This is a genomic window from Sphingobacterium corticibacter (assembly GCF_003076635.1).
In the GTDB taxonomy this organism is placed as follows: domain Bacteria; phylum Bacteroidota; class Bacteroidia; order Sphingobacteriales; family Sphingobacteriaceae; genus Sphingobacterium; species Sphingobacterium corticibacter.
Genome location: NZ_QDKG01000001.1, coordinates 1,038,088 through 1,095,758, shown reverse-complemented (window position 1 = coordinate 1,095,758; position 57,671 = coordinate 1,038,088). Strand labels below are relative to the sequence as shown.

50 protein-coding genes and 1 pseudogene (2 of these 51 only partly in view) are annotated in these 57,671 nt (G+C 40.2%); 27 read left to right on the top strand and 24 right to left on the bottom strand.

Going from position 1 to position 57,671, the window contains the following annotated elements:
* Together DC487_RS04690 and DC487_RS04685 are read right to left on the bottom strand one after the other, a co-directional pair.
* Positions 1 to 546, bottom strand: the 5' portion of a protein-coding gene (locus DC487_RS04690; RefSeq protein WP_116774751.1) for a GH1 family beta-glucosidase. 792 nt of this gene lie to the left of the window's left edge; only the first 546 of its 1,338 coding nucleotides appear in the window; it begins with the start codon at positions 544 to 546; the stop codon falls past the left edge of the window.
* Between the two features lie 9 nt (positions 547 to 555).
* Positions 556 to 1,092, bottom strand: a complete 537-nt coding sequence (locus DC487_RS04685; protein WP_116774750.1) for a DUF1543 domain-containing protein — start codon at positions 1,090 to 1,092, stop codon at positions 556 to 558.
* 391 nt (positions 1,093 to 1,483) lie between these two features.
* On the opposite strand from DC487_RS04685, the gene sfnG reads away from it, so the two are divergent.
* From sfnG to DC487_RS04665, 4 genes are all read left to right on the top strand, one after another.
* Entirely contained in the window at positions 1,484 to 2,587 is a 1,104-nt protein-coding gene (sfnG, locus tag DC487_RS04680; protein ID WP_116774749.1) for a dimethylsulfone monooxygenase SfnG, read from the top strand.
* A 65-nt stretch (positions 2,588 to 2,652) separates the two neighbouring features.
* Complete coding sequence (ssuD, locus tag DC487_RS04675) at positions 2,653 to 3,786, top strand: FMNH2-dependent alkanesulfonate monooxygenase (RefSeq protein ID WP_116774748.1); 1,134 nt, start codon at positions 2,653 to 2,655, stop codon at positions 3,784 to 3,786.
* A 29-nt stretch (positions 3,787 to 3,815) separates the two neighbouring features.
* Positions 3,816 to 5,009 (top strand): acyl-CoA dehydrogenase family protein, encoded by a 1,194-nt coding sequence (locus DC487_RS04670; protein WP_116774747.1) that lies wholly within the window; start codon positions 3,816 to 3,818, stop codon positions 5,007 to 5,009.
* Positions 5,010 to 5,093: 84 nt separating this feature from the next.
* A complete protein-coding gene (locus DC487_RS04665; protein WP_116774746.1) occupies positions 5,094 to 6,179 on the top strand; it encodes a sigma-54 interaction domain-containing protein in 1,086 nt (361 codons plus the stop codon).
* Positions 6,180 to 6,226: 47 nt separating this feature from the next.
* Here the strand turns inward: DC487_RS04665 and DC487_RS04660 are convergent, their stop codons facing one another.
* The 4 genes from DC487_RS04660 to DC487_RS04640 form a co-directional block, all read right to left on the bottom strand.
* Positions 6,227 to 7,468 (bottom strand): MFS transporter, encoded by a 1,242-nt coding sequence (locus tag DC487_RS04660; RefSeq protein ID WP_116774745.1) that lies wholly within the window; start codon positions 7,466 to 7,468, stop codon positions 6,227 to 6,229.
* A 395-nt stretch (positions 7,469 to 7,863) separates the two neighbouring features.
* Positions 7,864 to 8,706: an RteC domain-containing protein gene (locus DC487_RS04655; protein WP_116774744.1), complete on the bottom strand. Its 843-nt coding sequence runs from the start codon at positions 8,704 to 8,706 to the stop codon at positions 7,864 to 7,866.
* Positions 8,707 to 9,181: 475 nt separating this feature from the next.
* Positions 9,182 to 10,207, bottom strand: a complete 1,026-nt coding sequence (locus DC487_RS04645; RefSeq protein ID WP_116774742.1) for a hypothetical protein — start codon at positions 10,205 to 10,207, stop codon at positions 9,182 to 9,184.
* Positions 10,208 to 10,212: 5 nt separating this feature from the next.
* Positions 10,213 to 10,662: a hypothetical protein gene (locus tag DC487_RS04640; protein WP_116774741.1), complete on the bottom strand. Its 450-nt coding sequence runs from the start codon at positions 10,660 to 10,662 to the stop codon at positions 10,213 to 10,215.
* Positions 10,663 to 10,954: 292 nt separating this feature from the next.
* On the opposite strand from DC487_RS04640, the gene DC487_RS04635 reads away from it, so the two are divergent.
* Together DC487_RS04635 and DC487_RS04630 are read left to right on the top strand one after the other, a co-directional pair.
* Entirely contained in the window at positions 10,955 to 11,932 is a 978-nt protein-coding gene (locus DC487_RS04635) for a sensor histidine kinase (RefSeq protein WP_239016317.1), read from the top strand.
* Positions 11,929 to 12,654, top strand: coding sequence for a LytR/AlgR family response regulator transcription factor (locus tag DC487_RS04630; RefSeq protein WP_116774740.1), 726 nt, complete (start codon positions 11,929 to 11,931; stop codon positions 12,652 to 12,654). The genes DC487_RS04635 and DC487_RS04630 overlap by 4 nt, the downstream gene beginning before the upstream one ends.
* 36 nt (positions 12,655 to 12,690) lie before the next feature.
* Here DC487_RS04630 and DC487_RS04625 read toward each other — a convergent pair whose 3' ends face one another.
* The 9 genes from DC487_RS04625 to DC487_RS04585 form a co-directional block, all read right to left on the bottom strand.
* Positions 12,691 to 12,894, bottom strand: coding sequence for a DUF2798 domain-containing protein (locus DC487_RS04625; protein ID WP_116774739.1), 204 nt, complete (start codon positions 12,892 to 12,894; stop codon positions 12,691 to 12,693).
* Positions 12,895 to 12,953: 59 nt separating this feature from the next.
* Positions 12,954 to 13,304 (bottom strand): nuclear transport factor 2-like protein, encoded by a 351-nt coding sequence (locus tag DC487_RS04620; RefSeq protein WP_116774738.1) that lies wholly within the window; start codon positions 13,302 to 13,304, stop codon positions 12,954 to 12,956.
* A gap of 75 nt (positions 13,305 to 13,379) precedes the next feature.
* Positions 13,380 to 14,030: an NADPH-dependent F420 reductase gene (locus DC487_RS04615; RefSeq protein WP_116774737.1), complete on the bottom strand. Its 651-nt coding sequence runs from the start codon at positions 14,028 to 14,030 to the stop codon at positions 13,380 to 13,382.
* A 102-nt stretch (positions 14,031 to 14,132) separates the two neighbouring features.
* A complete protein-coding gene (locus DC487_RS04610) occupies positions 14,133 to 14,741 on the bottom strand; it encodes a Crp/Fnr family transcriptional regulator (RefSeq protein ID WP_116774736.1) in 609 nt (202 codons plus the stop codon).
* 124 nt (positions 14,742 to 14,865) lie between these two features.
* Positions 14,866 to 16,074, bottom strand: coding sequence for a multidrug effflux MFS transporter (locus tag DC487_RS04605; protein WP_116774735.1), 1,209 nt, complete (start codon positions 16,072 to 16,074; stop codon positions 14,866 to 14,868).
* Positions 16,075 to 16,246: 172 nt separating this feature from the next.
* The gene (locus tag DC487_RS04600) at positions 16,247 to 17,107 is read right to left on the bottom strand and encodes an AraC family transcriptional regulator (protein WP_116774734.1); all 861 of its coding nucleotides are present in this window, start codon (positions 17,105 to 17,107) and stop codon (positions 16,247 to 16,249) included.
* A gap of 208 nt (positions 17,108 to 17,315) precedes the next feature.
* A complete protein-coding gene (locus DC487_RS04595; RefSeq protein ID WP_116774733.1) occupies positions 17,316 to 20,423 on the bottom strand; it encodes an efflux RND transporter permease subunit in 3,108 nt (1,035 codons plus the stop codon).
* An 11-nt stretch (positions 20,424 to 20,434) separates the two neighbouring features.
* Positions 20,435 to 21,493, bottom strand: coding sequence for an efflux RND transporter periplasmic adaptor subunit (locus DC487_RS04590; protein WP_116774732.1), 1,059 nt, complete (start codon positions 21,491 to 21,493; stop codon positions 20,435 to 20,437).
* Between the two features lie 6 nt (positions 21,494 to 21,499).
* A complete protein-coding gene (locus tag DC487_RS04585; protein ID WP_116774731.1) occupies positions 21,500 to 22,828 on the bottom strand; it encodes a TolC family protein in 1,329 nt (442 codons plus the stop codon).
* A gap of 726 nt (positions 22,829 to 23,554) precedes the next feature.
* On the opposite strand from DC487_RS04585, the gene DC487_RS04575 reads away from it, so the two are divergent.
* From DC487_RS04575 to DC487_RS04545, 7 genes and pseudogenes are all read left to right on the top strand, one after another.
* Positions 23,555 to 24,400, top strand: a complete 846-nt coding sequence (locus DC487_RS04575; RefSeq protein ID WP_116774729.1) for an RteC domain-containing protein — start codon at positions 23,555 to 23,557, stop codon at positions 24,398 to 24,400.
* 253 nt (positions 24,401 to 24,653) lie between these two features.
* Positions 24,654 to 25,007 (top strand): helix-turn-helix domain-containing protein, encoded by a 354-nt coding sequence (locus DC487_RS04570; protein ID WP_116774728.1) that lies wholly within the window; start codon positions 24,654 to 24,656, stop codon positions 25,005 to 25,007.
* Positions 25,008 to 25,032: 25 nt separating this feature from the next.
* Positions 25,033 to 25,311, top strand: a complete 279-nt coding sequence (locus DC487_RS04565) for a helix-turn-helix domain-containing protein (protein ID WP_449441372.1) — start codon at positions 25,033 to 25,035, stop codon at positions 25,309 to 25,311.
* A 97-nt stretch (positions 25,312 to 25,408) separates the two neighbouring features.
* Complete coding sequence (locus tag DC487_RS04560) at positions 25,409 to 26,884, top strand: DUF3945 domain-containing protein (RefSeq protein ID WP_116774726.1); 1,476 nt, start codon at positions 25,409 to 25,411, stop codon at positions 26,882 to 26,884.
* A gap of 5 nt (positions 26,885 to 26,889) precedes the next feature.
* Positions 26,890 to 28,974: a type IA DNA topoisomerase gene (locus DC487_RS04555; protein ID WP_116774725.1), complete on the top strand. Its 2,085-nt coding sequence runs from the start codon at positions 26,890 to 26,892 to the stop codon at positions 28,972 to 28,974.
* Positions 28,974 to 29,858 (top strand): ORF6N domain-containing protein, encoded by an 885-nt coding sequence (locus tag DC487_RS04550; protein ID WP_116774724.1) that lies wholly within the window; start codon positions 28,974 to 28,976, stop codon positions 29,856 to 29,858. The genes DC487_RS04555 and DC487_RS04550 overlap by 1 nt, the downstream gene beginning before the upstream one ends.
* A 124-nt stretch (positions 29,859 to 29,982) precedes the next feature.
* Positions 29,983 to 31,431: pseudogene (locus DC487_RS04545) on the top strand (IS1182 family transposase).
* Between the two features lie 245 nt (positions 31,432 to 31,676).
* Here DC487_RS04545 and arsB read toward each other — a convergent pair.
* From arsB to DC487_RS04520, 5 genes are all read right to left on the bottom strand, one after another.
* On the bottom strand, positions 31,677 to 32,705 hold the full coding sequence (arsB, locus tag DC487_RS04540; RefSeq protein WP_116775041.1) for an ACR3 family arsenite efflux transporter: 1,029 nt from the start codon (positions 32,703 to 32,705) through the stop codon (positions 31,677 to 31,679).
* A gap of 3 nt (positions 32,706 to 32,708) precedes the next feature.
* Positions 32,709 to 33,323 carry a low molecular weight phosphatase family protein gene (locus DC487_RS04535; RefSeq protein WP_116775040.1) on the bottom strand — a complete coding sequence of 205 codons (615 nt, stop codon included), beginning with the start codon at positions 33,321 to 33,323 and terminating at the stop codon, positions 32,709 to 32,711.
* Between the two features lie 18 nt (positions 33,324 to 33,341).
* Entirely contained in the window at positions 33,342 to 33,809 is a 468-nt protein-coding gene (locus DC487_RS04530) for a DUF6428 family protein (RefSeq protein WP_116774723.1), read from the bottom strand.
* 56 nt (positions 33,810 to 33,865) lie between these two features.
* Entirely contained in the window at positions 33,866 to 34,195 is a 330-nt protein-coding gene (locus tag DC487_RS04525; protein ID WP_116774722.1) for an ArsR/SmtB family transcription factor, read from the bottom strand.
* Positions 34,196 to 34,387: 192 nt separating this feature from the next.
* Positions 34,388 to 35,101, bottom strand: a complete 714-nt coding sequence (locus tag DC487_RS04520; RefSeq protein WP_207774305.1) for a hypothetical protein — start codon at positions 35,099 to 35,101, stop codon at positions 34,388 to 34,390.
* A gap of 218 nt (positions 35,102 to 35,319) precedes the next feature.
* On the opposite strand from DC487_RS04520, the gene DC487_RS04515 reads away from it, so the two are divergent.
* Together DC487_RS04515 and DC487_RS04510 are read left to right on the top strand one after the other, a co-directional pair.
* Complete coding sequence (locus DC487_RS04515; RefSeq protein WP_116774721.1) at positions 35,320 to 35,757, top strand: DUF1896 domain-containing protein; 438 nt, start codon at positions 35,320 to 35,322, stop codon at positions 35,755 to 35,757.
* Positions 35,758 to 36,031: 274 nt separating this feature from the next.
* Positions 36,032 to 41,173 (top strand): N-6 DNA methylase, encoded by a 5,142-nt coding sequence (locus DC487_RS04510; RefSeq protein WP_449441371.1) that lies wholly within the window; start codon positions 36,032 to 36,034, stop codon positions 41,171 to 41,173.
* A gap of 53 nt (positions 41,174 to 41,226) precedes the next feature.
* Here the strand turns inward: DC487_RS04510 and mobC are convergent, their stop codons facing one another.
* Entirely contained in the window at positions 41,227 to 43,227 is a 2,001-nt protein-coding gene (gene mobC / locus DC487_RS04505; protein ID WP_116774719.1) for a conjugal transfer protein MobC, read from the bottom strand.
* 182 nt (positions 43,228 to 43,409) lie between these two features.
* Here mobC and DC487_RS04500 point away from each other — a divergent pair, with 182 nt between their 5' ends.
* Positions 43,410 to 44,465 (top strand): NAD(P)-dependent alcohol dehydrogenase, encoded by a 1,056-nt coding sequence (locus DC487_RS04500; RefSeq protein ID WP_116774718.1) that lies wholly within the window; start codon positions 43,410 to 43,412, stop codon positions 44,463 to 44,465.
* 48 nt (positions 44,466 to 44,513) lie between these two features.
* Positions 44,514 to 45,431 carry a helix-turn-helix domain-containing protein gene (locus tag DC487_RS04495; RefSeq protein ID WP_116774717.1) on the top strand — a complete coding sequence of 306 codons (918 nt, stop codon included), beginning with the start codon at positions 44,514 to 44,516 and terminating at the stop codon, positions 45,429 to 45,431.
* Between the two features lie 12 nt (positions 45,432 to 45,443).
* Here the strand turns inward: DC487_RS04495 and mobB are convergent, their stop codons facing one another.
* Positions 45,444 to 46,733, bottom strand: coding sequence for a conjugal transfer protein MobB (gene mobB / locus DC487_RS04490; protein ID WP_116774716.1), 1,290 nt, complete (start codon positions 46,731 to 46,733; stop codon positions 45,444 to 45,446).
* A gap of 7 nt (positions 46,734 to 46,740) precedes the next feature.
* Positions 46,741 to 47,172, bottom strand: coding sequence for a conjugal transfer protein MobA (gene mobA / locus DC487_RS04485; RefSeq protein WP_116774715.1), 432 nt, complete (start codon positions 47,170 to 47,172; stop codon positions 46,741 to 46,743).
* 401 nt (positions 47,173 to 47,573) lie between these two features.
* Here mobA and DC487_RS17195 point away from each other — a divergent pair, with 401 nt between their 5' ends.
* From DC487_RS17195 to DC487_RS04435, 10 genes are all read left to right on the top strand, one after another.
* Positions 47,574 to 47,744: a hypothetical protein gene (locus DC487_RS17195; protein ID WP_165799014.1), complete on the top strand. Its 171-nt coding sequence runs from the start codon at positions 47,574 to 47,576 to the stop codon at positions 47,742 to 47,744.
* Positions 47,745 to 47,902: 158 nt separating this feature from the next.
* Positions 47,903 to 48,670, top strand: coding sequence for a ParA family protein (locus tag DC487_RS04475; protein WP_116774713.1), 768 nt, complete (start codon positions 47,903 to 47,905; stop codon positions 48,668 to 48,670).
* Positions 48,671 to 48,674: 4 nt separating this feature from the next.
* Positions 48,675 to 49,124, top strand: coding sequence for a DUF3408 domain-containing protein (locus DC487_RS04470; protein WP_116774712.1), 450 nt, complete (start codon positions 48,675 to 48,677; stop codon positions 49,122 to 49,124).
* An 11-nt stretch (positions 49,125 to 49,135) separates the two neighbouring features.
* Positions 49,136 to 49,771 (top strand): conjugal transfer protein TraD, encoded by a 636-nt coding sequence (locus tag DC487_RS04465; RefSeq protein WP_116774711.1) that lies wholly within the window; start codon positions 49,136 to 49,138, stop codon positions 49,769 to 49,771.
* A 195-nt stretch (positions 49,772 to 49,966) separates the two neighbouring features.
* Positions 49,967 to 51,154: an AAA family ATPase gene (locus tag DC487_RS04460; RefSeq protein ID WP_116774710.1), complete on the top strand. Its 1,188-nt coding sequence runs from the start codon at positions 49,967 to 49,969 to the stop codon at positions 51,152 to 51,154.
* A gap of 3 nt (positions 51,155 to 51,157) precedes the next feature.
* Positions 51,158 to 53,638, top strand: coding sequence for a S8 family peptidase (locus DC487_RS04455; protein ID WP_116774709.1), 2,481 nt, complete (start codon positions 51,158 to 51,160; stop codon positions 53,636 to 53,638).
* Positions 53,639 to 53,661: 23 nt separating this feature from the next.
* Entirely contained in the window at positions 53,662 to 53,907 is a 246-nt protein-coding gene (locus tag DC487_RS04450) for a DUF2188 domain-containing protein (protein ID WP_116774708.1), read from the top strand.
* 320 nt (positions 53,908 to 54,227) lie between these two features.
* Complete coding sequence (locus DC487_RS04445; protein WP_116774707.1) at positions 54,228 to 54,929, top strand: multiubiquitin domain-containing protein; 702 nt, start codon at positions 54,228 to 54,230, stop codon at positions 54,927 to 54,929.
* Positions 54,904 to 56,085, top strand: a complete 1,182-nt coding sequence (locus DC487_RS04440) for a ThiF family adenylyltransferase (RefSeq protein WP_116774706.1) — start codon at positions 54,904 to 54,906, stop codon at positions 56,083 to 56,085. The genes DC487_RS04445 and DC487_RS04440 overlap by 26 nt, the downstream gene beginning before the upstream one ends.
* Positions 56,003 to 56,488 carry a DUF6527 family protein gene (locus DC487_RS04435; protein WP_317046320.1) on the top strand — a complete coding sequence of 162 codons (486 nt, stop codon included), beginning with the start codon at positions 56,003 to 56,005 and terminating at the stop codon, positions 56,486 to 56,488. Before DC487_RS04440 ends, DC487_RS04435 begins: the two co-directional genes overlap by 83 nt.
* Before the next feature lie 87 nt (positions 56,489 to 56,575).
* Here DC487_RS04435 and DC487_RS04430 read toward each other — a convergent pair whose 3' ends face one another.
* A protein-coding gene (locus tag DC487_RS04430) for a DUF3800 domain-containing protein (RefSeq protein WP_116774705.1) crosses the window boundary here: on the bottom strand, positions 56,576 to 57,671 show its 3' portion. The gene runs 41 nt beyond the window's last position; the window shows 1,096 of its 1,137 coding nt (coding positions 42-1,137); the start codon falls outside the window, past its right edge; the stop codon is at positions 56,576 to 56,578.

The window sequence follows — 57,671 nt, the reverse complement described above, 5'->3', positions numbered from 1 at the left end:
GTGAATCCCCAGAAAATAACCGGCTCCGGTGAACACCATCGGTTCATTCAACACCATCCAATGCTTTACACGATCTCCAAAATTTCGCACACAACAGGCCACGTAGTCACCAAACCATTCGACGACATCTCGATTCGTCCAGCCGCCTTTGATCTCTAAGCTCGATGGAAGATCCCAATGATACAAGGTAACCCAAGGTGTTATTCCTAAGGATAGCATATGATCAATCAGACGATTGTAATAATCTATACCCGCTTGGTTTATTTCTCCCCTGCCTACAGGGAAAATTCGACTCCAAGAAATCGAAAACCGATGATGACGAATGTTCATATAGCGCATCAATTTCAGATCATCGTCATAGCGATGATAAAAGTCACAGGCTACATCTGCGTGTTCTCCTTTGGCGATCTTTCCGGATTTCCGGACAAAATCATCCCAAATAGAAAAACCCTTGCCATCTTTTAGATACCCCCCTTCAATTTGATAGGCTGCCGTCGATACGCCCCAGATAAAATCCGTACCAAAAGACTCTTTTGTTAATCCCATAAAAGCAATTTACTGAATTTTAAGATAACCAATTTCTAAGACATCTTCTGTAGCAGACTTCGTTGCTGCAGTAATCCTAATCGAATAATTTGTTTTAAACGCTTCACTCAATAGATCGTTGATTTCGTAAATATCATCCACGTCGATCCCATATTTATCATCAACATGCGCCTGGTCATGATGTTTCCAAAAGGTGGAAGATTCAGCCATTTCCGCAGCCTCATCCAGACTACTGGCCACCACCACTTGTTTATAATGGTATTCTTCCATATCCTGCGGTTTGTAACCTCCAAGATTGACGAAATATAGTTTTAGTTTGTTGTTTTCTATTGATTCGGCTTTTGGAATTACTTCAATACGAAAATGGCTCACCTTCGTCACCTTTCGCCATGAGTCAATGTGCATCTTACTGGCTAGCTCCGGCCAAAATGTATTCATCTCTGGAACGAGTTCTTCCAATGATTTTCCAGCGCCAAAAAAAACGTCGTGTTGCTCGATGTGTCTACCTTCAGGCTTACCACCGAGCACGACCATATATAATTCCATGTAGTACTTTTTATGCTGCTTATCACAACAATACTTGTGCCCTAATATCTTGCACGCATTTTTCGAACAGCCATTTCACCCAGATATAGAGGCGCATCCAAATGTAATCATATCACATTAAACAAAAATTAAAAAAACATCATTCCTGTAATTCTACCTCTGGCTAAGACAGCAAATTCGTAAGCATTGTTCGCGCATCACAGATCAGGAAAACTAAAGCAAAAATTGTTGTTACAGCAACAGTTAGTAAACAATATTGGCTACCTCACAGAAATCACCAATTCATGAAAAACAATACAAAATATTGATTAACAGACACATAAAACAATCGGCATACTCCTTGTATAACCAGACAAAACATGCTAGCACACCTTAAATTAATTGCGCAACCATGAGTCAAATTTCAAAACAAACAGATAACAGCTTAAAGTTCGCGTATTGGGTACCGAACGTCAGTGGCGGATTGGTTATTAGCAAGATTGAGCAACGTACCAGCTGGAGTATCGAGTACAATAAAAAGTTAGCACAAATTGCGGAACAATATGGATTCGATTACGCGCTCAGTCAGATCCGCTTTACAGCGGGATATGGTGCAGAATATCAACATGAGCCTGTAGCATTTAGTCACTCCATTCTAGAGGCAACAGAAAAATTGAAGGTCATCATCGCCATATTGCCTGGTCCTTGGAAACCCGTGACGGTGGCCAAACAGCTCGCCACGATTGATCAGCTTACCAATGGCCGTGTTGCCATCAATATCGTAAGCGGATGGTTTAAAGGTGAATTTAACGCCATTGGCGAACATTGGCTAGAGCACGATGAGCGGTATAACCGCTCCGAAGAATTCATTAAAGTGCTGAAAGGTATTTGGACGGAAGACAACTTTTCCTTTCATGGCAATTTTTACCAGTTCAACAATTACACCCTAAAACCTAAACCGTTACAAACGCCTCATCCAGAAATCTTTCAAGGTGGCACCTCCAGAGCAGCCAGAGATATGGGATCGAAAGTTTCGGATTGGTATTTCGCCAATGGAAATACGATAGAAGGCATAAAAGCGCAGGTAGACGACGTCCGAAGCAAAGCAGCAGCAGAAGGAAGGACGATCAAAATCGGCGTGAATGCGTTTGTCATCGCACGCGCTTCGGAAGAGGAAGCAAAAGCAGTTTTACAGGAAATTGTAGAAAAGGCAGATATCGAAGCGGTTCAGGCATTCGGCCATGCCGCAAAACAAGCTGGACAAGCCTCGCCGGAAGGCGAAGGAAATTGGGCCAAGTCGACACTGGAAGATCTGGTGCAATACAACGATGGATTTAAAACAAACCTGATTGGTACGCCCGAACAGATCGCCGACCGCATCATAGCACTCAAAAATATTGGGGTTGATTTGATCCTTACCGCCTATTTGCATTTCCAAGAAGAGGTAGCCTATTTTGGAAAGCATGTATTGCCCCTCGTGCGCGAAAGGGAAAATAAACTATCATCAAACAACTAAACTGAAAATCCGACCATGCTATATATCACGGAGAAAGAGCAGCTCCATCTAAACATTTTACACACATGAAATTACTATGGTTTATTCCAACGTATGGTGATAGCCGCTATATAGGCTCATCCATAGGAGCCAGAGATACAAGCTACGATTATTTGAAACAGGTCGCGCAAGCCGTGGACCATTTAGGTTATTATGGCGCATTGCTACCTACAGGTCGCACCTGTGAAGATGCTTGGGTCATAGCTTCGGCTTTAGCAACCGAAACTAAAAATATGAAGTTTTTGGTAGCCGTTCGTCCAGGTCTTACCTTGCCATCGGTATCTGCGCGCATGGCGGCTACGCTAGATCGTATTTCTAACGGCCGCCTACTGGTCAATGTCGTTGCGGGTGGCGATCCGGTGGAGTTAGCTTCCGATGGGATTTTTCATACGCACGATGAGCGCTATACCATTACAGATGAGTTTCTGGATATTTGGCGAAAACTATCCATGGAAGAGGATCAGTTCTCGTACGAAGGCCATCATTACAAAGTGGAGAATTCTAATCTATTTCTCAAAAGTAAACAACGCCCTTATCCAGAGCTTTATTTTGGCGGATCATCGTCTGCGGGACAAGCTGTAGCGATCAACCACGCAGATGTGTACCTCACTTGGGGCGAACCGCCAGCACAAGTTGCCGAGAAAATTAATCAGATGAAGGCACTCGCCAAAAATCATGGTCGAACATTACGGTTCGGAATTCGCCTGCACGTGGTCGTTCGTGAAACGGAAGCGGAAGCATGGCAAGTAGCGCACGATCTGATTAAACATGTTACCGACGAAAGTATACAAGCTGCACTTCAAGTGTTCAAACGATTCGATTCAGAAGGTCAGAAGCGCATGACCGAATTACACCAAGGCAGAAAAGATCAATTAGAGATCAGCCCCAATCTGTGGGCTGGTATTGGATTGCTGCGCGGTGGTGCTGGGACGGCTATCGTGGGATCACCCGAAATAGTTGCAGCACGGATAAAAGAATACCAAGATCTTGGAATAGAAGAATTTATATTTTCTGGATATCCTCATTTGGAGGAGGCGTATCGCTTTGCAGAGCTGGTCTTCCCCTTATTGAATTATCCGCAGCAAACAGATAAAAAAGAAATACACACGCCTTACGTCAGTCCATTTGGAGAAATCAAGGCAGCGGTAGATCGAATTTAATACCGGGATTAATCAATTAACGCAGCATCATGTCGACACATACCTCAGAAAATAGACCTACAGCTAGGCACTCTGTATTATCTAGGGCAAAAGAAATCGCAGAAACGTTACGCGAGACGGCTATTGAAAGAGACTTAAAAGGAGGCACAGCACTTGCCGAAAGACAACTTCTGCGGGAAAGCGGATTGCTGAATACCATCATCCCAACTGCACTTGGTGGCTTAGGAGAAGATTGGAAAACCATGCTGCAAATCGTCCGATTATTCTCGCAAGTCGATAGCTCTATTGGTCACTTATTTGGCTTTCAACACCTCATATTAGCCACTATTGACCTTTTCGGAACAGAGACACAGAGAAACCATTACTACAAAAAAACGGTGGACGATAAACTGTTTTGGGGCAATGCACTCAATCCGCTGGACAAAGGAACTACTGCCGTGATAGATATGGATGGGAACTATAGATTTAATGGCAAAAAAGGTTTTTCTTCGGGTTCATCGGATTCTGACATGTTGCTTGTATCAGGATTTTTGAACGACAAGATCACGATCGGCATGACTCCCTCCTCCGCGATCGGAATCGACATTAAAAATGACTGGAACAACTTTGGACAAAGACAGACGGATAGCGGTACCGTCATTTTTGATAATTTGATATTAAAGAAAGAGCAAATACTATTGGATCCAGGACCTTTGGGTAACGTACGCGCAACGTTACGTTCCTGTTTAGCGCAATTAATCCTGATCTACATCTACATCGGAATCGCTGAAGGCGCATTACAGGAAGCAAAGAATTATACCATTGCCCAGACCAGAGCTTGGCATACTGCTGGCGTAAATACACCGCAGGAAGACCCCTATATCATAGCAAATTATGGCAATCTTTGGCTTAGTTTGCAAACGAGCTTGAGCTTAGCAAAGCAAGCCGCAGAAACGTTCCAGCAACAATGGAACATGTACGACAAGATCACGATCAAGCAGCGTGGCAAAGTGGCGCTAGATATCGCTTTAGCAAAGGTACAAGCAATTCGAACTGGCTTAGAAATCACCAACAAAATGTTTGACGTAACGGGATCGCGTGCCACCAATGGAAGCGCGCGTTTGGATCGTTACTGGCGAAACCTCCGCACGCATTCCCTGCACGACCCCGTAGATTATAAGATCAAGGAATTGGGCGAATGGTTTCTAAACGACAAAATCCCAGAACCCGGCTTTTACAGTTAAAAAACCATAATTATTAATATATTTTCTTATAAGTAATTAATATTTTCGACATTTACAAGAAGCGTTAATCCTTCATATTTTTCAATGAGCGAAAAATACTTAATCAAATTGTCTGAAAATGAAACAAATCCCCTATCCATTAGGGCGAAGGTATTAGTATTTGAAGACCCCATCTCAAGAGATTTACTGCAAAAGCTACGTAAGATTGCGCCAAGTAATGCGAATGTCGTGATCATGGGCGAGACCGGTACAGGTAAAGAGCTACTAGCTCGGGAAGTACATCGACAGAGCAATCGAAGCGAAAAAGCATTCATTGCGGTCAACTGTGGTGCATTCAGTGAAAATCTGATCGAAAGTGAATTATTTGGGCACGAAAAAGGTGCTTTTACAGGCGCGCACATCACCAAACAAGGTTGGTTTGAAGAGGCTAATGGCGGAAGTCTGTTTTTGGACGAAATCGGCGATATGCCTTATCCTTTACAAATAAAGTTGCTGCGCGTGATTCAGGAAAGACAGGTTGTACGGCTAGGCGGACGAAAAACAATCAATATTGATGTGCGTCTCATTGTGGCGACCAATGTCAAGTTAGAAGAAGCCGTAGCAGCCGGTAGATTTAGGGAGGATTTGTATTATCGGCTGAATGTGGTCAACTTGCAGCTATTGCCGCTGCGTGATCGACCAAAGGATATTCTCCCCTTATTAGAGCACTTTTTGGATGTGTACAGCAAACGACTTTCGATGAAAAATCGGTCTTTCTCCGATCGCGCATTGAAATTTTTGATAGATGATTACGCATGGCCTGGAAATATCCGTGAATTAGAAAACGTGGTACATCAGGCTATATTGGTGTCGCAAGGCAATGTGATACAGATCGATGATTTAAACCTTTCCGGGAAACTGCTTTTTTCCAAAAAAGAAGAAGATATAAACCGAATCTCCAATGCCTCAGGGGCCGAATTACTAAAGATTGCGCTAGCAAAATTTTACATGGAAAATCCTGAAAAATTGCACGAAACAATTGATAAGACCATCATGGAAACGGCTTTTGACTTCTCTTTCAGAAATCAGATGGAAACCGCCCGCTTATTAGGCATCAGTCGCAATATCGTACGAAGTAAATTGATTCAATACGATATTTTCGCTGTGAAAACACAGAAAAAAGATCATTAAAAAACCTAATTAGAGCTATTAACCACTCTAATTAAGGTTTTATGATTTTATAACGTTGCGTCAGCATTAGCACTTTCCCGTCTTCCCAATTGCATCAGCTTGGGTGTGAGAAAAGAGGCTATTCCCACCAACATCACCAAACCTCCAGCAATGATAAAGGAAGGCGCTACACCAACTTTTTCTGCGATCAATCCCGTAAACAGTAAACCGATAATGCTAGGCAAAACCGCCATACTGAAGTACAGAGAAAACACACGGCCTAACATTTTCGGCTCTACTTCTTCTTGAATCGTGGTCATAAAAGCAGCAGAAAAGATGGACATAGCAATTCCGGATAATGTCGTGATGACCACAAAAGCGATAAACCAGGTCGAAGGAAAGGCGCCGCACAGTAGGAATGAGAATCCTAAAATGATATGCATCGCATTAACCAAAATAATCTTTGGGGTTTTGATGCGGAGAATGCCTAAAACCGATCCGCCAACCAGCATTCCAATGCCCCAGACAATCTCGATTAAGCTAATTTCCCATTTGCCACCCCCATAATAACCCGTTGTGAGTAGTGGAAACATGATGGCTGCCGGCATCACGAAAAAAGTAACGAGCATGGCATAAAAAAATAAGTATCCCAATCCCCTATTGCGATGAATAGCGCCAAAACCTTCTTTTAATTCCGTAAAAACAGCCGCAATCGAACCTTTACTTTCAGACTTCAAGTGTGGGATTCGCACAAAAAACAATGAAGTAATCGCGAGCACAGCGCCAATAATATCCAGATACAGCACATCGGCAATGGCAAAGTAAGTAATAGCCAAAGTACCTAATGCTGGTCCAGCGATCGTGCTGACCGATTGCAACATCTGATTGATGCCAGATACACGCAACAATTCTTTCTCTGGCACGATCAGCGGAGCGATAGCTTGCATAGCGGGCGACTGGAAGGCATTGCCCACCGATCGACAGGCTAGCAAGGCATAAATCCAGAATAAATCGACCTGCTCATTGCGCAGTAAAAAAGTCATCGCAAGAGCACAGATGGCAATGAAACCATCCGAAAACATCATCACTTTCTTCCGATCCCAACGATCGATAAACACGCCAGCAAACGGCCCAATCAATGCCTGCGGCAACAGTCCGGCAATACCTGCCAAAGCCAAAACTTCAGGAGATCTATGCTCTAAGCTTAACCAGATAATGACGGCGAAATGGACGGCATAACTGGTGATCATAGAGAAGAATTGTCCAGTCCATATAAATAGGTAGGTCCTATACCATTTTTGATTTTCCATAAAATAAATACTAAGAAACAACAATAAATTATACACGCTGTCTTCGGCAAGACAGCCAGATAATCAGACGATTCGACTGATTACTTAGTAACCACTGGCAGCCAAGGTTTGGCAACCATTGTTGTATAGATGGAGATGCTCATGGCGTAAAGATATAAATTCTTCTCAGATTATCACCAAAAAGAAAAACGAGACTATCTGGTGAGATAGTCTCGTTTTTCTTTTTAAAAAACGTTAGAAAAAGCTGAATTAGCTTATAAAGAGTAGTTTACAAAGCGGAATATAGTAGTAGGTAACGATTTGGTAATGGTGCTCGTTGCATTCATTTTTCCTTATTTTCCTTGTAAATCAGATACAAATTTACAAAAAAAATGAGACGAAGAATAAATTATAATCTATTCTTCGTCTTGTTCATCCATTTTTCTGGTAAGGCTATCCCGTAGAGAGTCAATAAATTTGGTGCGATTGGTTTTTCGGTTGCGGAGTTCTAAATATGTCCGATAAAAGTCTCCCAATTCAATATTAAAAACTTCCTCAAAGGTTTTTGCGATCAATTTAATATCAACTAATCCGTTATTGAAAGTTGCCTGAGAATGTAAAGCATAGATTAACTCAATAAGGGAAGTTTTACTTGATGTCCAGGATAGCGGTGATGGTGCTATTAAATAATTTTTAGGAGACGTGTTTATATTTTTCTTGAATAACTGATCTTCCAGATAAACTTGTATTAAATCATTTGCCAATATTTTTGCGGCTTTGTAATCATGGGATGTTGCAAAGCTATGGTCAGATTCAAAATAGTAGGTATCCAAACTTAGCTTGATGTCGTATTTTCCCCGAATGAAATACTTGTGGTCAAGATAGGTACTATTGGTTCGGTAATATCTATAAAAATCAAGATTGTTATCGAAAAACCTTTTCAGCTTAGTAACTTCATTCTCTAAATATTTTTTTAGAGCCTTATCACCGCCATACGGCTTTTTCGATTCTATTTTATAGATTGCATTGTAATAGATAAGCTTTGAAACGATACTCGGTTTTACTTTTTTAAAGAAGTTTATCTCTTCATCAATATCTTTAAACCCTTTTTCCAGCACATACTGTTTGATTTGCTTTATTCGGACTAAAATCAGCTCAACTACAGCTTCAGATAACAATATAATATTATCTTCTTCAAAGCTAAGTTCTTTAATCTCTTCATCCAGTTTTTGAATTACTTCTTTGCAAAAATTGTTCATCTAATATTTCTTACTTCAATTAAGTGTTTTGTTGTTTGGGATTTTACTGGACTACTGACTGAACAATGCAAAAAAAATTTTATTCTGTTATTTTGAAATAACAGAACAAAATTTCAGCAGTTCTTTTTTATCAATAGCTTAGTAATGTTGAAGACAGAGTATCGAACAAGAGTTAATTAATTAGCTGTCTAAAAGAAAATTTACAGAGGAAGAATCAAGTTCTCCTACTGTAAATTTCATATATCAAAAGATAAGTCAATAGGAAGATCCACACAAGTGAAGCCATGCTCTTTAAGGCAACCGGAAATTTCTTCTGCCCGAAAGTAACCTCCCTCAACTCTGAGGATTCTATCGGAATCTTCCAAATCAAAATCAATTCTGAAACCCGGAAATTTCATTAAGAGGCTGTTCTTGACTAAATCTGCATGATCCGGACTATCAATATTTGTCTTAAACACCTTTATCATAATCAGGTCTATTTATTCTTTTTAAGGAATGTAAATGGATTGAAGGAAACTCCTACGTTGAAATAGAATACAGGATCGGGGGTTATCTCAAACACAGCATCATTAAAGTTGTCCTCTTTTCTGAACAATCTTCCGTTAGGCGTTAGCTTTACGCCTGTTTTACCTGTAATTATAAAATCACCGATTGCGTGTTCGTACACTAGACCGGAATTAATATCGAGTTGTCTGTATTGGAATCGTTGACTAGGGTTGCTACCGTCAATGTTATATACATAAAAAGTGGTTTGATCCATTTCGGTGCCCAGTGATACCCTTCCCGTATTCTTGAATAGATATTTACGGAGATATACACTTTTAGGAAGGGTTACGTCGGCTATCAGACCGTTATCAAATCGGTGTTCATAGGTAAAAACGGGAATAACCGGAATTTGTGCAGTAGGGTCTATGTTTACTGCTAAGCCCACCATCATTTTAGTCTTTGCCGTACCTTTTAATACCATTACCCCGGAAAGAAAACCTTTAACCCGTTCAAAGTGCTGATCGCTGCCTTCCACTATCACACTGGAAGTGTAAATGGTACGCTTCTTAAAAAGCGAAGAAAAATAGGTGAAGTTGAGCGAAGAATAGAGATAGTGGAAATCCTCTTTAATGACAGTCGGGTTATTTGTAACGGGTTCAAACATATTAGATTCCGCTCCGGTATATCTATAACCAGCGGTAGCACCCAACATCCATGTTTTCTTTTTTAGAAAGTTAACATTGGCACTTACTTTCAATTGGGTAAAGTCATTTACCCTTCCATCCTGCAATGGGGTGTTTCCACGTTTTGAAGTGAAATTGTAAGGTGCAGGAAGTGAAAATTCTATATTCAGAGGACGGGCAATAGCAATCTTATCAGCCGCATAAGCTACTGTACGCTTTGGAACATTGACACTATCCTTACGAATTTTAAGCGTATCTATTTCCTGAGAAAAACCTTTTGCCGAGAATAATAAAACCCCGAATACCAATGCCAATTTTTTTATCATTTCCATATAAATTAATTTATTTTTTTTATTATTGATTGTGAAAAGTTGAAATAGAATATTTGATCGTATAGATTTTTGACACCGTTTTTCTGCACAAACGCTCTGCTATCTGTGAGATCATCAGACAACAGGCTTTCTACTACGGACACAAACCACAATTCTTTTATCTTTAATTGATTTCGGGTAGTTGTGATGTTTTCACGCCTATAAAACCATTTGTCAAAACAATATCTGGTGTTATAAATCAGGTCGCAGAAATAAATCCCTTTACGGACACCTCGATCTTTGACAACACAGATCTTGTGTTTATAATCTACGATTTCCAGGGAATGATCGTAGACATCAATAAAATGGCACAGGTCAAAAACCTGAATCATTTTCTGCTCTTGCTGCCCACCGGATAAAAGAGGATCGTCCATTATCTGGGAGGTATATTGCTGAAGTGTCGTTAGTAAATTCATAGCCTTGTTATTATGAACAAGACAAAGGAAATGATAATAGAAAGGTGATTTTTCGTTTTTATACCAACCGACTTACATTTTATACTAAATCCCCTCTTATTATGGTTTAGTATAAAAGAGGCGACGGTTTGTATAATTTACAATTTTTAAGGCTATGTATGTTTTATCTTTGTTAGAGAATTTTTTTAGAGCTATGGGCTACAATACGATAGAGGTACAGGATACGAAGGTTATACGATTTATAACGGAAGATAAATACAGGTTGTTACGCCATATAGTGCTATTATTGGCTATGTTGGCAATACTATCCTATTCTAAGGATGTTACAGAATATCGGGGTTCTTTCAGAGCGCTGAAAGTGCTGTTTGTCTATATTCCGCTGGTATTTATGTGCTACGTTAACATTAATATTCTCGTTCCCGTATTTTTCTTTAAAGGGCGTTACCTGATCTATTTTTCTCTTCTGGTATTACTGGTCATTCTATCATTAAGCGTTATGTCAAATGTTCTGGAGATTTTCTTCCCTAATACACGCCCTGATATTGAACGTGACAATGCTGGTAGAGGGTTTTATGAATCTATTATTATCCTCATTCCAATAATCCTGGTAACAACAATGATCAAGTTATTTCAAAGGTGGATGAGGGACAATCAAAAGATAAATGAGCTGAACAAAATCAATTTCAACATGGAATTGAACGAGCTTAGGAACCAGATGAATCCCCACTTTTTATTTAATACGCTTAACGGCATTAAATCTCTGGTAAGAAGTGATCCGGACAAAGCGGGGATGGTGATTATGAAGCTTTCGGAATTTCTTCGTTACCAACTTTATGAGAACAATGATGAACGTACATTATTGAAGTCCGAAATTAATTTCCTTTCCAACTTTTTGGATCTCGAAACCATAAGAAGGGATAATCTATCGGTAAAAATCAGTACCGATACAGATTGCAATATTATTAAGAGCGTATTTCTTCCGCCTAATCTTTTTACCACTTTTGTGGAAAATGCCGTAAAACACAGTGTGAATATAAGTGGAGAGGAATCGTTTGTTTATGTAAACATAGATGTGAAAGACAACACACTTTACTTCAGTTGTGTCAATTCAAAAGATCCCAATTATATACCTTCTGCCAGTGAGAAAAGCAGTGGATTGGGCTTAGGAAATATAAGAAGGCGACTTGAACTTTTGTATGGTCATAACCATACTCTTGACATCAATTCGACAGAAACTAAATATGAAATAAAATTAACAATCCCATTATGAACTGTATTATAGTAGACGATGAACCTCTGGCAAGACAGGAAATGCAGGCACTTATAAATGACGTATCCGATATTGAAATACTCGGTATGTTTCCTAATGCTCCTTCGGCGATAAAGTTTTTAGAAACAAATAGTGTAGATGTCATTTTTCTGGATATTGAAATGCCAATGGTAACAGGGCTCCAATTTGCTTCTCAATTACCAAAGAATACACTTGTAATTTTCACTACGGCATATCCTAAATATGCGCTGGAAAGCTATGAACTTGATGCCATTGATTACCTGTTGAAACCGGTTGATAAATCCCGGCTGCAAAAAGCAATCAATAAAGCAGAAACTTACAAGAAATTGCTTTCCGATGAAACTGAAAAAAACACGTTAGAGTCCAATACCGGAGATTATTTGATCATAAAATCGGAACGCCGGTTTTTCAGGATCAATTTTGCGGATATCAAATACATCGAGGGTTTGAAAGATTATGTGGTTATTTATACCGGTAACCAAAAGCTGATTACGGCAATGAATCTGAAGACTATTCACCAAAAGATACCGCATGGCACTTTTTTAAGGGTTAGCAAATCTTATGTTGTAAACATCAATTTTATCGATTCATTTGATCATCACAACATTTATCTTGGAGAAAATGAAGTACCGTTGGGAGACGTCTATAAGAAAGAATTTTTCAGGATCTATGCTGGGGGATCACTCAACCCAGAGGGTTAGCGATCGAGTATCTATTTATGATTTTATCGCGATCCTTTAGGTAAGCTTACGGGCCTGGGGGATGATAATGAATGCGGCAACATAGGCAATTGGCAGCATGGCAACCCACGTTTTAAGGAACATGAAGAACCAGCCACCATCAAAGCCATAGTGCCTAATAATTCCCACAAATGCCATAATCAAGGTCATTGGGAATACAATAAATAATGTATTGATGTATTTGAAATGTTTCTTTTTCATTTAACCTTTGAAAATTGATAAAAGTCCAGATTTTTAATGTCCCAGATATTGCTACGTGATTATTTATAGCTAATATAGGCTACTACCGTATGGGTCTTAATTTTATCATCTTCAAACAAGAATGTATCTGAACCCATTGGAATTTCAGCAATTTTCGATTTACTTGCCCAAATGATGTGCGCAACATTTCCTGCTATGGTAAGCTGTTTCATTTCAAATTCCGAACCTGTTGGAATGGTGGCAAACATTTCAGCAAAGAAGTTGCGAATAAGAACTAAGCCTTTTATTGCACCATCAATCGTAAGGACTTCCGACTCTTCGGTGTAGTCTTTCATAATCTCATCGAGATCATTGTTTCCAAATGCCGTAAGATGATGTGTCAGTATCTCGTTTGTTTTTGTATTGCTCATTGTTGCTTGTGCTTTTTTATAAATGAACCAATAACAAAAATTATTGGTTCATTGCTTTGTTCAAATTGTTAGATCTTAAAGTTTCGCCTTTGCTTCTGCAAGAGTAACAGGTTTTCCTAATGCTCCAAATTCATGCAGGTCGCCGAATACTTCTATTCGTATTGATTGGTCTAATTCGCCCACACGTACCGGTTCAAAGCCACTATCATGAATAAGTTGCTCAACATCTGTATTGATGCTTGTGTCATCTGTAGCGTAGAACAATACTGCTTCTTCTGGCTTTTGAAACGCTGCACCCGCAAGTGAAGCCGCTCCCAATGTCCCTAATGCTTTTGCCAATTTGGTTCCTTCAGGAAGTATAGCTGCATTAAGCTGACCTGCGGATTCTTTTTCCCCAATGATTTTTTTGAAGCCGCCGTTTTCATCCGGTGCAATCGGGTTAGAAGGATCGATGATGATTTTCCCCTGAAATTCCGAGGCGTATTGTGAGAAAAATTCCTGGATGGTATTGAACCAGACCGCCAATACTATAATATCGGCCTCTTTGATCGCATCCGATACCTCTGCGGATGTTGCTAACGTTCCCAGTTGTTGGGCTAATGCTGTCGCATCTTCCAATTTTCTGCTGGCAAGAACAACCGGACGATTACCTTTTACAAGATTTTCGGCAACGGCTTTTCCAATGTTGCCCAAGCCGATAATGGCTATTTTTTTTGTGTTTGACATACTATTTCTTTTTTAGTTAATGACTAAATTTTACAGTACAAAGGTGAGGCAGAAAGGTTGCCTTTTCCAATGAACTATATCAAGAAATAGGATTGATGTAGTTTAAGTTTTTTGCTTGCTCCGATTGTTTCTTATGCGGCTTAAAAATTCGGGGGTGATCCCTAAGAAAGCGGCTATCTGGGTTTGCGGAAGCCGGTTTGACAGGTGCGAATATGCCTGCATAAAGGAAAGGTAACGCTCCTCCGCCGTTGAGCTGATATTTTGCAATAAACGTTCTTGCAGCGCGATGAAACTGTTTTCTATCAGGACCCTGAAAATGCGGTCAAACTTAGGAGCCTGTTTGTACAAGGTAATCAGGTTGTCATAACTGATTTGCAGCACCATCGTATCTTCCAGTGCATCAATGTTCAGTTTAGATGGTTTTTTACCGTGAAAGCTGCCCAAATCCGTAAGCCACTTGTCTTCGGCAGTAAATTGTAAGATATGCGTATTGCCTTTATCGTCTGTTTTGTACATACGCAGACAGCCCCGAACAACGAAATTGAATTTGGCACAGATATCTCCTTCCTGCAATACATATTGTCTTCTGCGATAAAGTCGTGGTTCAAAGCATTCCGTAACCAATTGTTTTTCTTCCCCGTTCAACGGAATGCACCCATCAAAGTAGTCGAGTAAGGGTTGCAAGGATGCCTCTGTTAAATTGTCTTTCATTAATTTTTAATGCTTTTCCATGAATAGCTAAATTACAAAAAAGTATATAAAAAATGGCGTAGTGACTTAGAAGGGCGAACCTTAATTATAGCACTGAAGCTGCTTTCTACTAAATTTCTATTGGCTACTTCGTTGTTGCGTTGTCAGCCATATTTTTGAAAACAGTTGTTGCCCCGAATGAAATCACCGCACAAGATAGCAATGCCAATGCCATAGGCATAACAGAATTGTTCTGTACCAGCCCGATGATGCCTGATAATACAAACGTTAATCCCAACTGGAAAAAACCGAAAACTGCCGAAGCTGTTCCGCTATCGTTGTGAAAAGGTGCTAACGCCAAATCAACTGTGGCAGTAAGCAAAATACCCATCATTATCAAAGAGAAAAACAACAACACCAGTATTATGGCAAGCGGAATTTCAGCCAACATACAGGCAGCCAGCAAAACCGCAAAAATTGTCTGGAATAAAGATGCGGATTTTACCAGCGTCATGGTACTGAAACGATTTACCAGAAAGCCAACGGAGTAATTGCCACCTACCATTCCTATTGCGTTTAAGCCAAAGATCAAGCTGTATTCCGTTCCTGTGAAACCGCCTATTTCCATTATAAGGAAAGGCGAATTGGAAATATAGACCATCAACGCACTGAATGTAAGACTGCCCACAAGGGTATAAACGACAAACTGTTTGTTTTGGAAAACGTGGGCATACGAAGCCAAAACACTGCGTTCTTTTTTTGTGTAAGTGGTGGTTGTTTGTTTTGGTGAATGTGTTTCGGGCAAAAAGAAAATAACTAATAGTACCGCCACTGCACCAAAAACCGCCATTGCAAAAAAAATAGTATGCCAACCGTTTCCGCCCAATAACAGGTTTCCAATACTTGGTGCAATAATGGGTGCTACGCCTGAAATTAAGGCAAGTAAGGAAAAGATTTTTGCCGTCTTTCCTCTGTCAAAATAATCGGTAACGACCGCTCTTGGCAACACCATTCCTGCCGAACCGGAAAAAGCCTGCAAAAATCGGTACAGCCATAACTCTTCAATGCTATCTGCGGTAATAGCTAAAATTGAAGCCATACTGTAAACGATAATAGCAATGATAAGCGGTAACTTTCTGCCCACCCTGTCAGAAAGCGTTCCCCATAAAAGTTGCCCAACGGCAAGCCCGCCGATAAATACGGAAAGGGAAACCTGTACTTTTCCCATATCGGTATGCAGATCTTCTGCGATGGATTTAAAAGCGGGTAAATACAAGTCTATGCTGAGTGCAATAAAAGACGTGAGCAAGCTCAATATTATAACGATAAGGATTTCTTTATACGATAATTTCATTTTTTCTGCTTAAAAGATGGTACAGGCAGAAACTTAAGGTGTTAATATTGCCTGCAACAGTTTATCAGCAGCTCATCCTTCGCTTCTGTCCGATTATGGATTAATTGACGTTGCAAAGGTGCAACAATGCAAAAGAATGTAAAAGGTAGAAACAGTCCTTTAAATGATACTTTTAAGCCGAAGCAAATTGCTTTCTAAATTCAACCGGGGTTGAACTGTTGTGTTTGCGGAAGTATTTTATAAAATTGGTCGGCTCATCAAAGCCCAGGTCAAAGCCTATTTCCTTTATGCTTTCGTTTGTGTGTGCCAAAAGTCGTTTTGCTTCAAGCATGACCCTTTCGTCGATCATCTGCTTGGGTGATTTGTCCAACGTCTTTTGTGTTGCCTGGTTCAGCCTCTTTTCGGTCACGCTTATCATTTTTGCGTAGCTGCTCACTTGTTTCAGCTTACGGAAATTGGTTTCCAAAACGTCTTTAAAAAGCATTACATAGTCAAAGTCAGGACCTTTTTTAATTTCGGTGACATCCTGTTTCTGTCTTTCTCTTTCAGATAGGAGCAAAAAGTTATGCAATAAATTTTTTAGAATGTAGGGTTGTGAACTATCGCTTTGGTTTTTTAATTCCTCATCCATTAGCTTAAACAGATCGGCAAACAGTGAAGCTGTTTCGCTTATTTGAATCTGGGCAACAGAGAACAAATTGTTGAATAAAATACTGCTCCGCAAATATTTTGTGTCTGTTTCTGTCTTGCAGAAAAAACTGTCAGTAAACAGGATTGCTTTGCCGTCAAAACCGCCTTTCTTGTCAAATCGTTGAACGGTGTCCTTATTTAGAAACAGAATGGTATTCGGTTTAATTTTTACAGGGTTGAAGTCAACCAGATGAGTAGGGTTGCCTTTCTGAAACCAGAGTATGTGATAGAAACCTATCCGGTGTAGTGTCGTCAACTTGTCAGAGTTGTCGTTGTACAATTGTTCAATGCCGATCAATTCAAATTCTTGTGGCATTGTATATTTCTTGATCTTGTACTCCATTTTCTGTTGCCCCGTTGTATTTTCCGCAATTGCTAATTTATGAAAAAGGTTCTTTTTACGTTCTCAATCTTATCCTGTTAAATGCAGCATATCCGACAACCCACATTTTCTGCGGATATTGCCGGATATACAACGTGTCTACGTTCTGGGCAAATAAAATATACCGAGATAAACACTTATTATTAAAATATTAAAATCCTTACCCTCTTCATTCAGACATTCTGTTCTTTTTCCCTGACAGTCTTAGCAATAGATTATCAATAATGAGGTACATGCTTGGCACTACAAATAGTGTTAGTATCATAGAACTTGTCAATCCCCCTATAATTACCCATGCCATCCCGTTTTTGATCTCTGAAGCCGCTCCGCTTGCGATGGCGATGGGAAGCATCCCAAAGATCATTGCCAAAGTGGTCATTAAGATAGGACGCAGCCTTTCCCTGCCGGCTTCGATCAGTGCTTCTTTAACAGGACGCCCTTCAGCTTTCAGATTGTTGGTGAAATCCACGATAAGAATCGCATTTTTTGAAACCAGCCCCAAAAGCATGATCATCCCGATAATGGTAAAGATATTCAAGGTTTCCATTGTCAGGGCGAGAATCAGGAACGCTCCGACCAGCGCAACAGGTATAGAAAACAATACGACGAACGGATACACCGCATTTTCATACAAGGCAACCATGATCAGGTATACCAAAATGAACGCTGTAAGAAGTGCCAGTCCAAGACTGCCGAACGCATCACCTTGATTTTTAGTATCACCAAGATACTCTACGCTTATACCGGCAGGAAGTTTAATGGATGTTGTCTTTTCCTTGATCTCGTCACTGACAGTACCTGTAGGACGTCCAATCACGTTTGCCTGCACGGTAATGGAACCTAAGCGATCAATACGTTGTAAGGTAGTTTCCCCGAGAGTTTCAGTCACTTCTGCAAACTGGCTCAATAATATACTCTGTCCTTCTGAATTTACAAAAGGCAGGTTTCTTACATTCTTAATATCCGATCGGTTAAACTTATCCAGGCTCACCCTGATGTCGTATTCATTGCCATCCTGTTTGAACTGGCTTTTATCACTTCCGCTAAATGAGTTTTGCAGTGTAGCCCCTACCATACTGGCATTCAGTCCCAACAGGCTCATCTTTTCCCTGTTTAGTTTGATATCCACTTCCGGTTTCCTGTCCTTCACGGAAAGTTTGACAAACTGCGTACCGGGTACTGCTTCTACTACTTTTTGATAAGCTTCTGCTACCTGACGAACATCTTTCAGGTCAACTCCTTTAATAGCAATCTGTATTGGTGCACTGCTGACATTTCCCGTAATGGATGTTGATGATGCCGTAAACTTCGCACCAGTGATCGCTCCACTTAGTTTATTCTGAATGTAGGTTCCAAATTCTTCGGCAGACATACTTCTTTTTTTCTTGTCTGCCAATGTCAGGGTAAGTTCTGCTAAATTGGCGTTACTGCTGGTTCCCGATACACTTCCGCTGACAAAACCGATACTGGAAAAGACCTTTTCCACTTCCGGTTGTTCCATCAATATTTTTTCAGCCTGCTGTACGAGCATATTGGTCTTATAGATGGTTGCTGTAGGCTCCAGTTCCATATTGAGTATAAGGTCGCTCTGATCCGTTTTGGGGATAAATGCCGCCCCGATAAATCCTGTTGGAACCAAAGCGATAGATCCTATAATTAACAATATAGTGCCGGACAAAAGCCATCTTTTTTTACGGAGCACCTTTTGCAGAAGTCTTCCGTAATCTTCTTTTATGGTGTCGATAAAATTTTCAAAACCAAGATTAATCCTTCCCCACAGGGTATCGTTTTTCAGATGTTCTAATTTACCGAAACGGCTTGCCAGCAAGGGTGTAATGGTAAAGGACACAAAAAGGCTCATCAAGGTTGAGATCACGACTACGAGTGAAAACTCACGGAGTATAGAACCTATCATACCGCCTGCCAATGCCAGCGGTAGGAACACCACGACATCCACCAAGGTAATGGAAAGGGCGGTAAATCCGATTTCGTTACGCCCTTCGAGTGCCGCCTTACGTTTGTCCGATCCCATTTCCATATGCCTGTAAATATTTTCCAGTACCACAATGGAATCGTCAACTAATATACCCACCACCAGCGACAGTGCCATTAGCGTCATCAGGTTAAGCGAGAACCCAAGAACATACATGGCGATAAATGTTGGTATGATGGATGCGGGCAAGGCTACCAATACGAACATAGAGCTTCTGAAACTGTGCAGGAATGCCAGCATTACGATCCCTACGATGATAACAGCCAGCATCAAATCAAACATGACCGCATCCGCAGAATTGAGCGTATATACACTCTGGTCTGAAGAAATGTTGAATTTCAGATTTTGTGCTTTATATTGAGTTTCAATATTTGAAAATGCCTTTTTTACCTGTTCGCTCACGTCAACCGCATTTGCATCACTCTGTTTGATGATCTGCACACCGATAGACGGAATACCGTCAATGTGGTTGATCGCTGTTGTTTTTGCCGTGGCGTCCACAACCTCTGCAATATCTTTCAGATAGATGACCCCCTGTTTTGGGTGCTGGAATACAATAAGATTACGCAACTGGTCTAATGATTTTACATTGGCATCGTAGCGGATGGATAGCTGCTGGTTCTGGGTTTCTATACTACCGGCAGGAAAAGAAAGATTGGCATTATTGACGGCTTGTGTAATCTGTGAGATCGAAAGACCATAAGCCAACAGTTTGTCCTGATTGATATTGATCTGTATCTCACGCTCATCGCCCCCGATAATATTCACCTGACCTACACCCGCAACATTTTGTAATATAGGTCTTAACTGGTTATCCATGAGGTCGTACAGGTTTCTGGGAGCCATATTAGCTGTGATACCTGCTTTGATTACCGGAGTTTCTTCAAGGTTTACCTTGTTTACCTGTGGTCTTTCCGCATCGTCGGGCAGGTCGTTCAACGCCTGATCTGCTTTACGCTGAACATCACGTTCCGCTTTGTCGATGTCTGTTCCGCTTTTAAATTCTATGGTAATTATAGAAACACTTTCCTGGGAAGTGGAATTTATCTGATTAAGCCCTTCTACAGATGAAAAAGCATCTTCGAGCTTCTTGGTTACGGTGGTCTGTACTTCTGCCGCTGATGCACCGGGGTAAAGCGTACTTACGGAAACCGTTGGCACTTCGATTTTGGGAAGCAGGTTGTAATTCAGGCTTCGGTAAGATTGTATCCCAAACATTACAAGTACCGTAAAAATTACGATAAGCAATAAAGGTCTTTTTATGGCTATTCCGGTTATTGACATAATTCTGCTCTTTATTTTGAAATATTAATTAACGTACCGTCCTTCAGATTGATCTGTCCGGATGTAATGACCTGTTCGCCTGTCTGCAAACCTTCTGTAACCTGTATCTTGCTTCCAAATTCGGCTCCAACCTTAATGGTACGGAGTACAGCTTTTCCGTCCTTGGCAATATATACCGAAGCATCCTGTGTACTTGCATTTAATGCTTCACGAGGGATCAGCAATACCTTTTGCGGTGTCGTCCTTGAAAAATCGGCATATATAAAAGTTCCCGAACGCAGAGGGTTGTTTTTATCGTTGTTAGCGGTTATTTCAACCTGGTAGTTGTAAGCCTGATTCGCCTGTGGGCTGATAAAGGTGATCGTGCCGTAGAAAGGCTTGTCGGGATAGACATCGGTGGTAAGCTTGATTTTCTGACCGACTTTTATCTGGTACACTTCTGCCTCTGTAAAATATACTTCTACCTTTAATTGTGAAAGATTGACAATAGATCCTATTTCTCCACCTGCTGTAATGAACATGCCTTCCTCCACAGCTTTATTACCAATAATTCCACTGATCGGCGATTTGATGGTCGCATCGGCAATTTGTCTACGCAGTTGCTGGGAAAGGCTCTGGGCATCGTTATAGCTCTGACGTATATCGTTCACTTTCTCCTGTGTGGCGGCACTGCCTTCAAGCAGTTCGGTATAGGTTTGCAGGTCACGTTTTAGCTTAGAAGCATTGGATTCCGCTTTCTGAAGGTCGATTTCCAGCAGACGGGTATCAATGACAGCAAGTGTCTGCCCCTGCTGCACATGGTCGCCGAGTTTAAACAGCAACCGCTGAATATTCCCGCTGCTTACCGACAAAACCTTTGCCTCCTTAAAGGGAGCCAGCATACCGGTCTTGATCAGTTCAATATCCTGTATCTCTTCTGATACTGGTGTTGCCGTTACAGGTATGCGTACATCTTCCACCTGTGCAGGTTGGTTCTTTTCGTTGATCTTTTTCTTGTTGGATGCCAGCTTAAAAACAACAAAAGCGATAATACCGACACAAACCAGCGTGACTATAATTTTTTTCTTCATAATGGTCTAAAGTGAATTATAAAATGTTTTTAATGATCCCGCTGCTTTTTCAAGATCAATACGGGCTTGGTAATAACTGTATAAGGAGTTGAGGTAGCTGTTCTGGGCTTCTTTCAGGGAGTTCTGCGTATTCAGCCAATCCGTAAGATTGGTGGTTCCTTTCTGGAATTGCAGATCGGTAACTTTAAGTACAGATTCCGCAAGCTCAACGTTTCTTTTGTCGTTTTCAACGTTGGTCTGAGCTTGCGATAGCTTGGTGTAGGCGTTTTCGTACTCTACCTTGTACTTTCCTTCTGCCAGCTTAAGGCTTTCTTCCGCATTGACACGGTTGATTTTTGCCTGTTTGTACTGTGCATTTCGTTTATAAAAATCAAGAATGGGAATGCTTAATTTCAACCCGACTGCCGAGTAAGGAAGTAACTCATCATAAGCTGCGCTAAGCTTGTCCCCAAAACCGACCGCTCCATAACGGAAGTAAGCAGAGAGTTTTGGAAGTCCTTCAGCCTTGATACGTGCCTGTTCTATTTCCAGTGTTTTTATATTGAGTTCTGATAATTTGTAATCAATCCTCGATGCAGGAGAAAAGGTGTTTGTACTTTCTTCATTTAAAAGCGTTGTACCCAATTCTGTTGAAGGATTGACCGTAAGCAAATCGTTGATGGGATAACCCATTTCGTATTTCAGTTCGTTTTCTGCAAGTTTCAGATTGCTTTGGGCAACCCGTATCTGCGAAATGGTGTTATTGTAGTCTACATTTACCTTATCCAAATCTTTTTGAAGGGTAATCCCTTTGCTTACCTGCAAACGGTATATTTCGATCTGTTTTTCATACGTCTCTTTATTGTATTTCAATAGTTCCAATTGCTGGTTGTAGACAAAAATCTGGAAATAGGCGATGCTTATATTATAAATGATCGCTTCATTGCTTTGTTCAATATTGAGGTCAGCCCGCTGTTTATTATACTTGTTGGCTTTCAATCCGGTCAGAAGCGATTGGTCATAGATTACCTGATCCAACTGTCCTACAAAGTTGGAGTTGTACTTTTGCGTGAGGGACACCCTGATCTCGTCGGGACCAAAAATCCCGGCGGGGATGACACTTTGTTGTAGTTTAAGGTTATTATCCAATGTTGAAGTCAGGCTTACTTTGGGCAGGTAATCTGCGAGGACTTCTTTCGCTTTGGCATCAGCAGCCAGTTTTTCATTGGCATAGATCGTATTGTTACGGTTGTTCTTTAATCCGTACTCGATACATTGTTTCAATGTCCAATTCTCTTGGGCATACCCATGTAACCAGAAGCTGAACAGCAGGAGTATTAAAATTTTTTTACGCATATGATCTTATTACTTGACAAACCCTTTTATGGGAATTTTTAATTAGATGGGGCTAAAGTAGTTTATAGGATAACTGCTATTTTGCTTATTATACAAACCCTGCTGGTTTTTATACAAACCATTGTTTAATCACCGCTGTAGATTTTTAGGAAAATTTTTAGAAAGCTTTGTAATGAACAATACAAGCACTAAAAGGAAATGAAGCAATGAAAATTGAAAATACTTTATTGCTTTTTATAGGATGTTTTCTTCAATTCGCAATAGTGTTATCTTAAGCCCTTTTTGAGCTACAGTATCTTCTATAAGACCAGCCTTATACTGTTGCACGTTTACACTCATTGTAAATTGTCTGTCGTTAAGATCAATAGATGTAACACGCACACCCGGCAGCGAGGATTGAATAAAGTTGATGATATCACGCCTTCTAAAAACCAACTCAAAGCAGATACTAAATAGAACTGTATATCCTTTCATAAACTCTTATCCTGGTGTACATAGAACTAATATAGAAATAGTAATGCCTCCTATCCCGGTTATTATACAAAGCGGATTGGTTTTTATACCAAGCTGAGGATTGTTACTGGCAATCCAGTAAAGTTTGAAGCATATAGGGAGGTGGTTTGCTATAAAAATCTTCCACAAGATGCACACAGCTTGTGGAAAGAACTCATTTATAAACACAAATTTTGTAGCGTGAATAAGTTCATTTAAAAATGCAGATAAGCTATGAAATACTCTTTTCAAAACATCATTTTGGAGATACATAACAAAGAAGATAAGATTTCATCGCAAAGCAAAAGGCTGATTGATGAGGCTTACGAAATGACATTGTATCTTCAAGACCTGCTATTTTCGGTCAAAAAAATTGTTACAGAAGAAGGGTTTAAGGACGACGAAGAAGAAATACATTTCTTCCGTATTATTAAACCCCAAATCCTCGGCAAACTTATTTATTACAATAAAGTTTACCGTATTGAAACCACTTGTCCGGTGAGTAATGGCAAAATGTATTACAGTTATTTCTCCGGTCAATTGGCAAACCTCAAACGTGAATACATAGACCATATATGTAATTCTGATTTTTACAGGTATTACCGATCTGGGCGAACTGATCGTGATGACATCTTTTTTAAACGAGGAAACATAAACTATCATGATGGACTTAATAGCATCGTATTTGAGATAGATCCTACATTTTCGACCTTCTTTGATTACAAAACGGCAAGGATTATTGCGAATGAATTATTGTATTCATATCTGCTTACAAAAATCAATCCTGATGAAGATCCCGACGTGATTTTACAGAAGTCAGAAAGTTCCAAAGATATATTTTGGACGGAAAGCAAAAATGCCCTTATCGAATTGGTTTATGCCCTTCATGCTGCCGGGGTTATCTCTCACGGTAAAATTGGTATCAGAAAAATAAGCCTGATGTTTCAGATACTTTTTCGGATTCCACTTGGCGACTTGCATCACGCATTCCATAGAATGAAAACAAGAACGGGTTCCCGAACCGCATTCTTAGATCAGCTTAAAACTTCTTTGGAAGAATATATGGATAAAGACCTTTAGTTAAAGGCTAAAAACGTAAACCCAAAGCAGTACACAAAATGTACTGCTTTTTCTTTGCCCATATCTGCCAATTGGCAAATCCTGGTGAAACTCCATCGCAAAATATTCCAAATGCCCACAAATCCTTATTAGACAAGGCTTTTGCTTAATTGTAAAAAAAATCAAAAAACAGCAGAACCAATTGGCAAGGCTTGGCAGACAATCACTGCCACCTTTAACAACTTTGCATAGTGAACTTTTAAAATGCTGTGCAATGAAAATAATAACTATTGAAGAAGAAGCGTGGCAACAGCTAAACAGCCGTATCAATGCTATCGCTGACTATCTGAAGAGATTGGAAAACACAAGCTATGATGACCTGTGGCTGAATAACCACGAGGTATGCCAATACCTGCACATCAGCGAAAAGACCTTATGCCGTATGCGTACTAAAGGCGAGATCGCTTATTCAAAAATATACGGTCAGTATTTCTACACCATTGGGGCGATTAAGGATATGCTTAACGCAAATGCTATACAGAGCAGTGACGAATATGTACAAGAGCTTATGGCAAAAGGAAAAACCTATATCGAGAAGGGCAGAAAACTAAAATCAGGCAAACAATAAATGTGTTCTTATGAATATTGACAGAATGGAATTTTTAGCATGGATGGAGCGTATAATTGACCGCCTCGATATGCTTAGCGACCATATTGATGATTTGCAAAAGAAACGCAATAGCATTGACGGTGAGGAATTGCTGGATAATCAGGATTTATTGCAAATGCTCAAAATTAGTAACCGTTCCCTGCAACGGTATCGCTCCATTGGTAAGTTACCTTATTATACCATAAGCGGAAAACTATATTACAAGTTGTCCGATGTTCACCAATTCATCAGGGAAAGTTTTAACCCACCTTCAACTAAATGAACGCCAATGAGTGACAAATGCTGCCACTGAATGCCACTTAAAGCAAAACAGTGAATGCTTCCCCTACTTTCGGCACTAACTTTTAAAATTTAAGGCTATGAGCGAACAGACTTTAAATAAACAGGAAACCCCTGAACAATTATCGGACATATTGCTGGTGCTGGATAAAGAGAAAAAGAAAATCCAAGCTGTAAAGAGCATTGACGAAAACGGAAAAATGGAAACCGTAGACCCGACGAAGAAAAACCAAAATCAATTTATGCGTATAGATAAATCTGGTGATTTCTTCTCCAACTTCTTTTCCAATTTTTTCAGCCAATTAAAGAACCCTACCAATTTCTCTTTCTTTAAAGTGCCTGCGCCTATCGCTGTTGAGACGGCAAAGGAGATACAGAAGCAGGTGGAAAAGCCAACACCCGAAGGCGAAAAGCTAATGAAGCAGCATGAGATAAAACCTGAAGAAAAACAAGAACAGAAACAAGAAAATAAAAATAATATGGAAACAGCACAAAAACCGTCGGAAACGAGCGAATACCGCTACAAGCCGGAGCAAATTGATTGGGAAACCATGAACAATCTCGGATTGGGGAAAGAGAAGCTTGAAAAAATGAACTTGCTCGAACCACTACTGAAAGGTTTCAAGACTAATGAACTTGTACCCGTAAGTTTAAATCTCGGCACTGCTATTGTTCGTACAGATGCCCGCCTGTCTTTACAGCCTACCGATGACGGAAAAGTCGTAGCCGCTATACATGGTATTCGCAAAGAGCCTAACCTCAACTTTGAGTTTTTCGGGCATAAGTTCACAGATGAAGACAAGAAAAATCTGCTCGATACAGGCAACATGGGACGAGTGGTTGATTTAAAAAACACTAAGACAGGTGAACTAATGCCGTCCATAGTTAGTGTGGACAGGCTCACTAATGAGTTGGTAGCACTGCGAACAGATTTCATAAAAATTCCCGATGAAATTAAGGGTGTGAAACTTAATGATGAGCAAAAGCAAACCTTAATGGAGGGCAAACCGCTAAAATTGGATGGTATGATTTCAACGAAAGGAACAGAGTTTTCAGCCACCGTACAGTTCAATGCTGACAAGCGGTATGTTGAGTTCCTTTTCGACAGAAATAATACTAACAGGCAAACGCAAAGCAACGGGCAGAACAACCAACAAACCAATCAGCAAAGCCAGTCGCAGGAAGCACCAAGAACCTTTAGGGGGAAGGAATTGGACGATGAGCAATACAATAAGTTCAAAGCCGGTCAAACAGTTTACGTTGATGGACTGATTGATAAAAAGGGGCAAAAATACCAGGGTTATATCACGCTCAACAAAGAAACGGGAAAAACAGATTTCTCTTTTCAAAACCCCGATAAGCTCAAAGCACAGGCAAAACCTACCGAAGCCCATAAGACGCAGACTGCCGTCAATTCAGAGGGCAAAACAAATGAAGCAACCAAAAACATCAATGAGCCTTTGAAGTCGGGGCAACAAAGTCCGAAAAACAAACAACAGCAGGAACAACAGGAAAAGCCCGAAGCTCCTGCAAAATCTAAAGGCAGAAAAATGTAGAAAATATGAAAACAATAATTGCAGAAAAACCAAGCGTAGCAAGGGAAATAGCCGGACTTGTGGGAGCATCCGATAAAAAGGATGGCTACCTGACAGGGAACGGCTATTTTGTTACGTGGGCATTCGGTCATCTGATAGGATTGGGAATGCCAGAAGATTACGGCATTTCGGGATTTGACAAAGCCTCTTTACCAATATTGCCCAATCCATTTTTACTCACCGTTCGCAAGGTCAAAAAAGACAAAAGGTACACCGCCGACACAGGTGCATTAAAGCAACTGAAAGTTATCGAACAGCTTTTTAACCGTAGCAACAGCATAATTGTGGCTACTGACGCAGGTCGTGAGGGCGAATTGATATTTCGTTATATCTACGAATACCTCAAATGTAACAAGCCATTTGAACGCCTTTGGATAAGCTCGCTTACCGAAAAAGCCATCAAGCAAGGCTTTGAAAATCTAAAAGATGGGGCAGCATTTGACGGCTTGTATCAGGCGGCACAAGGCAGAAGCCGTGCCGATTGGCTTGTGGGCATCAATGCTACACAGGCGTTGAGCATTGCCGCAGGCAATGGTATCTATTCGCTCGGCAGAGTACAAACACCCACACTCGCCCTGATTTGCAAACGCTACCTGGAGAATAAAAATTTCACAGTAAAAAGTTACTGGCAGGTAGAGCTAAAGCACAACAAAGAGCAGATAGATTTTAAAAGCCTTTCCAAAACCAAATGGGAAGATCAAAAACTTGCCGATGATACGCTGAAAGCCATTCAGCGAGGCGAAACGGTGACAGTTGTATCGGTAGAAACCAAAAAAGTTACGGAGCAACCGCCTTTATTGTTTGACCTTACAGGACTGCAAAAAGAAGCTAATAAGAAACTCAACCTATCTGCCGAAGAAACCCTCAACATTGCTCAAAGCCTTTATGAGAAAAAGTTTATCACTTACCCACGCACCGGGAGCAAATACATTCCTGAAGATATGTGGGCAGAAATTCCCAACCTCGTGAGGGCTTTGCAGGACAGGGAAACCTGCAAGCAAGCCGTATCAAAAATGAAATGGGGACGGTTCAATAAACGTATCGTGAACGATTTGCGTGTTACCGATCACCACGGATTATTGATTACTGATAAAATCCCGTCAGCACTCAACGCAAAGGAAAATGCCGTTTATGATATGATTGCCTTTCGGCTGCTCGAAGCCCTTTCACAAGCCTGCATCAAGGAACTGACCGATGTCGGTTTACAGGTATTGCATTACGATTTTACCGCAAAAGGCTGTAAGATTAGTGAAGCTGGCTGGCGTTCCGTTAAGGGAAGTTTCACGGACGATGATACCGAACCTGTGCAGGATTTGCCCGAACTGAAAAAAGGCGATGAACTCAAAATAAAAGAAGCCTCCGTTCTCGAAAAGAAAACCAAACCGCCTGTGCTTTATACCGAAGCAGGGCTTTTGTCGGCTATGGAAACTGCCGGAAAGGAAATCGAAAATGAAGATGAACGGAAAGCCTTGCAAAATATCGGTATCGGTACTCCGGCTACAAGAGCCGCAATAATCGAAACGCTGTTTACTCGTAATTATATCCAACGTGAAAAGAAATCTTTAATCCCTACCGAAAAGGGATTGCAGGTTTATGAGTTAGTCAAAGACCGGAAAATTGCGAATGTGGCAATGACTGCCGAATGGGAACTCGCATTGCAGAAAATCGAGAACAACGAAGCTGATACAGGGGCTTTTCAAAAAGAAATGGAAAATTATGCTTTATCTATTACCAATGAATTGCTGCAAACTTCCATTGCCCGAAACAACCTACCTGAATTGGTTTGTCCGAAATGTAAAAGTCAGCAACTCATTATACGTGATAAAATTGTGAAGTGTCCTGAACAGGCTTGTAATTGGGTACAGTTCCGCAATGTTTGCGGCGTACAAATCGGCATAGCCGAAATTGAAAGCCTTGTCAATAAAAAGAAAACTTCACTCATTAAAGGAATGAAAAGCAAGGCAGGTAAGAAATTCGATGCTTATATCGTGTTGAATGAGGATTGCAACACCTCTTTTGAATTTGAAAAAAATAAAAGCTACAAAAAGTAATGGAAAATAAGCCGATTATTACCAGTAAGGAAATAGAAAGCCGGATTTATACCCTAAGAGGGCAACAGGTTATGCTGGATAGCGACCTCGCAGGGATTTATCAGGTAGAAACCAAAGTTTTCAATCAAGCAGTAAAACGTAATGCAGAGCGTTTTCCCGAAAACTTCCGTTTCCAATTGACACAGGTTGAATTTGAAGCTGTCAACTTGAGGTCACAAATTGTGACCTCAAGTTTGAATTACGGAGGGAGGCGTTACCTGCCCTATGTTTTCAGCGAACAAGGTATTGCTATGTTGGCTTCGGTACTTCGTAGCGATGTTGCTGTAAAGGTCAGTATCGAGATAATGAATGCCTTTGTAGAAATGCGGAGAATGCTTATCAGCAATGCTTCGCTGTTTCATCGTTTGGACAATATAGAACTGAAACAATTACAAGCCGACCAGAAATTTGAAGAGATTTTTAAGGCTATGGAAAGCGATAAGCTCCACAGCGAAAAAGGTGTCTTTTACAACGGGCAGGTTTTTGATGCCTATACCTTTGTTTCCGATATTATCCGAAGTGCAAAAACCTCCATTATCCTATTGGATAATTATGTGGATGATACGGTGCTGACCTTATTGGGAAAACGCAATGATAATGTATCTGCCACCATCTATTCCAAAAATATCAGCAATCAGTTACGGCTGGATATGCAACGGTACAACAGCCAATATCCTCCGATTGAAATTGAGATTTTTTCCGATGCTCACGACCGTTTTTTGATTATTGACGATGTGGAGCTTTACCACATCGGAGCATCACTGAAAGACCTGGGTAAAAAATGGTTTGCCTTTTCACGAATGGATATAGAAGTCGGCAGGATGCTTCAAATCCTTAATCCATAATAAAAAACCTTCTGAAATTTCCGAGGCCACTGAAAAAGTTCTTTCTGATTAAATAGATTAGCGAAAACAATTTTGTTTTCGCTTTTTTTTTGTATTTTACAGTTGTATTTCAAGATCAAAACCGATGTTATTACAACAGCAAAAAATGCAGCTGAGCGCCTATTCCGGCTTGTATGATTTAATCGTTCCCCAGGAAAATCTTCTTCGGAAAATTAATGAACTGATTGATTTTTCATTTATCTATGAAGAGCTTTTGAGCAAGTATTGCCTGAGCAACGGCCGCAATGCCGAAAGCCCCGTTCGGATGTTCAAATATCTTTTGTTGAAAAGTATTTACACGGTTTCTGATGTGGATGTGGTGGAGCGTTCACGCTACGATATGTCGTTCAAATATTTTTTGGAAATGACTCCCGAAGAGGACGTTATCCATCCCAGCTCGCTCACGAAATTCAGGAAACTGCGTCTGAAAGATACCGATTTGCTGAATCTGCTGATTGGCAAAACCGTAACGATTGCCATTGAAAAAGGCATCATCAAATCCAAATCAATCATTGTAGATGCCACACACACTTTGTCGAGAAGCAACCCTTTTTCAACGATTGATGTGCTGAGGGAACGCTCGAAACTGCTTCGGAAAACCGTTTATCAGTTTGATGAAGAGTTTAAAACCAGGATGCCTTCAAAAAATACAGATAACAATCTGCTCAAGGAGTTGGATTACTGCAAAGAGCTTGAGAAAATAATTGAAAACGAGCCCTCTGTCAGTGAAATCCCTTCGGTAAAGGAGAAATTAAACCTTTTGAAAGAAATGGTGGAAGACACCGGTGAGCAATTGGTCTTTTCAAAAGATACTGATGCCAAAACGGGTCACAAATCGGCCGACAGCTCATTTTTCGGCTACAAAACCCATCTTGCAATGAGCCAAGAGCGGATTATTACGGCAGCTGTGGTGACTTCGGGCGAAAAAGGCGACGGTCCGGAATTGCCAAAGTTATTACAAATGAGCCAGAACAACGGCATGGAGGTAGATGCCATTATCGGCGATTCGGCTTACAGCGGAAAAGAAAATCTGACAATTGCAGACGAGCAAAACATTAAGGTAGTGGCCAAACTCAATCCTTCCATTACGTAAGGTTTTCGAAAAAATGAAGATCGTTTTGACTATAATAAAGATGCCGGTCGATTTGTCTGTTCTGCAGGGCATCTGGCGATTCGGAAAGCACGAGGTGGAACCAAAAATGTAGGCAAAAACCAAGTTGACACCTATTATTTTGATGTTGAAAAGTGTAAGATCTGTCCACTGAAAGAAGGTTGTTACAAGGATGGTTCAAAAAGTAAAACATATTCGGTTTCTATCAAATCAGAATTGCATCAGGATCAGATAGCTTTTCAGGAAAGCGATTATTATAAAGAAAAATCGAAACACCGCTATAAAATAGAAGCCAAAAACAGTGAACTGAAAAATGCACACGGCTACGGCAGAGCCACTTCTTACGGCATAGAAAATATGCAGATGCAGGGTGCAATGGCTATTTTCGCAGTCAATTTGAAGAGAATACTGAAGTTAATGTAGAGAAAATAATCTCTGCACCTCAATTTCAGTTGCTGTACACTTAAAATTACCGCTAAAAAAATACAAAAAAAAACACTTCTAAAAAAATAAAGAGCTTATTACGGATTTTTCAATCACATAATAAGCTCTTATTTTAATCCCTTTTAAAAGGATAAACTAAAATCAATGAGGTTTTTCAGTGGCCTCGAAATTTCCAGAGGGTTTTCTTTTAGTTTTTTGATGCTTTCTCAATTTCTGTATGCTCATTAGTAAAATTTTTTCTTTAACCATAAACTTGCCCTTACTAATAGTATCAATACAGGCACTTCCACAAGTGGGCCGATTACGCCCACAAATGCCTGTGGGGAATGAATACCGAAAACCGCTATTGCTACGGCTATTGCCAATTCAAAATTGTTTCCTGTGGCTGTAAATGCTATTGAGGCGTTTTTGTCGTAAGGAACTTTTAGGGATTTATTTATAAAGAAGCTGACGAAAAACATCAGTACAAAATAGACGATTAACGGTATGGCTACTTTTACTACATCTATTGGCAGTTCTAATATTTTATCGCCTTTCAGACTGAACATTAATACGATTGTAAACAGTAAAGCATACAATGTAATGGGCGATATTCTGGGTACAAATTTTCTGTTATACCATTCTATTCCTTTTGATTTTACCAATGCGTAACGGCTTATAAAACCTGCTAAGAAAGGAATGCCTAAGTATATCAATACGCTTTCTGTTACGTCTTTCATTGATACGCTTACATTGAAATTGGCTAATCCTAATTTGCTTGGTAATACGTTAATGAATAACCAAACTAAGAAGCTATAAGAAAGTATCTGAAAGATGCTGTTTAATGCAACTAACATAGCTGTATATTCCCTGTTTGCCTTAGCCAAATCGCTCCATACGATTACCATTGCGATACATCTTGCCAAACCTATCAGTATCAAGCCGGTCATATAATCGGGTTCGTTCCGTAAAAACAAAACGGCTAACCCGAACATCAATACTGTACCGATAACCCAATTGAGCAATAATGATATACCGATTACTTTTTTATCCTTAAACGCTTGGGGCAATAATGAATAATCCACTTTTGCCAATGGCGGGTACATCATCAATATCAGACCTATTGCCAAAGGAACATTTGTAGTGCCTACGGATAAAGCATTTGTAATTTTTGATATTCCCGGAAAGAAATACCCCAAACCTATACCTACTGCCATTGCAAGGAATATCCATAAGGTAAGGTAACGATCAAGAAATTTTAGTTTTTGTTGCATCATTTATTGACTGACTTTTGAAAAAACATAAAACATTTCCGTTGCTATCTGCAAACTTCTTTCTGCATATACCTGTGATTGCTCCGGTGTATTATCTGAAATTTTAGGGTCTTCAAATGTGATAGGTATTCTTTTTTCTGCACCTGCAATAAAAGGGCATCCGCCGTCTGCCTGTGAACAGGTCATAATGGCTGCAAATGATGATACTGGGTTGAAAGGGCTATCGTATTTTTTTGAAAAGCCGATAATAGGCAAAGCATTTTCGCTATACTTAATGGCGTAAACAGGATTGTCCATTTCCGTAATTTTGAAAATACTAAAACCTTGACTAATCAATGTTTCTGCGACTTTCGGAAATAATGCCGTTTCTTCTGTTCCACCCGAATAACAATATACATTTGGGATATTAAAGTGTGCTGCTGCTACCTGTGCCCAAACCTGCGATAAATGGCTTCTTCGGGAATTGTGGGTACAAATTAAATTGATATTTATATCCTGCCTATTGTTTATTTTTTGCTGTACAAAATCTATCAACGGTTGTAATAGGATTTTGCGTTTCTCTTTGATGCTGTGAACATCAATTTTGGTGTTAATAATTTCGATTAGTTTTTGATACATCGCATTCTGTTTTAGCATTTAACAACATCCCGAATTAGGTGTACAGCAAGGTTTACCTTTTAATTCAGCCAAGTTTACTTTGTGTTTTTCCGCAGGAATGCCGCAGGCATCACTTGCCAGGCAAGCGGTTTGTTTGTTCTTTAGTACAAAATTGTTACCGTTAAAATCCAAATCGTATTTACCAACTGTTTCGCTTTGATATTCTACTTCAATTTCGGCATCCTCAATACCTAATTTTTCTTCGGATAGTTTGATGATGTTTAATAATTTGGTTGGCTTTAACCTGTGTTCAAAGTCGTTTGCATTCCATAATTGAAAATTGACGACTTTTTCGTTTCTAATCGTTCCCCCACAATCAATAAAGTGTTTGGTAATAACGCCTATTTCTGTAACGTGAAAATGTTCCGGTACAGATGTTCCGTTTTCTAATTGAAATTCAACATTATCCAATGCGGGTAAGATTTCTTTTATGTCTGACAGTTTCATTATTTTTATTTAATTGTTATATTGCTTTATTACGATTGATGCATTTAAAAAAATGCTTAACAGCATTTATCAACACCTACATTATCTACAAAGAACATATTGAGTTCATTTTTTAGCTTCTGCCAAACATTTTCATCAATGCAGTAACATACACTGGTTCCCTCGATACTCCCTTTGATGATGCCAATGTTTTTTAACTCTTTCAAATGTTGTGAAATCGTTGCCTGTGCCAATCCTAATTCGTCCACTAAGTCGTTGCAAATACAAGCATTCTGTTTAAGGATGTATTGCAGGATAGCTATACGAGCAGGATGAGCCAGTGCCTTTAAAGAGGTTGCTAAGTTGTTTTGCTGTTGAGTAAATATTTCAGTTTTTGTTAAGCCCATTTTGTTTATCACAAGTATATCGCAATATTACGATAAATATTTTAATCACAAAACAATTGTAAAAAACTATTCAAATGTTTCGTATCAATTCTTTGGTTCACGTCATCAAGCAATTAGGGAAAATAGGATTTGCTTTTTAAAGAATGCTACAGGTTCTAAAACAGTAAATCCTCCCGATCAGGAGGATTTATTTTACTTTTTCTGAGGGGTTTTGGTAAATTTAAAATCTTTAAAATAACCTTCTGTTCCTATATCTACCCATAGACCAATACTGCCTGATTTGGTATTGCCTTTCATTTCATTTACAATAAATGAAGGAGATTTCTGGTTGTTTATATATAGTACAGCTTTCTTATCTTTTATTTCAATCCTAATAGAAATCCATTCGTTAAGTCCTATATCAGCATACGTTTCATATTCGCCGTTTGCTTCTTTTCTCAATCGATCAAACTTGTATTCAGGATAAGCATAATATTGAACTGTATGATTTCTCATAAACTGGTTGTCAGCTCTGCCATTTGTTGGTCGTAGGTAAATAGCGTCAAACGCTGAATTATCTTCATTTATTCTATAAGCAATACCGATAAAGCCTCGTGCCGCCTCAAATGGAGAGGGATGCTGAATTTTACTTAACATTTTTACCTCAATTACTCCGTCGGCAAAATCCACATTCTTAATTTTAATGAATGTAGGTTCATCAACAGTAGCCCCTAACCGGTTTGCATCAAAAGGTAATTTGTCTAAATCTCTTTCTACCTTAATTACTTTTTCTCCGTTCAGTAAGGTGGATGATGCTTTCACATTAACAATATCAAATTCCACATCTTCAAATTTTATCGTTTGTGCATAGGAATAGTGAAGATGTGTGAACACAGAAACAAAGAACATTAAAACCACTTTTTTCATCTTTTTTATTTTTAATGAATAATCAGACAAGACAAAGATGCACAAAAAGGAAGGTTTGCAACGATGATCTGGTTTAAGAAATATTATTGATGTAGATCAATAGTTTGGCTATTTCGCCAAATACTTCCTTTTAAAGCCAAACCCTGCCACTTTTTTAGAGGGGCTTACCTGCTGCTATAATTTAGGTTTCGAGTAAAACTCTAAATAAAAATTATAGTATGAATACACAGCAAAAAGACCTTTCGTATTTCAGATTACGTCTTCAGGAATTACTAAACAACAGCTTCCCCGAAAAGGCGAACGACCAAAAATTTATCGAACAACGTTCCTCGTGGGCTGCCAATGCTTACGAGGGTGCATTTAGTTCTGGAAACGGTATTGAGCAATGTAATGAAATTGCCGATTACATTCTATTTGGGGGCTTGTACTTCTCCCGATTTGATACGGTTTTTCAGGTAGTATGCAATGAGTTTGACACCATAATGGCAGATGAGGAACTGCGACCGTTCGCCCTTAAAATGTTCCCTGTCTGTGAGCCTGTTTTCGCAAGATATGAGCTAACCGATGATTTCGCTTATGACACGGAGTTTGACCTGCTCTACACCGAACTGACCGGAACCATCGCAATATGGATAGAAGAAAATGGGCTTCAGTAAACGCCAACATCTCCAACTCAACATTGATGCCCTGCGAATTGCTTTTAAACTGGAAAAGGAGAAACGACAAGCCACCGTAGGCGAAAGACTGCTAATGATGCGATACAGCGGATTTGGCGGTCTTAAATTCGTTCTGAACCCCGTAGAGAACGCAATAGACATCAACCATTGGAGAAAAACGGAACACGACCTTTTTCCGCTCACGCAGGAACTCCACCAGCTACTCAAAGAAAATTCCGCAGACGATAAGCAGTACAAACATTATGTGGACAGTATGCGAAGCTCTGTCCTTACGGCATTCTACACACCGCCACAGGTCATAGATGCCATTTCCGCAGCTTTGCGTGAAAGCGGACTGCATATTGAAAAGTTCCTCGAACCGTCCGCAGGTATCGGCTCATTCATACAATCCTTTTCAGAAAACCCAAAAGCAAACGTTACCGCTTATGAAAAGGACTTGCTCACAGGCAAGATTTTAAAGCAGCTTTATCCCGAAAGCAATATCCGTGTAAGCGGTTTCGAGGAAATCCCCGAAAAGGAACAAAGCAGCTATGACGTAATTGCCAGTAACATTCCGTTCGGCGATACTTCCGTTTTCGACCTGTCCTATTCCCGAAGCAAGGACAGCGCAAAAGTACAGGCAGCCCGAAGCATACACAATTACTTCTTTCTGAAAGGTGCTGATATGCTTCGTGAGGGCAGTTTGCTGGCTTACATTACTTCACAGGGTATTTTAAACAGCCCGAAGAACGAACCCATACGCAGGGCGTTGATGCAGGATAATAATCTGGTTTCGGTTGTTCGTTTACCCAACAACCTGTTTACGGAATATGCAGGTACGGAAGTCGGAAGCGACCTGATTATCCTACAAAAGAATACGGCAAAACAAAATCTGACCGAAAGGGAAGATCTGTTTTGCCAAAGCAGGCAAACAGAATACAATACACCTGGTAATGCACTCTTTCTGGGCAGCACAAGGATTGTGCATACCGATAGCAAATTAGATACCGACCCCTACGGGCAACCTGCCTTAATCTATACTCATAAAGACGGTGTTAATGGCATTGCCACTGACCTCAAACAAATGCTTTCCGAAGATTTTGGGAAGCACCTGAATTTGAGCTTATACAAAGGCGAACGGAACGATGAGCCTGTAATGCAAATTCCGGCTATACCAAAGATTACACCTCCGGTTATTGAACCCGTAATCATTCAGCCCGAAACCCAACCTCTATCGGTTCCGGTAACGGGTGGGGAAAGTCCGCAGGAATTAAAGCAACTAAGCATTTTCGACCTGTTTGAAAATATGGACGAACCCGTAGCGGTTCTTGCTCCACCCAAAAAGATAACACAAGCTAAAAGGCAAGGCACTAACAAAAGAAGAGCTGCAATTGGTCGCCAGCCCGACCTGTTCAGTAGTGCAATGCAGCAGCCCTACACGCCACCTGTTACCAATAAGGCGACCAATGGAAATACGTCATCCAATGGCAAAAAACAGGAAGCTATCGGCGACCTGTTTTCAGGTGTCAATGGGAATGGCCAGGCTGACAAGCCAGCCGTTCCCGATACCATTCCCGAAGTTGCTCCTTACGGTGGCGAACTCCAATCGTTCCACCGTAATGATTGCCTTGTGGTAGATAAGGGCTGGGTCGGTCATCTGCAAGATGTAGATATGGCAGACGGCATGGCAGTTTTTCATCCCTTGCAATTGCCGTCCCTACAGAAAGCAAGAGCCGAGGCGTATATCGAAGTAAGGGATATTTACCACCAACTTTACACCAAAGAGGCACAGCATCAGACTGAATACAAGGAAGAAAGGGAAAACCTTAACCGCTTGTACGATGCCTTTGTAAAAAGGTACGGCAACCTCAACAGTGCCGATAACATCAAGCTCATTAAAACGGATAGCGCAGGTAAGGAAATGCCTTATTTGGAGCGTGTGGTTGGCGGCGTGGTACGCAAAGCCGATATCTTCAGCCATCCTGTAAGTTTTTCTACCGTAACCATAGCCACAGACAATCCCGAAGAAGCGTTAGCGGCTTCACTGAACAAATACGGCAGCGTGGATTTGGGCTATATGTCCGAAATCAGCGGTATGACCGATGATGCTTTGAAAAAAGCCCTGAACGGTCGTATCTATTACAATCCTCTGGAAAAGGAATACGAAATATCCGAACGCTGGATTGCGGGTAACGTGGTAGAAAAGGCACAGGAGGTACGCACCTATATCGAAAACAATCCTGATGATGCCGAAGCCAAAGCAAGCCTTACTGTTTTGGAAGAAGCCCGACCAAGACGTATCGAATTTGAGGAACTGGATTTTAACCTCGGCGAACGCTGGATACCCACTGGCATTTATGCCCGCTTTGCTTCGCACCTGTTCGATGCAGATGTACTTATCCATTACTCCGAAAGCTCCGACGACTTTTCCGTAAAGTGTCATCAGGGCAATATGCACATTTGGGAAAAATATGCCGTCAAAGCCGAAAGCCGGACGTTTGACGGGATTGCCCTGCTCAAACACGCACTCGTGAACACCACGCCCGACATTACCAAAAAAGTAATGGTTGGCGACCAGGAAGTGAAAGTGCGGGATATGGAAGCCATACAAATGGCGAATACCAAGATTGACGAAATCCGTACCGCTTTTGCCGAGTGGCTACACGCCCAAAACGACGAGTTCAAAACAAGGCTTACAGACCAATACAACGATACTTTTAACTGCTTCGTCCGCCCGAACTATGACGGAACCCATCAGGATTTTCCGGGATTAGACCGCAAAGCATTAGGTATTGAGGATTTGTATTCCAGCCAAAAGGACACCGTTTGGATGATAAAGCTGAACAACGGTGCTATCTGCGACCATGAAGTAGGTGCAGGAAAAACGCTCGTGATGTGTACCGCAGCACAGGAAATGAAGCGTTTGGGGCTGGCGCACAAGCCCATGATTATCGGGCTGAAGAGTAATGTTCACGAAATTGCCGAAGCCTACCGCACTGCTTACCCACTCGCAAAAATCCTGTTTCCCGGCAAGGAAGACTTCACGCCGCAAAAACGCCTCCGCATTTTCGGCGATATTAAAAACAATGAGTGGGATTGCGTAATCCTCACGCACGACCAATTCGGGATGATACCGCAGTCGCCCGAAATTCAAAAGGAAATCCTCGAAATAGAACTCGACAGCGTGGAGCGCAACCTTGATGCCCTGAAATCGCAAGGCAAGGAAGTAACCAGGGGAATGCTTGCAGGGGTCATCAAGCGTAAGGAAAACCTTGAAGTAAAGCTCAAAACCCTTGAACACGATATTGAGAACCGCAAGGATGATGTAGTGGACTTTAAAATGATGGGCATTGACCATCTGTTTGTAGACGAAAGCCACCAGTTCAAAAACCTGATGTTTAATACAAGGCACACAAGGGTTGCTGGGTTGGGCAACGTGGATGGCAGCTTAAAGGCGATGAACCTGCTTTTTGCAATCCGTACCATTCAGGAACGCACCAATGCGGATATGGGCGCAACCTTTCTTTCGGGTACAACCATCAGCAACTCCTTAACGGAGCTGTACCTCCTGTTCAAATACCTGCGACCAAGAGCAATGGAAAAACAGGGCATTCATTCTTTTGATGCCTGGGCAGCTATCTATGCAAGGAAAACTACCGATTACGAGTTTTCGGTAGCTAACAATATCGTGGCGAAAGAGCGTTTCCGCTACTTTATCAAAGTTCCGGAACTGGCGCAATTCTATTCTGAAATTACAGATTACAGAACGGCAAAGGATATTGGTATTGACCGCCCCAATAAGAACGAGGTATTGTACAACATACCGCCCACGCCCGATCAGGAAGCGTTTATTAAAAAGCTGATGGAGTTTGCCAAAACGGGCAATGCAGAACTGTTGGGCAGACCTAAATTAAGTGCCAGCGAAGAAAAAGCGAAGATGCTCATCGCTACGGATTACGCCCGTAAGATGTCGCTCGATATGCGTATGGTAGGCGGCAGGTATGGCGACCATCCCGACAACAAGGCTTCGCATTGTGCGGCAAACATAGCCAAATATTACAACCAATACAATGCACAGAAGGGAACACAGTTCGTTTTCTCCGATTTGGGAACCTACAAGCCAGGCGAATGGAACGTGTACTCCGAAATCAAGCGTAAGCTCGTGGAAGACCACGGCATCCCTGCACACGAAGTAAGGTTTATTCAGGAAGCGAAAAATGATAAGCAACGCAAGGAGCTTATCAAAGGAATGAACGAGGGCAAAATCCGTGTGCTGTTCGGTTCTACGAGTATGCTCGGAACGGGCGTAAATGCACAGAAAAGAGCCGTTGCCGTTCATCATTTGGATACGCCGTGGCGACCAAGCGACCTCGCCCAACGTGATGGCAGGGCTGTAAGAAAGGGCAATGAAATTGCCAAGTTCTTTGCCGATAACAAAGTAGATGTGATTATCTACGCCGTAGAAAAATCGCTGGATAGCTATAAGTTCAACTTACTGTACAATAAACAGCTTTTTATTGACCAATTGAAAACCAACAACCTCGGCAAGCGTACCATTGATGAGGGCAGTATGGATGAAAAATCAGGAATGAATTTTTCGGAATACGTGGCTATCCTGTCAGGAAATACCGACCTGCTGGATAAAGCCAAACTGGAAAAGCAGATTGCCGGACTGGAAAGCGAAAAGCAGGCGTTCAACCGTTCTAAGTTCAGTGCCAAATACAAGCTGCAAGACTGTACAGAAATGCTCGAAAGTACCCAATCCCGGTTGAACCGGATGAGCCTCGATTGGGACAATTTACAGCAACGCATACAAAAGCATTCGGATGGCACTATTGCCAACCCAGTGCAGTTGGAGGGCTTGCTGCCCAATACGGATGTAAAACAAATCGGTGCAAAGCTCAACCAGCTTGCGGACAAAGCCCGCACCGGAGGGCAGTATGAAGAAATTGGCAGCCTGTACGGTTTTACTTTATTGGTCAAAACTGAAATGTCAGAAAAAGAGGGTGTGGATATTCGTGTAAACCGCTTTTTGGTACAAGGCGAGGGCAATATCAAATACACCTACAACAATGGTCTGATTGCGAAAGATGAAAAGCTGGCGGCTATGAACTTTCTGAACGCACTGGAGAAACTGCCCGGCTATATCGAGCAGGAACAAAAGAAGATTGCCGAAATACAAAAAGATCTGCCTGTTCTTCACGAAGTGGTCAACGGAACTTGGTCTAAGGAAAGCCGGCTAAGCGAACTGAAAACGGAACTGGCTGCCGTGGAGCGAAAGATACAGCTATCTATTACGCCCGAAACAAAGGAGGAATCTAAAGAAGTCCAAGCTGAAAAACAGAAAGAATCCCCGCAGGTTTCGGATAGCATTGCACGGGTAAAAGGTATTCATATGCCTCGTGGGGTGTTGTAAACCTGAATGGACAGGACAAGAAAAAAGGGAGGTCATTTGAGCCTCCCTTTCGTTTATCCCTCCTGAATCAAATGTTGTAAGTTCGAATCATTCTTAATACGCTCCATTTCGTTTTGAACGATACTTAGAATATCAGATTTTATTTGACGGTAATTGCTTTCAATCTGTTGTTTCATTTTGTCCTCGCCGTGTTCATCAACAAAGGAAAGGATTTGCGGTATCTTCTGATAAGTTTTGGTTTCGGCGGCTACCTTTTCGTTATCCACTACGATTTCTGCGTGGAAAATCTTTTGCTCGATGCGTTCATCAAAATTATCCGATACAGAACCGACAAACATACCCTGTGTGAGCGTTGAGATTTTGGAAGCCGGAATAAGGCTGTCTAACTGTGTGGAGATAGAGGTAGATTTGTCGTTACGGTTAATGGTCATACTTTGGCGTTTCTGCAATACTTTTCCGAAGCGTTCCGAAAGACTTTTTGCTGTTTCGCCCACAACCTGACCACTGAAAATATTACCTACCGTATTCTGAATAACCTTTGCTTCTTTATCGCCATAGTCCCTTATTAATTGCGAAAAATCCTGAAAACCCAAACAAACTGCTACCTTATTACTACGGGCAGTTGCGATTAGATTGTCCAGTCCTCGAAAATATATTGTTGGCAACTCATCTATGATAACGGAACTCTTTAGCTGTCCCTTTTTATTAATCAGCTTTACAATTCTCGAATTGTACAAACCCAATGCTGCCGAGTAAATATTTTGTCGGTCGGGATTGTTGCCCACGCACAAAATTTTAGGCTCTTGCGGGTTATTGATGTCGAGTGTAAAATCGTCGCCCGTCATTACCCAATATAACTGCGGGCTAATCATTCTTGATAACGGGATTTTTGCTGATGCGATTTGCCCCTGCAATTGGTCTTGTGCGCCGCCTTGCCAAGCATCCAAAAAAGCCGATAAATAGTTTTCCAACTCATAATAAGAAGTGAGTATAGTGAACACGTCCGAATACTTTTTATTCAGCAATTCAATGGCGTGTGGGAATGTGCAATACTTACCATTATCGTAGATTTTGAGAAACCAAATTATTGCTGCCAATAAGATAATTGGGCTTTCCACGAAAAAATCCCCTTGCTTTGTAATCCAGCTTTTGTTGAGATTAAGCATTATGGTGTATGCCGCTTCGTAGGCATCCGATATGTCCGTCATAAATTCGGGATTGAGTGGATTACAACGGTGGCTCTTGCGTGGGTCGTCGAAGTTGATCACGTAAAACTTCGGCTGAATTTTGTACTTGTCCTGATGCTTCAGTAAATGATTGTAGGCGATTGTCGAAAGGTCATCGAACTTAAAATCGTAGATGTACATACTAAAGCCTTTCTCAATCTGCTGCTTGATGTAGTTATTTACGATGGCGTAGGATTTTCCGGAGCCGGGTGTTCCCAACACGATAGTTGCCCTGAAAGGATTGACGATGTTAATCCAACCGTTGTTCCATTTACCTTTGTAGTAAAATTTGGTGGGCAGGTTGACGGAATACTCATTTTCCATCAGCTTGGTTTCCTGTTGGAAGCTCTCGTTCTCGTTGTTGAATACATCGTCCATCAAATTGGTGCGAAGCAAACGGCTCATCCAAACGCCTGCAACCATCAAAGCAACATAGCCTGAACCTGTGGTAAGGATATAAAGAAATGTAGCAATGTTTAAGGGCAATTTTAATAAAGGGAAATTCAGGAAAAACAGAATGATACCAACCGCTAAAGCCACATATATTTTAGACCAGGTTATTTTTTCATTCTTCACGCCTTTGGTTCCCAGACAGCTCAAAGCCAGCAATATCAAAGCAAACACTTTGGTGTATAATGTATGCGAAAACAAACCCGCCGTTCGCTGAAAATTGCCTAATATTTTGTTGATAATCTCTAAAGTCCAGCCACGTTCTATAAAGAAACCGTAGCAGAACCAGTACAGGTGCATCAGTACCAAAATGATACTCACTGCCCGCATAAACGCCATTATTTTGGCTAAACCTCTTAAATCGTCTTCTCCTTGCATTATTTTGATGTTTTAATGTTCGGGCGTGAATTTAAAGGCTGTGCGGTGTGGCTTTAAGAATGTGGCAGTCAATGGCGGTGTGTGGCAGTATTTGGCTTTTTTGGACACTCATTTCAGAGATTTGAACACTTCTATCCGAGTTCCTTTGCTCAACTTTGTACAATCAATAAATAGTAAAGATTATGATAACAGCAAAAGGATATGCGGCACGAAAAGCCAATAGTAAATTAGAACTTTGGAATTTTGAAAGACGAGAAGTAGGCAATCACGATGTGCAGATTGAAATACTGTATTGTGGTGTTTGTCATTCTGATTTGGCACAAATCAACAACGAATGGTTTGAGGGGATCTTCCCTATGATACCCGGACACGAAATTGTCGGACGGGTGGTAAAAGTGGGCGACCACGTTAAGAACTTCAAAGTAGGTGATTTGGCAGGCGTAGGAACTTTGGTAAATTCATGCGGTCATTGTGAGCATTGCGAAGACGGATTGGAAGTCTATTGCAAAGAAGGTGTTATTGCCACATACAACAACGTTGATAAATACAGGGATAATTTGCCTACCTACGGTGGTTATTCAAATACCATTGTTACGGACGAAAAATTTACCTTACGTATTTCCGAAACATTACATCTTGCAGCAACCGCACCCTTATTATGTGCAGGTATTACGACCTATTCTCCTCTGAAACATTGGAAAGTAGGGAAAGGACACAAGTTAGCGGTTTTAGGATTAGGCGGTTTGGGACATATGGCTGTAAAATTTGGTGTAGCATTAGGTGCAGAAGTTACCGTTTTAAGCACGTCGCCAAAGAAAGAAGCAGACGCTAAAAAATTAGGTGTCCACAACTTCGTTGTAACAAGTGATCCTGTACAGATTGAGCAAGTAAAATCATCTTTTGATTTCATCATTGATACCGTAAGTGCGGAACACGATTTTGATTTTTATCTGTCGTTGCTCAAAGTGGACGGAGTACACATCTGCGTGGGCATCCCACCTATAGGATTAACGATTAAAAGTGTGGGTGGATCATTGCAAATGGGGCGTAGAAGCGTTGTCGGTTCTGCCGTTGGCGGACTTCCCGAAACACAGGAAATGCTTAATTTCTGTGCAGAGCACAACATCACGGCTGAAATTGAACTGATTGACATCAAAGACATTCACGCAGCGTTTGACAGAATGGAAAAAGGAGATGTGCGTTACCGCTTCGTCATTGATATGGAAACACTTAAATGATAGCAAAAGGAAGAAGCTGAGCTTTTTCCTTTTCTTAAATTTGTAGTAATGAAAAAAGAGAACAAACCATATTTCGTTCAGTCCATACAGGAAGAACACAGCTTTTGGGGCTTACCCAAACCAATGCACCCATTAGTAAGCGTTTTCCGGTATAGTGAAGATTACAAAGCTGAACCTACTTTGCCCGAACATCGTGCCTTTGGTTTCTATGCTATTTCAATCAAGAAAAATTACGCAGGCAAATTCAGGTACGGACAACGGTATTATGATTTTGATGCAGGGGTAATGACATTCATTTCACCCAATCAGGTACTATCTTTCAAACAAGGCGATGTAACCCCGACAGAGGGTGTAACACTACTTATTCACCCTGATTTTTTGGCAAGTTATCCATTGGCAAAAAATATCAAAAGATATGGCTTCTTTTCGTATGAGGTAAACGAAGCATTGCATTTATCCGAACAGGAAGAAGAAACTTTGGAAACCATTTTCAAGAACATTGAAAGGGAATATCAGTCCAATATAGACCAATTCAGCCAGGATGTAATGATCGCACAGATCGAACTGCTTTTACAATATTGCAACCGTTTTTATAACCGTCAGTTCATTACCAGAAAAATTGCCAATGACGAAGTTTTAATCCGGTTGGAAAATCTTTTGACTGACTATTTCAACGATGAAACATCATTGGCTTTAGGCATACCAACGGTACAGTTTGTTTCTGAACGGCTAAATGTTTCTACCAATTATTTAAGCGATATGCTTCGCAGTATTACAGGACAAACCACCCAACAGCATATACACAATAAACTGATTGATAAAGCCAAAGAATTATTGAGTACAACCAATCTTTCCGTTAGAGAAATTGCATACCAATTAGGCTTTGAATATCCGCAGTCGTTCAACAAATTATTTAAGAAGAAAACTGACATATCGCCCTTGGAGTTCCGGCAGTCTTTTAACTGAAAAACATACCGATTACTGTCTTCCCGGTCTTTTTTGTTTCCTCTTTCTCTTCATCTTATTGGCAAAGTCCTGTTCTTCGTAATCTTCGCCCTGGGCTTCGGGCAGTAAGCCGCCCAGTGCTTCAATCAAACCGTCTTCTTGTTTGTCCGTAGATAAGAAGTCAAATAAATGGTGTGGTTCTTCCGCAGGAAGATCTGCATCATTTGATGTAACTATTTTCGGTTGAAATTCTACCGGCTTTTTAATCTCTGGTTTAATATTATTGTTCCAATAATCATTAAAAGTATTGGCAGAAAGTTCTTTGCTTAATCGTGAACCGTTCCAAACCGCTTTAGAATTGTGGTCAATGAATGTCATTCCGTAAATACGCCCTGTGTCATTCCTCCGCACTACTACGTTGATGCCCTGTCCGGCTAACTGCTTCTTAAAAGCCAATTCATCGGTTGTTGATTTTAGGGCAATGGTAACGGCTGATTGTAAGGTCTGCTTGGTTGGACTATCTTTTAAATCCGTTTTGCATTTCGCAAAATGCAATTCCAAAGCGGGAAGCCCTGCGTTCTTTCCAAACAGCGAAGCCTTGAACGGATGCCCGGCTCTGTCGCCTTTTTCATTTAAGGGGATGTACAATAAACCCTGCTGCGGTTTTCCGTGTAATTCGCCCTCGATTTTCTCGGCGGCAATATTGAACAGGGAAAGCAGGGCATTGTATTCGCCCAACGTTTGGTATTGGTAATAGTTCGGCAAGTGGCGAACGACCGAAGCGATTTGGCTTTTTACATCGCCCGCCCGATAATCTACCGGACGGAAAACCTTATCAGTCTGATTGCGCTCCTTATCCGTTGCGGGTATCAGTCCGTACTTTCTTTCCAGTTCACGGCATACGTTCATTGACTGCATTTTCTCGAATTTATCCGAAATCTTTTTGCCCTGCTCGTCCACGCACACCGATACAATGTGTATATGGCTGCGGTCAATATCAGTATGTTTGAACACCACAAAAGGCTGTTCGCCGTAGCCCATTTCCCGCATATACTGTTCTGCCATTTCCCGAAACTTATCATCACTTACCTTGTCGTTCGGGTCGGGATTGAGCGAAATATGTAAGGTATGTTTCTCGGTATTGCGGTTGGCAATGAGGTAAGGTGCAAAAGATTGGGCTAATTGGGCAACGGAATATTGACCATTAGCGGTTTCAATCATCTTATTGGCAAACAAAATCTGCCCGTTTTCATTCTCCACTTTAAGTTGATTGTATGCCAACGCTCCGTATAAATTTCCGCTTCTGCCAATTTTTGCTATCACTTTTACATTATTTTTTTAGGTATTCTTCCTCAAATTTTTCGGTAAGATGAATGATTTTTTGGCATAGCATCGCCATTTCCGCCGTCTGTTTTTCCAATTTGTACAGAAATGCAGCCGCCTTTTTCTCGGAAAAATGCTTGTACAATAGTTTTACAACCTGATTATAGTTTACCCCTACGGAGCGGAACTGACTATGAAATGAGGTCAGCCGCATATAAAAATCAACGGTTCCTTTGTCAATTTTTACTGATTTCATTTCCTTACTGAACAGCAGGTAAATGATAAACTTTGCTTTATTAGGCATTCCCGATGCTTCAAAAAGCGATAAAAGTTTGGCGTTTTCTTCGTCCGTAAGACGGAAAACGTGGCGATGGATGCTTGGGTCTGTTTTGGGTGTCCGTCCGCCCTTATTCTGTTTTCTGTTACTGTTCTCGTTCATCACAAATCCATTTTAAAATCCATACAAAACCCTGACTTCGGAAGGTGTTTTCTGCCCCCTGCAAAGGGCAAGTTGTTTTGAGGCACTAACTCGGTTTCGAGTGCCTCAAAACACAACTTGCCGTGTTCCGGTGAACACAAAAATCCGCCCTGCGGGACGGATTGAATGTAACAGGGAAAACGGCTGAATGCCGTTCCCGTTACCCCTGATATGTCAAAAGACTTTTGCATAAATCCGTTAATAAAAATCACAATACAAAGTAAAGCCCTGTTTACGATAGCGTTGCACTGTGCCACAGTGCCAAATGCTGCCTCTGAACGCCAAACACTGCCACCACTATACAACCAAATGAATTTGATGAGTTCTTTGTCTTTGAATGTTGGCAGGCAGGCAGACAGCCCGTGCTTCAGGATGAGCAGACAGCACACATTCAAGACGGCAGGTTATCCTGCTTGCAAGATTGCAGGAATGCAAGAAAGCAAGAGCGCAGAAATGACGGAAAGCGTGACAGCCTGCTATCAGACAATCACGCCTGCGTGACGGACGGAATGAAAGACCGCAATCCTGCCTGATAAGATGCCTGAACGAAAGCATTACTGCTGTACCGCAGGGAAGCAGGCAATCAGTAATTCCCGCAGGCAAGCCTGATGGCTATCCTGCAAGAAAGACAGCACGAAATCAGGGCTGCAAGACTGAAAGCAGTTAGATGTAAACTTTAAATTTTAAAAATATGGACACAAAAAAGAAACCTCTGTTTATAGCCTTTTCTTCTCAAAAAGGCGGTGTTGGCAAAAGCACATTTACCACGCTTGTCGCCAGTACGATGCACTATCGGTTAGGCTACAACGTAGCCGTATTTGATGCGGATTTTCCGCAGCATAGTCTGATGAAAATGAAAACCCGTGATTTGGCAATGGTAATGGAAAATGAGGCGTTGAAAAAACTGGCGTATAAGCAGTTTACCACCATCAACAAAAAAGCCTATCCCATTATGCAGCACAAAGCGGATAGTGTACTTGATGCGGCGCACGAATTTGTAAACACTTCTGCCGTTCCGCTTGATGTGCTGTTCTTCGACTTGCCCGGAACCGTGAACACGCCCGGCATCCTGAAAGCATTGGCAGGTATGCACCACATTTTTACGCCCATTACCGCAGACCGTGTGGTAATGGAAAGTACTCTCATTTTTACACAGCTTTTACAGGATGTGATTATGAAAAAAGGGGAAACTTCCATACAAACCATTAACCTGTTTTGGAACCAAGTGGACGGCAGGGAAAGCACACCCTTATATGACGTGTACAATCAGCTTATCGGGCAACTGGGATTAAGCCTGATGCAAAGCCAAATCAAGAACAGCACCCGTTTTCGTAAGGAAAGCGAAGCAGACAGCAAAACGGTTTTCCGTTCTACGGTAATGCCACCCGATGAGCGTTTGATGAAAGCCTGCCAGTTGGACCTGTTCATCAGTGAATTTTTAAACATCATTCAATTGTAGTGCTATGGAAAAAGACAATAAAAGAAAAGTCACGCCGGACATTAACGAGGAAATGATGATGAACCTGATGGTGGACGGTGTAAAAAAGGACGGTTTGCAGCTACCACCTCAACCTGCCGAAGAGCAGGCAAAGGAAGCGGTAAAAGACGAGGTACAGCAGGAAGAATTATCACAAAGCAAACCCGCACAACGGGAAAGAAACCGCACGAAGAAAAACCTTGACGGAAGCTACGGCGAACACTTCTTGAAAACCCACTCGATGACGAAGCGAGGCGATAAAAGCATTTATATCCGGCAGGAATACCACGAACGGCTGTCCCGTATTGTACAGGTAATCGGTAAAGATGCCATACCCCTGTATGCCTATCTCGATAACATACTTGAACATCATTTTGAACTATTTGAAAAAGCCATTACCGATGATTTCAACGAAAAGTTTAAACCCATTTTTTAAAGTACCTGATTATGGAAATAGTAATTGTGATATGCCTGCTAATCATCATTGTCCTGCTTTTGCAGGATAAGATTGTCATTCATAAAAGGTCGGAGCAAAAGCCTACACAGCAAAAAGTTAACCCGAACCTGCCCGATATTATGGGGCAACCCAAGCCAGTAAAAAGCCTTTCAGTGCCGAACACTGCCAATGAAAGCCAAATAACGGAGCCGGAGATAAACCCTGATAATTTAGACATTGAATACGACGAAAACGAAAACGTCAGCATTCAAATTCCGCAGGAAGAACTGGACGAAGTTTTCAGCAATATGCCTGAATTGGAAGAAGAGGAAGAAGAATGGAACAGGTACGGAATATCCGGTGGCGATAACGGTTTTGCCCAAGGGGTTACCTACGACGAACTAAGCTCCGTAGGGGCATTGCTTCGAAAAGAAAATTTGGAACAGGCTCAAAAGGAAACAGCGGTAGCCATAGTTCAGAAATTACAGGGAACCGAATTATTCAGCTTACTGGAAAATTCCATTGAGGGTGCTTCCCGAAAAATTGCCGAGCTTTTGGATAGCACACTTTCATCTGAAAGAGACGACGGTTCTTCCACCTTGCGGAAAAGTGATTTGGGTGATTTTGACATTGGGGAGTTTGTGTGAGCAAACTCCCTTTTTTTGAATAGGCTCTAAAATTTAAAGAATCATCTAATAATCAGCATATAAAAACCCCTACTTATTTAAAAAACGGAAAGTATTTCGTTTAATTGGAATTTTTATTCAAAAAATGGAAATTAAATTTGGATATTGGAAATATATTTCTAAATTTGCTTTTGTAAATAAGAAACAACTAAGCAAATGCTAAAATACTTCAATATAATACAAGCTTTAAGTCGATCAGCTCTAACAACACCTAACGAAGCTATTATGCATCAGATTAAGAGACTGAAAGAAAGTCTTGAAAAAGATGGTTTTATCAAGGAGGCAAAATCGCTTGAGGCTATGCTAAGCACTTCCGAATCATCCTTTAATATGGCGCCGAGTAAGATTCAGAAATCTTTTGTCGTGTTAAAGGGCGAAGAATTAACAATAAAAACTTCTATTCCTGTAGATAAGGAAACATCAACACCTTTAGCTGAGGTTTTTTTTCCTGATAATCTTCCAGAGGCAGCTCCAGTGTTCGATGAAAATATTCAGCTTGCAATTCAATCAATTGTTAATGAATGGAGCAAATTTGATCAACTGATGGAAATCAATGCCACACCTGCAAGTTCATGCTTGATTTACGGAGCACCAGGAACAGGAAAAACTCATTTGGCTAAATGGATTGCTAAGCAAATAGGATTACCTGTGGTTCTTGCAAGATTAGAAGGCTTAATGTCTTCTTATCTTGGTACAACATCTCGAAATATCGGAAACTTGTTTACATTTTCTAATAGATATAAATGCATCTTATTGCTTGATGAATTTGATGCGATTGCTAAGCTTCGCAACGATCCGCAAGAGGTCGGAGAGGTAAAAAGAGTCGTTAATACATTATTGCAAAGCCTTGATTCTCGTCATGAAAAGGGTTTCACTATTGGTGTAACTAACCACGAGAGCCTGTTAGATCCAGCAATATGGAGAAGGTTTGATATACAGGTCGAAATCCCTAAGCCTTCTCCTGAAGTTATGATTCAGTTACTTAAAAAATTTATTACACCCTTAGAATTTAATGAAAGTGAGATTAAGTTTCTTGCATGGTGTTTAGATGGTTCTTCAGGAGCCGATGCTGAAATGCTTTCTAAATGGCTAAAAAGAGCCTTTGTGCTAGAAAAAGAAAGCAATATCGTAGATGTTATGAAACAATTTGCTCTGCTTAATTCCGGTAGGGTTAACGTAGCTAAAAGAAATATTATGCTACATAGCGATGAAGACTTTATAGCAATGTTGTTAAATGACAAAACATATTTGTTTAAACAAAAGGATATAGCATCTTTATTCGGAATGACACCTTCATCACTCAGCAAACAATTGTCTAAATTTAAAGATTCGGAAAAAATATAGATTATGGAAAATAGTCCCGTACAAATAGTCCTGAATTCTGGGGATTTCATTGAAGCAGAGAAAAATAATGGCGGTGGACCATCAACCGATTTTTTTGCAGGTCATGATTCTGATTTTGTTGCACATAAAATAACCTTGCAAAAGCAGCTTGATGAAATTAGGTCAGTGCAACTTTCTAATGAATTTACATCTATAAGCTATGCGAAAGTAACCCTACAACAGGCTGCTTTAGCAAAAAGTCATAGGCCTACAGACAGGCTTTTTGTAAAAAACATTGCTCCTGTTGTAGGTGCTGGTGATTTAGGCGAAATTTATATTGAATTATCACCTAATTCAGTTGACGAGTTAAATAAAAAAATTAGTGAAGCACCTGCAGAAACTTCATACAAAGAGGTAAATGGTAAAATGAAACCCAATCCTGGTAAATTAAGAAGCGAAGTAGGTTCTATTCGAGAAATATCAGCATATGGCGCTAATGATAAACGAAAATTTTCTTTAAAGGAAGCTTTAGAGTGGTTTTCTAATCCACAAACTGGCGGAATATATGTCGTAGAACTGTTTGATGTTCCCCCTGTGAGAAAAGACTGGGACTTGCTAGCATTACCTAAAAGAAAATTGTTTGCAAGTTTTTATGAAGGTTTAGAGAAATTGGGTAGAGGATTAGTTGTTAATAGGACTATTGATAACGCTAGCACTTCTGTTTCTATAATCATAAAATTTGAAATAAGTGATGCTCCGCCAATAATTCAATTACAACCAGTTTCTATAAATAAATCTCAAGCAAAAGCTAATAAGATATCTATTAATAAGGACAGTCACTCAGAATTATTAAATTTCTTAGATAAACACCCTTTAGTCAAGAGTGTAAAACTTCCACCAACTATAAGTCAGGCTCTAGCAGATTTTGGTCAAGGATTAATGAATAATGGAGTTGTAATGCCATCATTTAATCCAGATATGTCTTATCCTAAAATATGTGTGGTGGATGGAGGTGTTTCTGATATATTATCTGATTGGATAGAATTACGAGAAGAATATATAAGTCCATCTCATAAAGACGAAAGTCATGGAACTTTTATTTCGGGTTTAACAATTTTTGGAAAAACCTTAAACGGAGATTTAATATGTCCAGAAAGAGATGGTTGTAGAATTATAGATTTAGATCTATTCCCAAGCACAAATTTTACAGATTACTATAAAGATGTATTAACTTTTTTTGAAGTTTTAAGTGACCGCGTACAAGATATAGTTTCAAGAACGGGGGTTAGGATTTTCAATTTTAGTTTGAATATCGAAGAGCATGCTTCAACGACAGGTTATAGTTGGGCAGCTCAAATATTGGATAAAATTGCAGAAGATAATGATGTTATTTTTATTATTTCTGCAGGAAACATACCTCCTCATTACAGAAGAAGAGAATGGCCATCTGACCATGTTGAAGCACTAAAAGTTCTTGTATCTTCTTTAAACGATACTATTATGAAGCCGGCAGAAAGCTCAAGAAATATAAGTGTTTCAGCCTTAAACCCTCCACATATAGAGGGAATTGTTCCTTACGCTCTTAGCAACTATAGTTGTCGCGGACCAGGAATGAAAATAGGATTAAAACCCGATTTAGCTCACGTAGGTGGCTCTGGTACAGTGGATGGGGTTTTAGGTCATGGATTGTTGTCGATTGATACATTCGGAAAAATTACTGATAGTTGTGGAACCAGCTATGCAGCCCCTAATGTTTCGAAGACTTTAGCGAGCATCGAGCATTCTATTGAGGGAGTAGTATCCCGAGAGACACTCATAGCACTTGGAATTCACCATGCTTCATTACCAGAACATTTAACAGATAAGAAATTAAAGAGCATATCCAAACATTTGGTTGGATTTGGTATACCAAAAGGCTCTGAGGAGATACTAAATGGAAATCCCAACGCTATAACCTTAGTTTTTGCAAATAGAATTATTAAAGGACATAAAATGAGGTTTAAGTTCTCTTGGCCTTCTAGCCTTGTTAAAAATGGCAAATGTGTAGGTAGAGCAAAACTAACAATAGTTAGCACTCCACCTTTTAATTACACCTACGGAGCTGAATTTATTAGAATAAACGTTGATGCTGCATTAAGACAGCAACAAATAGACGGTAAATATAAAGGTAGATTAAAGCCCATTTACACGCCTGAAGAAAAAGATTTGAGTCAAAATGAAAAAGATCAGATTGAGCATGCATTTAAATGGAGTCCTGTGAAGGTTTATGAGAACATATTCCCTCAAGGAGTAGGTCCAACAACAGATTGGACTTTAGATGTAGAATATCTCGAGAGAGATGGGGCTGTTTTACCTAGAGAAGGAGTCCCTTTTACAGCAATTCTAACAATATCTGATCCGAATGAAAAGGAACCTGTTTTTAATGACATGAGACAAATTCTCCAATCATTAGGAGTTCAGGCAGTTGACATAAAAACTGCTGCTCGTATTGTACCAAGAGTTTAATTAGGAATTTTTTAATAACTATTATGGCAAATTATCATGTAACACAAAAGAAAGGACAGTCTGATTGGAATGTCCAAAAAGAGGGTGGTAAGAAGGCTTCAGCCATCGTTAGTACTCAAAAGCAAGCTGAACAACTTGCAAAACAGTTTTCATCAAATAATGGTGGTGGTGAAGTTCGGATACACAGATCAAATGGTGGACCTATACGAGATAGTGATACTGTTAAGCCCGGAAATGATCCAAAATCAATTAAAGACACTAAGTACTAATGAAAAAGAAACAATTAAGAAAATAAAAAAACCAGGCGAAAATCACCTGGCTTAATTCCGTAAAGGAAACAAAAGCCCTTGCAAGGCTCTTGGTAGTAATGTTTTTGCACTTCAAAACTACCTCCTTTATTTGAAATAAACAAGCTTTTCGTGATTTTAACCCTCAATCAGTACAATTCAGGTTGTCGGGCTTGGTATTAATTATATAAAAATTTCAGTTGCATCAAATTTAATTATCGTTATAGGGCAACCCCTATTTATTGCTGAAAAGATAGGCAATAAGCAATTTTTTATTATTTAATAACAAAAATCAATTTACGATGAAGTTAGATGATCATCAAGGGAATCCACATTCCCAAAACCAGAAAGTACCCCTAAAATTTATAATAGAAGGCAAAGAGTATGAAACTTTTGACCAATACAAAACAGGGGCAGAATTAAAACAGATTGCTGGTATACCTTTAGATACTGAGTTATTTCTATCAATTAGCAAACCTTATGATGATGAGCTTATTGAAAATGAGAAACAAGTTAACTTGGCTCGACCTGAAACCGAGTATTTCTTCGTAAAGAAAAAGCTTCAGTTCTTCATTAATAACAAACCCTTTACTTGGTATAAGCAATACATAAGAGGTGTTCAAATCAGAGAACTGGGCAACATATCTGCTGAAGATGATATCTTCCTTGACATCAAGGAAGGTTGGCAAGACGATCAAATATTAGATGATGAAGTAGTTGATTTAGCTCGTCCGGGTAAGGAGAAGTTTTTCTCTAAACTTAAACCTACTGAGTTTACCATTATTGTCAATGCTCGTCCACATATTTGGAAAGAAGCAAACATCTCTTTTGAGCAGTTGGTTGTGTTGGCTTTCGGATCATACGATAATAACCCAAACAAGGGTTATACGGTTACTTATAGCAGAGGCTGGGAACCTAAACCAGAAGGCACTATGGTTAAAGGTTCAGTTGTTCGTGTCAAAAATAAAATGATCTTCGATGTCACAGCAACTGATAAATCATAGTCCAGACCTTAAGCGTCTAAGAGACGAAGGTTATGAGATCGAGGTACGTGGTGGATATTTACTTATCCACCATATACCCTATGTCGATCAAAACAGGCAGATACTATACGGAGTGTTAGTAAGTACACTCACGTTAAGTAATAATAACAAGACAGCAACTCCTGATAGTCATGTTATACATTTTATCGGGGATAATCCCTGTGGTTCTGACGGTACAATTATCACTGCCATTCAACATAGTAATTCTAATTCTGTACTGAACCATCAGATTACGGTAAACAGATCTTTTTCAAATAAGCCTCCTGCCGGATATCCGAACTACTATGAAAAGGTCAAGAGGTATGCAGACATCATTTCGGCACCGGCTAAATATCTGGATTCTTCAGTAACGGAAAAGACTTTTAAGGTGATAGCAGACAGTGCTAATGAAACAGTATTCCAGTACATTGATACCAATTCGAGTCGAGCTAACATCGAAGTAATTAATGCAAAATTAGAAGGACAGAAAATTGCAATTGTTGGTTTAGGAGGAACTGGAGCATATATTTTAGATATGGTTGCTAAAACACCGGTGAAGGAAATCCATCTTTTTGATGGGGATAGCTTTGACCAACATAATGCATTCCGTTCGCCAGGTGCTGCATCAATGAGTGACCTTAATGAAAATTCGAGAAAGGCTGCATATTATCAAAAGTTGTATTCTAACATGCACAAGCACATTTATATCCATGACTACTATGTGAAAAAAGAGAATCTATTAGAATTAGATAAAATGGATTATATATTTGTATGTGTTGATAAAAATGCAGCTAGGAAAATGATAACAGATTACTTGGCTAGTATCGGTATTCCGTTCTCTGATGTAGGTTTAGGTGTGAATGTCGTTGATGACAAGCTTACGGGTGCTGTAAGAGTTACTTCTGCCACCCGTGACAAGAATGACCATTTACCTCTTCGGATTTTTTCAGAAGACTCCGATAATAACGAATATGCTACTAATATTCAGATTGCGGAATTGAATGCATTGAATGCAATTTTTGCTATCCTGAGATGGAAGAAGCTATCTGGAATTTATGTTGATTTGGAAAATGAGCATCATAGCTCATATGCTATTAGTACATCTAAAATTTTTAATGAAGATGTCGTTACAGCATAAGTTCGTTGAATTCATTCCTGAAAAGGTTGAGGAGGGCATTTTATACGTCTCAATCGAATACTGCACTGCAATACATAAATGTGTATGTGGCTGTGGTAATGAAGTAGTGACTCCATTGTCTCCGACAGATTGGAGGTTGACATTTAATGGCAAATCAATTACGCTTCATCCGTCTATAGGCAATTGGAATTTTGAATGTCAGTCTCATTATTGGATAAGGAACAACAAGATTGAGTTTGCTGGTCATTGGACAGAAAAGGAAATCCGTCTAGGTAGAGAAAATGACTTAGAACGTAAGACGGAGTATTTTGAAATGCCGGAGATTCCAAAAGAAGAACCAGTTATTCAAGAAAGTCAAAAATCTACTATTTGGCAGAAAATCTCCAAATTCTTTCGATTTTAGAACTTTGATTTTTATTTCTATAAAGCCGAAGGTAATTCTTCGGCTTTATTCATTTATTATCTTCTGCTTATATAATACTAATTAAGGTTATTTTCCTGCAATAATTTCGCATAGTTCCCCAAATTTCATTACCTCTTCATAACTATCTGTTGCGTGTAGAAAGGCAGGATTTTTCTGGTCTGATTTATTAATAATATCAATAAATAGCTTCATGTTTTCTAATTGTAGCGCTGAGAAAGAATCGATATCTGCTTTAATCTCATCCATACTGTGAGTATTCCTGTAATTGGTATATTTACCCATGAAACCGACGAAAATATCCGATAGTTGTGTCAATTGGCTATCCTGAGAATCGACAAACCAATAGTTTTTAAACTCCACTCCTTTATCTAGCATTCTGTAGCCATTCAAATCTTCTTGGATGGAATCTTCATTATCAAATATATGAGTTGAATTTTTGAAAGTATAAATAGGTCTAAGGTAAAAATGTGTTAGATCTGCTAGCAGAATATAATTTTTTTCATTCATAACAAAAGCTAATTCACCTTTCTTTTTAGACTCTTTCAATATCTGCCGTAAAGATTCCAACCCAAAATGAAATTCTGGTATCGGAAGATATGGCTCAAAAAGATTGCTCAGTGCTTCTATGAAATTACCAATATTCTCAGGTTTAACATTAGGATATTCGAAACCATAAAAAAGCTGAATAACGGCATCTATTTCAAAACGACAGAGTTTGTACAAGTCATTCTTCAGTCGATTGTCAAATCCATGCCCCAATTGCATAGCCGCGTCAGAATTCATTATAGCAGAGTCTACGATATCAACTACAGACCAGTAAAGAATATTTAAACTAGAATAATGGACGTAAAGATCGCTATCCTTTAGAAAGCGAAAGAAGAGGTTCAACTTCTGGGATTTTAGACAATCAAGAAAATCTCCAAATGCGATATGTTTGAATTTCACTTCCTTGACTGTTTTCTGCAATTTAAAACTATCTATCAATGGCTGTACATCGGGTACTGCTCCTTGATGTAAAAGTCCTCCCAAAACGAAGTTTGCCGTAAAAGTATAATTGAAATCGTTTTCTCTTACATAGAATGTTTTGATATTATTGGTTTCATCATAATAGAATGTATATGGTGTTGTAAAATCTACCCTTGGATTTAGCAATCGGGCAAAT

Excerpts from the sequence above, each read along its gene's own strand:
- DC487_RS04685 (WP_116774750.1), bottom strand. The coding sequence starts at position 1,092 with ATGGAATTATATATGGTCGTGCTCGGTGGTAAGCCTGAAGGTAGACAC.
- sfnG (WP_116774749.1), top strand. The coding sequence starts at position 1,484 with ATGAGTCAAATTTCAAAACAAACAGATAACAGCTTAAAGTTCGCGTAT.
- ssuD (WP_116774748.1), top strand. The coding sequence starts at position 2,653 with ATGAAATTACTATGGTTTATTCCAACGTATGGTGATAGCCGCTATATA.
- DC487_RS04670 (WP_116774747.1), top strand. The coding sequence starts at position 3,816 with ATGTCGACACATACCTCAGAAAATAGACCTACAGCTAGGCACTCTGTA.
- DC487_RS04665 (WP_116774746.1), top strand. The coding sequence starts at position 5,094 with ATGAGCGAAAAATACTTAATCAAATTGTCTGAAAATGAAACAAATCCC.
- DC487_RS04660 (WP_116774745.1), bottom strand. The coding sequence starts at position 7,468 with ATGGAAAATCAAAAATGGTATAGGACCTACCTATTTATATGGACTGGA.
- DC487_RS04655 (WP_116774744.1), bottom strand. The coding sequence starts at position 8,706 with ATGAACAATTTTTGCAAAGAAGTAATTCAAAAACTGGATGAAGAGATT.
- DC487_RS04645 (WP_116774742.1), bottom strand. The coding sequence starts at position 10,207 with ATGGAAATGATAAAAAAATTGGCATTGGTATTCGGGGTTTTATTATTC.
- DC487_RS04640 (WP_116774741.1), bottom strand. The coding sequence starts at position 10,662 with ATGAATTTACTAACGACACTTCAGCAATATACCTCCCAGATAATGGAC.
- DC487_RS04635 (WP_239016317.1), top strand. The coding sequence starts at position 10,955 with ATGTTGGCAATACTATCCTATTCTAAGGATGTTACAGAATATCGGGGT.
- DC487_RS04630 (WP_116774740.1), top strand. The coding sequence starts at position 11,929 with ATGAACTGTATTATAGTAGACGATGAACCTCTGGCAAGACAGGAAATG.
- DC487_RS04625 (WP_116774739.1), bottom strand. The coding sequence starts at position 12,894 with ATGAAAAAGAAACATTTCAAATACATCAATACATTATTTATTGTATTC.
- DC487_RS04620 (WP_116774738.1), bottom strand. The coding sequence starts at position 13,304 with ATGAGCAATACAAAAACAAACGAGATACTGACACATCATCTTACGGCA.
- DC487_RS04615 (WP_116774737.1), bottom strand. The coding sequence starts at position 14,030 with ATGTCAAACACAAAAAAAATAGCCATTATCGGCTTGGGCAACATTGGA.
- DC487_RS04610 (WP_116774736.1), bottom strand. The coding sequence starts at position 14,741 with ATGAAAGACAATTTAACAGAGGCATCCTTGCAACCCTTACTCGACTAC.
- DC487_RS04605 (WP_116774735.1), bottom strand. The coding sequence starts at position 16,074 with ATGAAATTATCGTATAAAGAAATCCTTATCGTTATAATATTGAGCTTG.
- DC487_RS04600 (WP_116774734.1), bottom strand. The coding sequence starts at position 17,107 with ATGGAGTACAAGATCAAGAAATATACAATGCCACAAGAATTTGAATTG.
- DC487_RS04595 (WP_116774733.1), bottom strand. The coding sequence starts at position 20,423 with ATGTCAATAACCGGAATAGCCATAAAAAGACCTTTATTGCTTATCGTA.
- DC487_RS04590 (WP_116774732.1), bottom strand. The coding sequence starts at position 21,493 with ATGAAGAAAAAAATTATAGTCACGCTGGTTTGTGTCGGTATTATCGCT.
- DC487_RS04585 (WP_116774731.1), bottom strand. The coding sequence starts at position 22,828 with ATGCGTAAAAAAATTTTAATACTCCTGCTGTTCAGCTTCTGGTTACAT.
- DC487_RS04575 (WP_116774729.1), top strand. The coding sequence starts at position 23,555 with ATGAAATACTCTTTTCAAAACATCATTTTGGAGATACATAACAAAGAA.
- DC487_RS04570 (WP_116774728.1), top strand. The coding sequence starts at position 24,654 with ATGAAAATAATAACTATTGAAGAAGAAGCGTGGCAACAGCTAAACAGC.
- DC487_RS04565 (WP_449441372.1), top strand. The coding sequence starts at position 25,033 with ATGGAATTTTTAGCATGGATGGAGCGTATAATTGACCGCCTCGATATG.
- DC487_RS04560 (WP_116774726.1), top strand. The coding sequence starts at position 25,409 with ATGAGCGAACAGACTTTAAATAAACAGGAAACCCCTGAACAATTATCG.
- DC487_RS04555 (WP_116774725.1), top strand. The coding sequence starts at position 26,890 with ATGAAAACAATAATTGCAGAAAAACCAAGCGTAGCAAGGGAAATAGCC.
- DC487_RS04550 (WP_116774724.1), top strand. The coding sequence starts at position 28,974 with ATGGAAAATAAGCCGATTATTACCAGTAAGGAAATAGAAAGCCGGATT.
- arsB (WP_116775041.1), bottom strand. The coding sequence starts at position 32,705 with ATGCAACAAAAACTAAAATTTCTTGATCGTTACCTTACCTTATGGATA.
- DC487_RS04535 (WP_116775040.1), bottom strand. The coding sequence starts at position 33,323 with ATGTATCAAAAACTAATCGAAATTATTAACACCAAAATTGATGTTCAC.
- DC487_RS04530 (WP_116774723.1), bottom strand. The coding sequence starts at position 33,809 with ATGAAACTGTCAGACATAAAAGAAATCTTACCCGCATTGGATAATGTT.
- DC487_RS04525 (WP_116774722.1), bottom strand. The coding sequence starts at position 34,195 with ATGGGCTTAACAAAAACTGAAATATTTACTCAACAGCAAAACAACTTA.
- DC487_RS04520 (WP_207774305.1), bottom strand. The coding sequence starts at position 35,101 with ATGAAAAAAGTGGTTTTAATGTTCTTTGTTTCTGTGTTCACACATCTT.
- DC487_RS04515 (WP_116774721.1), top strand. The coding sequence starts at position 35,320 with ATGAATACACAGCAAAAAGACCTTTCGTATTTCAGATTACGTCTTCAG.
- DC487_RS04510 (WP_449441371.1), top strand. The coding sequence starts at position 36,032 with ATGCGAAGCTCTGTCCTTACGGCATTCTACACACCGCCACAGGTCATA.
- mobC (WP_116774719.1), bottom strand. The coding sequence starts at position 43,227 with ATGCAAGGAGAAGACGATTTAAGAGGTTTAGCCAAAATAATGGCGTTT.
- DC487_RS04500 (WP_116774718.1), top strand. The coding sequence starts at position 43,410 with ATGATAACAGCAAAAGGATATGCGGCACGAAAAGCCAATAGTAAATTA.
- DC487_RS04495 (WP_116774717.1), top strand. The coding sequence starts at position 44,514 with ATGAAAAAAGAGAACAAACCATATTTCGTTCAGTCCATACAGGAAGAA.
- mobA (WP_116774715.1), bottom strand. The coding sequence starts at position 47,172 with ATGAACGAGAACAGTAACAGAAAACAGAATAAGGGCGGACGGACACCC.
- DC487_RS04475 (WP_116774713.1), top strand. The coding sequence starts at position 47,903 with ATGGACACAAAAAAGAAACCTCTGTTTATAGCCTTTTCTTCTCAAAAA.
- DC487_RS04470 (WP_116774712.1), top strand. The coding sequence starts at position 48,675 with ATGGAAAAAGACAATAAAAGAAAAGTCACGCCGGACATTAACGAGGAA.
- DC487_RS04465 (WP_116774711.1), top strand. The coding sequence starts at position 49,136 with ATGGAAATAGTAATTGTGATATGCCTGCTAATCATCATTGTCCTGCTT.
- DC487_RS04460 (WP_116774710.1), top strand. The coding sequence starts at position 49,967 with ATGCTAAAATACTTCAATATAATACAAGCTTTAAGTCGATCAGCTCTA.
- DC487_RS04455 (WP_116774709.1), top strand. The coding sequence starts at position 51,158 with ATGGAAAATAGTCCCGTACAAATAGTCCTGAATTCTGGGGATTTCATT.
- DC487_RS04450 (WP_116774708.1), top strand. The coding sequence starts at position 53,662 with ATGGCAAATTATCATGTAACACAAAAGAAAGGACAGTCTGATTGGAAT.
- DC487_RS04445 (WP_116774707.1), top strand. The coding sequence starts at position 54,228 with ATGAAGTTAGATGATCATCAAGGGAATCCACATTCCCAAAACCAGAAA.
- DC487_RS04440 (WP_116774706.1), top strand. The coding sequence starts at position 54,904 with ATGTCACAGCAACTGATAAATCATAGTCCAGACCTTAAGCGTCTAAGA.
- DC487_RS04435 (WP_317046320.1), top strand. The coding sequence starts at position 56,003 with ATGTTGATTTGGAAAATGAGCATCATAGCTCATATGCTATTAGTACAT.